General features: G+C 64.5%; 46 protein-coding genes and 1 pseudogene (1 of these 47 cut by a window edge). 22 read left to right on the top strand and 25 right to left on the bottom strand.

All coding sequences use genetic code 11. The annotated features are described in order from the left end of the window. Positions 1-184: 184 nt before the first annotated feature. Both ACVWZT_RS22950 and ACVWZT_RS22945 read left to right on the top strand, forming a co-directional pair. The gene (locus ACVWZT_RS22950; RefSeq protein WP_296232011.1) at positions 185-766 is read left to right on the top strand and encodes a hypothetical protein; all 582 of its coding nucleotides are present in this window, start codon (positions 185-187) and stop codon (positions 764-766) included. A 187-nt stretch (positions 767-953) separates the two neighbouring features. Next, on the top strand, positions 954-1,472 hold the full coding sequence (locus ACVWZT_RS22945) for a DMT family transporter (RefSeq protein ID WP_457471591.1): 519 nt from the start codon (positions 954-956) through the stop codon (positions 1,470-1,472). Here the strand turns inward: ACVWZT_RS22945 and ACVWZT_RS22940 are convergent, their stop codons facing one another. Continuing rightward, positions 1,473-2,381, bottom strand: coding sequence for a LysR family transcriptional regulator (locus tag ACVWZT_RS22940; protein ID WP_457471589.1), 909 nt, complete (start codon positions 2,379-2,381; stop codon positions 1,473-1,475). A gap of 188 nt (positions 2,382-2,569) precedes the next feature. Here ACVWZT_RS22940 and ACVWZT_RS22935 point away from each other — a divergent pair, with 188 nt between their 5' ends. Both ACVWZT_RS22935 and ACVWZT_RS22930 read left to right on the top strand, forming a co-directional pair. After that, positions 2,570-3,544 (top strand): quinone oxidoreductase family protein, encoded by a 975-nt coding sequence (locus tag ACVWZT_RS22935; protein ID WP_457471588.1) that lies wholly within the window; start codon positions 2,570-2,572, stop codon positions 3,542-3,544. Between the two features lie 32 nt (positions 3,545-3,576). Then, positions 3,577-4,497 (top strand): LysR family transcriptional regulator, encoded by a 921-nt coding sequence (locus ACVWZT_RS22930; RefSeq protein WP_457471586.1) that lies wholly within the window; start codon positions 3,577-3,579, stop codon positions 4,495-4,497. Positions 4,498-4,550: 53 nt separating this feature from the next. On the opposite strand, the gene ACVWZT_RS22925 is transcribed toward ACVWZT_RS22930, so the two are convergent. Further along, on the bottom strand, positions 4,551-4,880 hold the full coding sequence (locus ACVWZT_RS22925) for a hypothetical protein (protein ID WP_296232019.1): 330 nt from the start codon (positions 4,878-4,880) through the stop codon (positions 4,551-4,553). Between the two features lie 194 nt (positions 4,881-5,074). On the opposite strand from ACVWZT_RS22925, the gene ACVWZT_RS22920 reads away from it, so the two are divergent. Then, positions 5,075-5,824, top strand: coding sequence for a FadR/GntR family transcriptional regulator (locus ACVWZT_RS22920; RefSeq protein WP_457471585.1), 750 nt, complete (start codon positions 5,075-5,077; stop codon positions 5,822-5,824). 94 nt (positions 5,825-5,918) lie between these two features. Here ACVWZT_RS22920 and ACVWZT_RS22915 read toward each other — a convergent pair whose 3' ends face one another. The 11 genes from ACVWZT_RS22915 to ACVWZT_RS22865 all read right to left on the bottom strand — a co-directional run bounded on the left by ACVWZT_RS22915 (position 5,919) and on the right by ACVWZT_RS22865 (position 18,611). Next, on the bottom strand, positions 5,919-7,499 hold the full coding sequence (locus ACVWZT_RS22915) for an aldehyde dehydrogenase (NADP(+)) (RefSeq protein WP_457471584.1): 1,581 nt from the start codon (positions 7,497-7,499) through the stop codon (positions 5,919-5,921). A 182-nt stretch (positions 7,500-7,681) separates the two neighbouring features. Then, entirely contained in the window at positions 7,682-9,235 is a 1,554-nt protein-coding gene (gene garD / locus ACVWZT_RS22910) for a galactarate dehydratase (protein ID WP_457471583.1), read from the bottom strand. Between the two features lie 78 nt (positions 9,236-9,313). Next, positions 9,314-10,675: an MFS transporter gene (locus ACVWZT_RS22905; protein WP_457471581.1), complete on the bottom strand. Its 1,362-nt coding sequence runs from the start codon at positions 10,673-10,675 to the stop codon at positions 9,314-9,316. Positions 10,676-10,776: 101 nt separating this feature from the next. Then, positions 10,777-11,688, bottom strand: a complete 912-nt coding sequence (gene kdgD, locus ACVWZT_RS22900) for a 5-dehydro-4-deoxyglucarate dehydratase (protein ID WP_296232028.1) — start codon at positions 11,686-11,688, stop codon at positions 10,777-10,779. A 370-nt stretch (positions 11,689-12,058) separates the two neighbouring features. Then, positions 12,059-12,868 carry a gamma-glutamyl-gamma-aminobutyrate hydrolase family protein gene (locus tag ACVWZT_RS22895; protein WP_296232030.1) on the bottom strand — a complete coding sequence of 270 codons (810 nt, stop codon included), beginning with the start codon at positions 12,866-12,868 and terminating at the stop codon, positions 12,059-12,061. Between the two features lie 432 nt (positions 12,869-13,300). After that, positions 13,301-14,083 carry an amino acid ABC transporter ATP-binding protein gene (locus ACVWZT_RS22890; RefSeq protein ID WP_457471579.1) on the bottom strand — a complete coding sequence of 261 codons (783 nt, stop codon included), beginning with the start codon at positions 14,081-14,083 and terminating at the stop codon, positions 13,301-13,303. Positions 14,084-14,106: 23 nt separating this feature from the next. After that, complete coding sequence (locus ACVWZT_RS22885; protein WP_457471577.1) at positions 14,107-15,351, bottom strand: NAD(P)/FAD-dependent oxidoreductase; 1,245 nt, start codon at positions 15,349-15,351, stop codon at positions 14,107-14,109. A gap of 17 nt (positions 15,352-15,368) precedes the next feature. Beyond that, the gene (locus ACVWZT_RS22880) at positions 15,369-16,079 is read right to left on the bottom strand and encodes an ABC transporter permease (RefSeq protein ID WP_296232036.1); all 711 of its coding nucleotides are present in this window, start codon (positions 16,077-16,079) and stop codon (positions 15,369-15,371) included. Next, positions 16,076-16,795: an ABC transporter permease gene (locus ACVWZT_RS22875; protein WP_296232038.1), complete on the bottom strand. Its 720-nt coding sequence runs from the start codon at positions 16,793-16,795 to the stop codon at positions 16,076-16,078. The genes ACVWZT_RS22880 and ACVWZT_RS22875 overlap by 4 nt, the downstream gene beginning before the upstream one ends. Before the next feature lie 169 nt (positions 16,796-16,964). Beyond that, on the bottom strand, positions 16,965-17,717 hold the full coding sequence (locus ACVWZT_RS22870) for a transporter substrate-binding domain-containing protein (protein WP_296232039.1): 753 nt from the start codon (positions 17,715-17,717) through the stop codon (positions 16,965-16,967). Between the two features lie 21 nt (positions 17,718-17,738). Next, positions 17,739-18,611, bottom strand: coding sequence for a MurR/RpiR family transcriptional regulator (locus tag ACVWZT_RS22865; protein ID WP_457471574.1), 873 nt, complete (start codon positions 18,609-18,611; stop codon positions 17,739-17,741). A gap of 143 nt (positions 18,612-18,754) precedes the next feature. On the opposite strand from ACVWZT_RS22865, the gene ACVWZT_RS22860 reads away from it, so the two are divergent. The 9 genes from ACVWZT_RS22860 to ACVWZT_RS22820 all read left to right on the top strand — a co-directional run bounded on the left by ACVWZT_RS22860 (position 18,755) and on the right by ACVWZT_RS22820 (position 35,234). Further along, a complete protein-coding gene (locus ACVWZT_RS22860; protein WP_457471573.1) occupies positions 18,755-19,780 on the top strand; it encodes an Ldh family oxidoreductase in 1,026 nt (341 codons plus the stop codon). Positions 19,781-19,945: 165 nt separating this feature from the next. Beyond that, on the top strand, positions 19,946-21,142 hold the full coding sequence (locus tag ACVWZT_RS22855; RefSeq protein ID WP_457471571.1) for an amino acid aminotransferase: 1,197 nt from the start codon (positions 19,946-19,948) through the stop codon (positions 21,140-21,142). Between the two features lie 515 nt (positions 21,143-21,657). Beyond that, positions 21,658-22,938, top strand: coding sequence for a serine/threonine transporter (locus ACVWZT_RS22850; RefSeq protein ID WP_296232043.1), 1,281 nt, complete (start codon positions 21,658-21,660; stop codon positions 22,936-22,938). A 339-nt stretch (positions 22,939-23,277) separates the two neighbouring features. Continuing rightward, entirely contained in the window at positions 23,278-23,778 is a 501-nt protein-coding gene (gene tpx, locus ACVWZT_RS22845; protein ID WP_296232045.1) for a thiol peroxidase, read from the top strand. Between the two features lie 265 nt (positions 23,779-24,043). After that, on the top strand, positions 24,044-25,357 hold the full coding sequence (locus tag ACVWZT_RS22840) for an MdtA/MuxA family multidrug efflux RND transporter periplasmic adaptor subunit (RefSeq protein ID WP_457471570.1): 1,314 nt from the start codon (positions 24,044-24,046) through the stop codon (positions 25,355-25,357). Beyond that, entirely contained in the window at positions 25,354-28,452 is a 3,099-nt protein-coding gene (locus tag ACVWZT_RS22835; RefSeq protein WP_457471569.1) for an MdtB/MuxB family multidrug efflux RND transporter permease subunit, read from the top strand. The genes ACVWZT_RS22840 and ACVWZT_RS22835 overlap by 4 nt, the downstream gene beginning before the upstream one ends. Beyond that, positions 28,449-31,556, top strand: a complete 3,108-nt coding sequence (locus tag ACVWZT_RS22830) for an efflux RND transporter permease subunit (RefSeq protein ID WP_296232049.1) — start codon at positions 28,449-28,451, stop codon at positions 31,554-31,556. The genes ACVWZT_RS22835 and ACVWZT_RS22830 overlap by 4 nt, the downstream gene beginning before the upstream one ends. After that, positions 31,553-33,040: an efflux transporter outer membrane subunit gene (locus ACVWZT_RS22825; protein ID WP_457471567.1), complete on the top strand. Its 1,488-nt coding sequence runs from the start codon at positions 31,553-31,555 to the stop codon at positions 33,038-33,040. The genes ACVWZT_RS22830 and ACVWZT_RS22825 overlap by 4 nt, the downstream gene beginning before the upstream one ends. Positions 33,041-33,143: 103 nt before the next feature. Next, positions 33,144-35,234 (top strand): putative bifunctional diguanylate cyclase/phosphodiesterase, encoded by a 2,091-nt coding sequence (locus ACVWZT_RS22820; RefSeq protein WP_296232056.1) that lies wholly within the window; start codon positions 33,144-33,146, stop codon positions 35,232-35,234. Here the strand turns inward: ACVWZT_RS22820 and ACVWZT_RS22815 are convergent. Together ACVWZT_RS22815 and ACVWZT_RS22810 are read right to left on the bottom strand one after the other, a co-directional pair. Next, positions 35,231-35,491, bottom strand: coding sequence for a DUF1652 domain-containing protein (locus ACVWZT_RS22815; RefSeq protein WP_170030233.1), 261 nt, complete (start codon positions 35,489-35,491; stop codon positions 35,231-35,233). The two genes, ACVWZT_RS22820 and ACVWZT_RS22815, sit on opposite strands and share 4 nt — an antisense overlap. Positions 35,492-35,765: 274 nt before the next feature. Then, a complete protein-coding gene (locus ACVWZT_RS22810; RefSeq protein ID WP_457471565.1) occupies positions 35,766-36,413 on the bottom strand; it encodes a DUF1345 domain-containing protein in 648 nt (215 codons plus the stop codon). A 229-nt stretch (positions 36,414-36,642) separates the two neighbouring features. On the opposite strand from ACVWZT_RS22810, the gene pgm reads away from it, so the two are divergent. The 4 genes from pgm to ACVWZT_RS22790 all read left to right on the top strand — a co-directional run bounded on the left by pgm (position 36,643) and on the right by ACVWZT_RS22790 (position 42,284). Next, positions 36,643-38,280 (top strand): phosphoglucomutase (alpha-D-glucose-1,6-bisphosphate-dependent), encoded by a 1,638-nt coding sequence (pgm, locus tag ACVWZT_RS22805; RefSeq protein ID WP_457471564.1) that lies wholly within the window; start codon positions 36,643-36,645, stop codon positions 38,278-38,280. Positions 38,281-38,358: 78 nt separating this feature from the next. Further along, the gene (locus tag ACVWZT_RS22800; RefSeq protein WP_457471562.1) at positions 38,359-38,871 is read left to right on the top strand and encodes a sigma-70 family RNA polymerase sigma factor; all 513 of its coding nucleotides are present in this window, start codon (positions 38,359-38,361) and stop codon (positions 38,869-38,871) included. Then, a complete protein-coding gene (locus ACVWZT_RS22795; protein WP_457471560.1) occupies positions 38,868-39,812 on the top strand; it encodes a FecR domain-containing protein in 945 nt (314 codons plus the stop codon). Before ACVWZT_RS22800 ends, ACVWZT_RS22795 begins: the two co-directional genes overlap by 4 nt. Positions 39,813-39,878: 66 nt before the next feature. Then, the gene (locus ACVWZT_RS22790; RefSeq protein WP_457471559.1) at positions 39,879-42,284 is read left to right on the top strand and encodes a TonB-dependent siderophore receptor; all 2,406 of its coding nucleotides are present in this window, start codon (positions 39,879-39,881) and stop codon (positions 42,282-42,284) included. Between the two features lie 106 nt (positions 42,285-42,390). On the opposite strand, the gene ACVWZT_RS22785 is transcribed toward ACVWZT_RS22790, so the two are convergent. Together ACVWZT_RS22785 and ACVWZT_RS22780 are read right to left on the bottom strand one after the other, a co-directional pair. Continuing rightward, on the bottom strand, positions 42,391-42,807 hold the full coding sequence (locus ACVWZT_RS22785) for a RidA family protein (RefSeq protein ID WP_085599032.1): 417 nt from the start codon (positions 42,805-42,807) through the stop codon (positions 42,391-42,393). After that, entirely contained in the window at positions 42,807-44,126 is a 1,320-nt protein-coding gene (locus ACVWZT_RS22780; protein ID WP_457471557.1) for a flavin-containing monooxygenase, read from the bottom strand. Before ACVWZT_RS22780 ends, ACVWZT_RS22785 begins: the two co-directional genes overlap by 1 nt. Before the next feature lie 303 nt (positions 44,127-44,429). Between ACVWZT_RS22780 and ACVWZT_RS22775 the strand changes: the two genes are divergently transcribed. Both ACVWZT_RS22775 and argE read left to right on the top strand, forming a co-directional pair. Continuing rightward, positions 44,430-45,107 carry a DUF1028 domain-containing protein gene (locus ACVWZT_RS22775; protein WP_457471555.1) on the top strand — a complete coding sequence of 226 codons (678 nt, stop codon included), beginning with the start codon at positions 44,430-44,432 and terminating at the stop codon, positions 45,105-45,107. Further along, positions 45,100-46,260, top strand: coding sequence for an acetylornithine deacetylase (gene argE / locus ACVWZT_RS22770; RefSeq protein WP_457471553.1), 1,161 nt, complete (start codon positions 45,100-45,102; stop codon positions 46,258-46,260). Before ACVWZT_RS22775 ends, argE begins: the two co-directional genes overlap by 8 nt. A 120-nt stretch (positions 46,261-46,380) precedes the next feature. On the opposite strand, the gene ACVWZT_RS22765 is transcribed toward argE, so the two are convergent. From ACVWZT_RS22765 to ACVWZT_RS22755, 3 genes and pseudogenes are all read right to left on the bottom strand, one after another. Beyond that, a complete protein-coding gene (locus tag ACVWZT_RS22765) occupies positions 46,381-47,649 on the bottom strand; it encodes a carbohydrate porin (protein ID WP_457471551.1) in 1,269 nt (422 codons plus the stop codon). Positions 47,650-47,761: 112 nt separating this feature from the next. Beyond that, positions 47,762-50,180: pseudogene (locus ACVWZT_RS22760) on the bottom strand (glucose/quinate/shikimate family membrane-bound PQQ-dependent dehydrogenase). Positions 50,181-50,342: 162 nt separating this feature from the next. Next, positions 50,343-50,723 (bottom strand): cupin, encoded by a 381-nt coding sequence (locus tag ACVWZT_RS22755; RefSeq protein ID WP_457471550.1) that lies wholly within the window; start codon positions 50,721-50,723, stop codon positions 50,343-50,345. A gap of 117 nt (positions 50,724-50,840) precedes the next feature. Here ACVWZT_RS22755 and ACVWZT_RS22750 point away from each other — a divergent pair, with 117 nt between their 5' ends. Both ACVWZT_RS22750 and ACVWZT_RS22745 read left to right on the top strand, forming a co-directional pair. Continuing rightward, positions 50,841-51,746, top strand: a complete 906-nt coding sequence (locus tag ACVWZT_RS22750) for a LysR family transcriptional regulator (protein ID WP_457471548.1) — start codon at positions 50,841-50,843, stop codon at positions 51,744-51,746. 104 nt (positions 51,747-51,850) lie between these two features. Next, positions 51,851-53,050 (top strand): MFS transporter, encoded by a 1,200-nt coding sequence (locus ACVWZT_RS22745; RefSeq protein WP_457471546.1) that lies wholly within the window; start codon positions 51,851-51,853, stop codon positions 53,048-53,050. A gap of 33 nt (positions 53,051-53,083) precedes the next feature. On the opposite strand, the gene ACVWZT_RS22740 is transcribed toward ACVWZT_RS22745, so the two are convergent. From ACVWZT_RS22740 to ACVWZT_RS22720, 5 genes are all read right to left on the bottom strand, one after another. Next, positions 53,084-53,695: a LysE family translocator gene (locus tag ACVWZT_RS22740; protein WP_296232084.1), complete on the bottom strand. Its 612-nt coding sequence runs from the start codon at positions 53,693-53,695 to the stop codon at positions 53,084-53,086. A gap of 81 nt (positions 53,696-53,776) precedes the next feature. After that, a complete protein-coding gene (locus tag ACVWZT_RS22735; protein ID WP_457471544.1) occupies positions 53,777-54,628 on the bottom strand; it encodes a CAP domain-containing protein in 852 nt (283 codons plus the stop codon). Between the two features lie 194 nt (positions 54,629-54,822). Further along, positions 54,823-55,434: a cell wall hydrolase gene (locus ACVWZT_RS22730; RefSeq protein WP_457471543.1), complete on the bottom strand. Its 612-nt coding sequence runs from the start codon at positions 55,432-55,434 to the stop codon at positions 54,823-54,825. A gap of 34 nt (positions 55,435-55,468) precedes the next feature. Beyond that, complete coding sequence (locus ACVWZT_RS22725; RefSeq protein ID WP_457471541.1) at positions 55,469-56,386, bottom strand: AEC family transporter; 918 nt, start codon at positions 56,384-56,386, stop codon at positions 55,469-55,471. Between the two features lie 141 nt (positions 56,387-56,527). After that, on the bottom strand, positions 56,528-56,948 hold the end of the coding sequence (locus ACVWZT_RS22720) for a LysR family transcriptional regulator (RefSeq protein WP_457471539.1). It continues 443 nt past the right edge of the window; only the last 421 of its 864 coding nucleotides appear in the window; the start codon falls outside the window, past its right edge; it ends in the stop codon at positions 56,528-56,530.

Genomic DNA, 56,948 nt, shown 5'->3' with positions numbered 1-56,948 from the left:
AGTAATGATTTGTAAACGCAAAGCAAGTGTAAAGAATTCTCATTTACTCTTGCAATAGTGAGCAGGTACACGCGAGGAGTGCTTTGCGAGGGGAGTCAGGCAGGTCGGCAGGCAGGGGCTATGCTTGCCAGCGCGTGAACATTTTGCGCAACCCCTCCGGTCTTGATTACAGGGAAGCAGGCCTATGAATCCGATCCGCTCCATTGCTCGTGCTGTCGCCCTGGCCACGCTGGCCTCCGCTGCCAGTTTCACCGTGCACGCCGCTGGTATCCCTATCGGCAGCGAGGCACTGGAAAGCCACGTCACCACGCAAGTCACGGCCATCGATCTGGCCAATCGCCAAGTCACGGTGAAAGGCCCGGATTCCAGGAAGGATGTGACCTTCCAGTTGACGGAAAAGGCCAAGGCGCTGCCCAACCTCAAGGTGGGCGACCAGGTCGACATCTACGTGACACGCGCGGTGGCCTACGTGTTGAATCCCGAAGTGGGCGGGGCGCCAAAGGCGACTGACGAGTCCGGTAGCATCCGTGCCACGGCGGACAACCCCAACCCAGGTGGCGAGGCATTCCGCCAGGTCAAGGTCACCTCGCAGATCAAGAAGATCGACCTAAAACAGCATGAAGTCAGCTTGCTGCCCCCGGAAGGCAAGCTGCAGGTGGTCAAGGTCGAAGACCCCGACCTGCAGGCACGCATGAAAAACCTCAAGGTCGGGCAGACCGTCGATGCGATCTACACCGAAGTGCTGCGCATCGAAACCTCACGCTGATCTCGACTACGGTGCCGACCTCGGCTGCTGCCGGGGTCAGGCTTCAGGTGGCGCGGCTCTGTATCCGCCGCGACGACCCATTGTCCATGCACACTACGAATAATGCGCGTGCAGCATTTCGATTTCCATCAGTTTGGCCGATTGCACCATCATGGCCACATCCATCCACACGATAAGGAGGACGGTCGTGGTCAGTAAATCGATGATTCTGCTGTCATTACCCGTGGCCATGGCGTTGCTTGCCGGTGCCGTGTTGCCGTTCCAGGCTGCCGGCAACGCCGCAGTCGGGCGTGCACTGGGGCACTGGTTGTGGGCGGCGTTCACCTCGTTGACTGTGAGCTCACTGGTGGTGATTGCTGCGTTGCTGTTGCTGAGGGTGCCGGCGCCCGACGTCGGCAAGGCCCTGCAAGGGCCTTGGTGGCTGTGGATCGGGGGGGTACTGGGAGCCCTGTACGTGGCCGGCGCGGCAGCGCTGACACCCAGGCTGGGCGCCGCGGGATTTCTGGTGTTGGTCGTGGCGGGGCAGATCATCACGGCGGTGGTCGCCGATCACTTCGGGTTGATGGGGCTGGGCGGCAAGCCACTCAGCCTGGCCAGAGTGGCTGGCGTGGTGCTGATCCTGGCGGGCGTGATGCTGGTGCAGGGCAATTGGGCGGCGGGCGCACCGGCCAGCAGCGCTGTGGTCGCGAAACAGCAAGAGGGCTGATCAGGGCCCCGGCTGGCTGCAGGCCCGCACGGTTTCGCGTAGCCAGCGATGCCCCGGGTCGTTGTCCTTGCGAATGTGCCAGGCTTGCTGGTAATCGAAGGGGGCGATGGTCAAGGGTGGTGCGAACTGGCGCAGCGTCGGATGTTGCTGCAGCGAACCTGCTGCCCGCCGGGCTACGGTAAGGATCAGGTCGGTACCGGCCAGCACTTCGACGGCTGCGCTCCAATGGGGCAATGCCAGGGCAATGCGACGGCGCAGCCCCAGCGCGGCCAGGGCACGTTCGATCTCATCGAAAGCATCCGGGCGCATCGCCATCAACACATGCGGTCTGGTCAGCCAGTCCTCCAGGGCCAGGCCACCGCTGGCGGGCAATACCTGGCAATCGGCGACGCTGATGAAATCGTCGGCAAACAACGCCTCGGTGATGATTTCTTCGGGCGGGTCGGGGAACAAGCCCATCGCCAGGTCCAGTTCGCCATCGAGCAATTGCGCCAACATGGCTTCGCGGCTGGCCTGGCTGATGGCCAGGTCCACTCCCGGGGCGACCCGGCGCAGATGCCTCAGCAGGGGCGGCAGGATGATGCGAGACGCGTAGTCCGACAGCGACAGGCGGAAGCGGCGCTGGGCCTTGGCCGGTTCGAACTGCGGGGTGGCCAGCAGGCCGTTGAGGTTGTTCAAGGCGTCTTGCAGAGGCCCGGCCAGCGATTGGGCGCGGCTGGTCAGGACCATGCGGCCATGCTGGCGAACCAGCAAAGGGTCGTCGAAATGCTTGCGCAACTGCGCCAGCGCATGGCTGACCGCAGGTTGGCTCCGGTGCAGGCGCAGGGCAGCACGGGTGACATGCTTTTCGCATAGCAAGGCGTGCAGGGCCAAGAGCAGGTTGAGGTCAATCTTGCGCAGTTCATCCATGGGGCGAATGGCCTGGGTCCTGTGCGACGGAGCCATCAGCTTAACAAATGCCAATGCTGATGCGGGGCTGCAGTAGTGATAACTGTCATTACTGCAAAGGGTGCAGGAATGATCTGCTTCGTGGCGGATTGTTCAATACTGCTTGCCTGATTAGCCTGACCAGAACACCTACCCGACAGGATTCGATCATGCCAACCCGCATCGTTCTCAACAGTACCGGCACTGCCGATGTGCTGCAGCTTGAACACCTGCCAGTACAAGCTCCAGGGCCCGCCCAGGTCTGGCTGGAACAGACAGCCATCGGCGTGAATCCGCTGGACGTGCTGCAACGCAAGGGCGGTTCCCCTCTGGCGTTGCCGTCCGGGCTGGGGCTGGAAGGTGCCGGGCGGGTGGCTGCCATCGGGGAGGGGGTGGACAACGTGCAGGTAGGCGACCGGGTTGCCTATGCGATGGGCCCGGTTGGCGGTTACGCCAGCGCTCGCCTGTATCCGGCCGAACGGTTGGTGAAACTGCCACCGTCTGTTCCAGACCAGGCTGCTGCGGCGCTCATGTTCAAGGGCATCACCGCGCAGTACCTGCTGAAAACCACCTATGCCGTGGGGCCGGGTACGCAACTGCTGCTGTACGGTGCCGCCGGTGCGCTGGGCCAGCTGATGGTGCCCTGGGCGCGTCACCTGGGCGCGACCGTGATTGGCGTGGTGTCACGCCCGCAGAGCGTGGCCCGGGCACAAGCAGCGGGTTGCCACCATGTGTTGGTGTTCGATGCGTCCACCTTGGCCAGCCGGGTGCGAGAACTGACCCACGGGCAAGGGGTGGACGTGGTGTACGACTGCGTTGGCAAGGTATCGCTGGACGCCTCGCTGGACAGTCTGCGGGTGCGTGGCTTGCTGGTGTCGTTTGGCGGCACCTCGGGTACGCCGCCAGCCATCGAGGTTGCCACGCTCAATGCCAAAGGGTCGCTGTACCTGACCCGGCCTTCGCTGGCGGCGCATACGCGTACGGTTGACGAGTACCAGCGGCGGGCCGCCGATGTGCTGGCGGCGCTCGCCCAGGGTATCATCCAGCCTAGGGTCTGGCGTCGCTACCCGCTGGCCGAAGCGGCAAGGGCCCATGAGGACCTTGAGCAAGGCTTGTCGGCAGGCGCGCTAGTGCTTGTTACCTGAAAACCGCTAGCTGTTCCACGCCGAGCCTTGCCATGGATGCCTTCGATAGCCGCCGCGCCGATGAACTCGCCACCTTGCTGGCCCTGCATGAGCAGGGCTCGTTTGCCGCTGCCGGGCGGCAGTTGGCCCGCCACCCCACGGTATTGTCGAAGCGCCTGACTGCACTGGAAACGCGCCTGGGTATCCGCCTGGTGGAACGCAGCACGCGGCAGTTGCGCTTCACCGATGAAGGCGAACGGCTGGTGATCAAAGTGCGGGAGGCCAACCGGATGCTCGCCGAGGCAGAGCAGGAGGCGGCCGAAGGCGCGGTAACGGTCCGTGGGCGCCTGCGCCTGGCATTGCCGGCGGCCATGGGGCGGCGCTGGCTGAGCGGGATGCTGGCTGACTTCGTGCTGGCTTGCCCGCAGGTGAGGGTGGAAGCCGACTATGCAGACCGTTTCGTCGACCTGATTGGTGAGGGTTTCGACGCCGCCATTCGCATTGGCGAGCTGGCTGATAACCGCTTGGTGGCGACGAAGCTATGCGATCACCGGCGCATCCTGTGCGCATCGCCCGAATACTTGGCCCGGCATGGCGTACCTGTACAGCCTGAAGACTTGACCAAGCATAATTGCCTGGGTTTCAACGGGTTGCGTAGCTTTCCTGATTGGCGCCTGATGAATGACGAGCAGCAGATGATTGTCAGGGTTGCAGGTAGCCTGCGCAGTAATGACAACGAAGCCCTGCTGGCAGCGGCGCGGCGCGGTGTTGGCATTCTGGCGGGAGGAGACTGGCTGATGGGGGAGGACCTCGCCAGCGGGCGTCTGGTACGGGTGCTGCCGCAATGGCAACTCGACGTAGCGGCAGGCATCTACCTGGTTCGGCCTACCGCGCGCCTCAACTCTGCCGCCTTGGGGGCTTTCAAAGCCTGGCTGGAAGCCTGCTTCGAGGCTGGCGCCCCTTGGCGCTCCTGACACGCTCATTCAAAACGTCAAGTTTGAGCTGTAACCTACTGATATAAATGGTTTTAACGTCTTGCTATGGCATGCTGCACACACTGCTCGTAGTAAGTCTGCCTGATCGCCGCCGGCTTGAGCCGTGAGCGGCTGTTATAAGTCTGCTCGGTAATCCCGAAGGCGGTCATGCGCATCCACGGTTTGGCGAACTTGCGTACCTGCAGCTTCTTGCGGGTGGCATACAGCGTTACCCCGGAAAGCTTGGCCTGCTGGGCTTCGGCGGCAATCTGCGCGCCCCAGTGGCAGGTGTGGCGATCGTTCTGGCTCAACGCCCGTGCCTGGGCGCCGAAAGCGAGCGTGGCCAGCAGGCAGCCGGCCATCGTGGCTAGAATTACTCGCATGTTACTGTCCTAAATATCTGAAGGAACAGGAAGTTTGCCTACGCTTGCGAAGACTGGGGGCCAGCAATATGCCGTCAGTGCGTGGCCCTGTGCAGCGCCGGGCCGTGAGGCAAGAAATACCGCACCGTATGTATGTGATCGTACAACTGCTTGCGCTATGATGGGCGCTGTCTTCCTAGGTGAAACACAGCGTAATGACAGAGCAGCAGGTACAGGCAAGGACCCGGCGCAAGCCGCGCAGTCTGGCCCAGGAACTGGTCACGGTGCTGACCGAGCGCATTCGCAGCGGCCAGCTCAAGCGCGGCGACAAGCTGCCGACCGAATCGCAGATCATGGCCGAAGAGGGCGTCAGCCGCACGGTAGTGCGGGAGGCGATCTCGCGGTTGCAGGCCGCCGGGCAGGTCGAGACCCGCCATGGGATCGGCACCTTCGTTCTGGACGCGCCGGCCACGGGCGGCTTCCGCATCGACCCGGCGACCGTCGTCACGCTGCGCGAAGTGCTGGCGGTGCTGGAGTTGCGCATTGCCCTGGAGATCGAGTCGGCAGGCCTGGCAGCACAGCGTCGCAGCGATGAACAGCTGGCCGGCATGCGCGCGGCGCTGGATGAAATCAACGAAGGGGCAGCCCACGCCAGCGATGCGGTGTCGGCCGACTTCCAGTTCCACCTGCGCATTGCCCAGGCCAGCGGCAACCACTATTTCGCCGACATCATCAACCACCTGGGCACCAGCATCATCCCGCGTACCCGGCTCAATTCGGCGCGGTTGGCGCATGATGACCAGGCGCATTACATGAGCCGGCTAATGCATGAGCATGAAGCGATCTACGAAGCCATCGCGCGGCGTGACAGCGAAGGGGCCAAGATGGCCATGCGCATGCACCTGAGCAATAGCCGTGAGCGTTTGCGCCAGGCCCATGCCGAGGCCGAGGCGCAGGGGGCCTGAACCCGCTTGGCTGGCAGGCCGGCCTGTTCGCCGGCAAGCAGAAGAAAAGCCCCGCCATGCGCGGGGCTTTGTTGTTTCGGGTTCGGGCAACCGGTCAGATCGCCCCTTCACGCCACTGGCCATTCACCAGCCGACGCAGCCCCAGCGGGTTGTCGTCGCGCAGTGCCGCGGGCAACAGTGCCTGCGGGTAGTTCTGGTAGCACACCGGGCGCAGGAAGCGGTCGATGGCCAGGGTGCCGACCGAAGTGCCGCGCGCATCCGAGGTTGCCGGGTACGGTCCGCCATGTACCATCGCATCACAGACCTCGACACCGGTCGGGTAGCCGTTGACCAGAATCCGCCCGACCTTTTCTTCCAGCAGTGGCACCAGCCAGGCAAAAGCCTCGAAGTCTTCCGGCTCGCCGATCAGCGTCGCGGTCAGTTGGCCCCGCAAGCCAAGCAAGGCGGCGCGCAATTGCGCGTTGTCCTGCACTTCGACGGCCACGGTGGTGGGGCCGAACACTTCTTCCTGCAGCAATGGGTCGGATTCGATCAGCAAGCGGGCATCGGCCTTGAACAGCTGCGCACGGGCCTGGCTGCCCGCCTGAGCCTGGCCAGCCAAGTGCTGGATACCGGCGTGGGCCTGCAAATGCTCCAGGCCACCAACGTAGCTGCGCAAGCCTGCGGCGTTGAGCATGGTCTGGCCGGCTTGTTGAGCCAGGTGATGGCCAAGATCGGCCAGCAACTGGCTGTACTGCGGCGACTGCAGGCCGATGACCAGGCCCGGGTTGGTGCAGAACTGGCCAGCGCCGAGGCAGACCGAACCCGCCAATTCGCGGGCAATCGAATCACCACGCTTGGCCAGGGCGCCCGGCAGGATGATCACCGGGTTGATGCTGGACATCTCGGCAAACACCGGAATTGGCTGCGGGCGTTCGGCGGCCATGCGGCACAGCGCGTCACCGCCTTTCAGCGAACCGGTAAAGCCAACCGCCTGGATTGCCGGGTGCTTGACCAGCCACTCGCCGACGCCGCCACCGAAGACCATGTTGAATACCCCCTTGGGCATCCCGGTGCGCTCGGCGGCGCGCTGGATGGCGCAGGCCACCAGGTCGGCAGTGGCCATGTGGCCGCTGTGGGCCTTGAACACCACCGGGCAACCGGCGGCCAGGGCGGCGGCGGTGTCGCCTCCGGCAGTGGAGAACGCCAGCGGGAAATTGCTGGCGCCGAACACGGCAACCGGGCCGACGCCGATGCGCATCTGGCGCAAATCTACGCGTGGCAACGGCTGGCGATCGGGCAGGGCAAGGTCGATGCGCGCACCGAGGAAATCACCACGGCGCAACACCTGGGCGAACAGGCGCATCTGGCCGCTGGTACGCGCGCGTTCGCCTTGGATACGCGCGGTGGGCAGGGCGGTTTCGCGACAGACGATGGCGATGAAGGCGTCGTCCAGTTCATCCAGTTCGGCGGCAATGGCGTCGAGGAACTCGGCGCGCCGTGCCGGGGCCAGTTGACGGAACTCGGCGAAGGCTGCGGCAGCGGCCCTGGCGGCCTGGTCCACTTCGCCTTCGGTGGCCTGGAAGAAACTGTATGGCAGGGCCTCGCCAGTGCTGGCGTCCAGGCTCTGCAGGCGGTGTTGGCCCGCGGCGCTGCGCTGGCCGGCGATGAAGTTGTGGCCGAGGATTTCAGGCATGGGATGCTCCTGTTGGGCTTGAAGGGGAAAAGTGAATCTCATGCGAAGCACGCAGTCCCTGTAGGCGCGGGCTCACCCGAAAGAGTCCAACGCGGTGTATGGCACCGGCCTTGGCGGTGATCCGGGTGAACCCGCCTCTGCAGGGATCGCGAAATCGCATACGTCCGGGAAACCTTGGGGCATCAGGTAATCGGCGCCGGGTTGAACAGGGTGATGTCGTTATGCAGGCGGTGCTGCTCGGCCCAGGTCCGCTTGCGGCCGCTGGCCACGTCCAGGTAGTAGTGGAACAGCTCCCAGCCCAGCTCTTCGATGGTCGCGCGGCCGCTGGCGATGCGCCCGGCATCGATGTCGATCAGGTCCGGCCAGCGTTGGGCCAGCTCGCTGCGGGTGCAGACCTTGACCACCGGCGCCATGGCCAGGCCATAGGGCGTACCTCGGCCAGTCGTGAACACATGCAGGTTCATCCCGGCGGCCAGCTGCAAGGTGCCGCAGACAAAGTCGCTGGCCGGGGTGGCGCAGAAGATCAGGCCTTTGCGCTTGACCCGCTCGCCCGGGCCAAGCACGCCCTGGATGGCGCCGCTGCCGGACTTGACGATCGACCCCAGGGCCTTCTCGACGATGTTTGACAGGCCGCCTTTCTTGTTGCCCGGTGTGGTGTTGGCGCTGCGGTCGGCGGCGCCCTGTTGCAGGTAACGGTCGTACCAGTCCATCTCGCGGACCAGCGCATCGGCCACCTCCTGGTCTTGCGCGCGCGAAGTGAGCATGTAGATCGCATCGCGCACTTCGGTCACTTCCGAAAACAACACGGTGGCACCGGCACGAACCAGCAGGTCGGCGGCGTAGCCCAGCGCTGGGTTGGCGGTAATCCCGGAGAATGCATCGCTGCCCCCGCACTGCATGCCCAGGATCAGTTCGCTGGCCGGTACGCTTTCGCGGCGGCGCTGGTCGAGTTTCTTCAGGCGGGTTTCGGCCAGTTGCATGATCTGTTCGATCATTTCCGCAAAGCCCAGGCTGGCGTCCTGCAGGCGGTACAGCCATGGGTCGCTGAGGTCCACCGAGGGATCGTCGGCGTGCATCACCTGGTCGGCCTGCAGCTTTTCACAACCCAGGCTGATGACCAGGGCTTCGCCGCCCAGGTTGGGGTTGCGTGCCAGGTTGCGCACCGTGCGGATCGGGATGTAGGCATCGCGTGCGTTGATCGCTACACCGCAGCCATAGCTGTGGGTGATGGCTACCACGTCATCGACGTTTGGGTAGCTGGGCAGCAGCTCGCTGCGAATGCGTTTGACGGCATGCTCCAGCACGCCAGCCACGCACTGTACGGTGGTGGTGATGCCAAGTATGTTGCGGGTGCCGACGCTGCCGTCGGCATTGCGGTAGCCTTCGAAGCTGAAGCCTTCGAGCGGCGCCAGCGGTTGCGGGATGGCATTGCAGCGTGGCAGGTTGTCCAGCGCTGGGGCGGCTGGCATGGCCAGCTGGCTCTCCTGCACCCAGCTGCCCTGGCGCAGGTCTTCCAGTGCGTAGCCGATCACCTGCCCATAGCGGCGCACGGGCTCGCCCTTGGCAATGGCCACGGTGGCCACCTTGTGGCTTTGCGGCACGCCTTCGACCAGGGTCAGGCCATCGGCGAAGCGGGCGCCTTCGCCCAGGCCGCCGGCATTGACCACCACCACGACGTTATCGTCATCGTGCAGGCGGACGTAGCGGGGCGAGTCGGAATGTTCGATCAACTGCATGTTCGGGCCCTACTTGTCAGGTTCTCAGGCTTTTGTACATCCGCCTGCGCCGGAGAGGGGCAACGCAGGCGTGCCCACTCAGTGGTGCGAGCTGGCCAGTTCGCTGCTGGTGGCTGGCCCGGCGTCAGGCTTTGGGGTTTCGCGCAGCTCGATGCGCTTGATCGGGCCGACGATGACCAGGTAGCTGAACACCGCCACCAGAGCATTGGCGCCTACATACACCAGTGCCCACTTGAACGAGCCGGTGGCGCTGATGATGTAGCCGATGACGATCGGGGTGGTGATCGAGGCGATGTTGCCGAAGGTATTGAACAGGCCGCCAGACAGCCCGGCGATCTGCTTGGGTGAAGTGTCGGCGACCACCGCCCAGCCCAGTGCACCGATGCCTTTGCCGAAGAACGCCAGGGTCATGAAGCCGACCACCATCCATTCGGCATCGACGTAGTTGCAGAACACCATGGTGGTCGACAGCAGCAGGCCGCAGACGATCGGCAACTTGCGCGAGAAGGTCAGCGAGTTGCCGCGGCGCAGCAGCCAGTCGGAGATCACCCCGCCCAGCACGCCGCCGATGAAACCGCAGACCGCCGGCAACGAGGCGATGAAGCCGGCCTTGAGGATGGTCATGCCGCGCTCCTGCACCAGGTAGACCGGGAACCAGGTGAGGAAGAAGTAGGTGATGGCGTTGATGCAGTACTGGCCCAGGTACACGCCCAGCAGCATGCGGCTGGTCAGCAGTTGCCTGATATAGCCCCATTTCGGGCCGTCACTAGCGCGCTTCTGGTCCATGTCCACCAGGCCGCCATTGCGCTCGATATGTTCGAGCTCGGCCGGGCTGATGCGCGGGTGTTGGCGTGGGTTGTAGATGGTCTTCAGCCAGACCATGGAGAATACGATGCCCAGTGCGCCCATGACGATGAACACGTGCTCCCAGCCGAAGCTGAACACGATCCAGCCCATCAGCGGCGCGAACAGGGCCGTGGCGAAGTATTGCGCCGAGTTGAAGATGGCCGAGGCGGTGCCGCGTTCCTGGGTTGGGAACCAGGCCGCGACGATGCGGGCATTGCCCGGGAACGACGGGGCTTCGGCAAAACCGACCAGGAAGCGCAGGGTGAACAGCGTCACCACTGCCCATGCCACCGGCAGACCACCGACAAAGCCCTGCAGCAGGGTGAACAACGACCAGGTGAAGATGCTGAAGGCATAGACATTCTTCGAACCGAAGCGATCGAGCAGCCAGCCGCCGGGAATCTGACCCGCCACGTAGGCCCAGCCGAACGCAGAGAAGATATAACCCAGGGTGACGGCATCGATGCCGAGGTCTTTCTGCAGGCTGGAGCCTGCAATGGCGATGGTGGCGCGGTCGGCATAGTTGATCGTGGTCACCAGGAACAGCATGAACAGGATCAGGTAGCGCACATGCGTCTTTTGGCTCGCTTGCATGCTGGCAATACTCCCACTAGTTATTTTTGTGCGGGCTCACGAATGGTAACCGGAATGGCTGGCCACTCCGGGGGCGGCATCTGGCAGGCCGCTGGCTGCCCTTATTGCGGGCCCATCTTGTCCATCAGTGCGGCGAGCTGGTCGTACTCATCGGCAGTAAGGTCGGTCAGCGGGGTACGCACCGGGCCTGCGTCGTAACCGGCAATCCTGGCGCCGGCCTTGACGATACTGACGGCGTAACCGGCCTTGCGGTTGCGGATGTCCAGGTAGGGCAGGAAGAAGTCGTCGATCAGCTTGGCCACGGTGGCGTGGTCGTCACGGGCAATGGCGTTGTAGAAGGCCATGGCGGTCTTCGGCACGAAGTTGAACACGGCGGAGGAATACACCGGCACACCCAGGGCCTTGTAGGCAGCAGCATACACCTCGGCGGTCGGCAGGCCACCCAGGTAGCTGAAGCGCTCGCCCAGGCGACGACGGATCGACACCATCAGCTCGATGTCGCCCAGGCCGTCCTTGTAGCCGATCAGGTTCGGGCAGCGCTCGGCGAGCTTTTCCAGCAGGTCGGCGTTCAGCCGGCAGACGTTACGGTTGTATACCACTACACCAATGTTCACCGATTTGCACACCGCTTCGACGTGCGCTGCAACGCCTTCCTGGCTGGCTTCGGTCAGGTAGTGCGGCAGCAGCAGCAGGCCTTTGGCTCCCAGGCGCTCGGCTTCTTGCGCGTACTCGATGGCCTGGCGGGTGGCGCCACCGACGCCGGCGAGGATCGGTACCGAAGTGGCACAGGTGTCGACTGCGGTCTTGATCACCTGGCTGTACTCGCTGGCGGCCAGGGAGAAGAACTCGCCGGTGCCGCCGGCGGCGAACAGGGCGCTGGCGCCGTAGGGGGCGAGCCATTCCAGGCGCTTGACGTAGCCTGCAGGGTTGAAGTCGCCCTGGGCATTGAAGTCGGTGACAGGGAAGGACAGCAGGCCGTGGGAGAGGATGGATTTCAGTTCTTGTGGCGTCATTGTTGTAGGCATCCTGTGGCACTTGGGTGAAGGGTGTTGCTCTGTGTTGGAGGTAAGTTATCGTACAACTTGTGCGATGACTAGTGCCTATTGGGAATTTTTTTCGGGCATGCCTGGGGATTGGCTGTACTTGTATGTGATTGCGTAAAGCGAGCGCTGTGCGGGCGGCGCTCGATTTCGAAGGCGCAGAAGATCTGATGACAAACACTCAGTAGTCATCGTATCTCTTGAGGGAAGAAAAAAGATCGCGGAGACAGGCACAAGCCCGCCGCCCGCTTCCACGGGAAATGTTCTGGGACCAGCAGAGGGTGACCGGGGAAGCTGAGGCGGCCTTGCGCCGCCCCGCGATCAAAGCGCAGTAAAACGAAGGTCAGGCAGCCTGCTGGCGCTTGATCTGCGCCTTGCGTACCTGGGCCCGGCACGCATCGCCGAAGGCCTGGAAGATCTTGATCGAGTCCGGGTTGCTCGCCGCTTGCCACTCTGGGTGCCATTGCACGGCGAACAGGAACGGCGAGAGGCTCGGGGCGTGAATCGCCTCGACCAGGCCGTCTTCGGCGTGGGCGATGGCCTCGATGCCGGTGCCGAGCTTGCGCAGGCCCTGGCCATGCAGCGAGTTGACGCGAATTTCGTCGGTGCCCAAGGTGTCATGCAGCCAGCTGCCTGGCTCGATCTTCACCCCATGGACCTGGGCGTATTGCACCTCCACCGGGTCTTCCGGGTTTTCCCGGTGGTCATTGAAGCCGGGCTCGGCGTAGACCTTCTGGTAGATGTCGCCACCCAGGGCCACGTTGATTTCCTGCATGCCACGGCAGATGCCGAAGATCGGCAGGCCACGCTTGATCGCCGCCTTGACCAGCGGGATGTCGAACAGGTCGCGGTTCTTGTCCTGGCTTTTGCCGGGAGTCTGGTTTTCCTGGCCGTACAGGGCCGGGTCGATGTTGCTGCCAGCGCCGGTCAGGTACACGCCGTCGGCCATGTCCAGATAGGTTTCGAGGTCATCGATGCCGCAGCAGGTGGGTACCAGCACCGGTACGCAATCGGCGAATTCGACCAGCGGAGTGATGTATTTGTGGGTCATGACCTGGTAGTCATGGCCTTTGCGCTCCTGGCTGCCCATGGTCATCAGGACGACGGGTTTGCGCAGGGAAGGTTGCTTGTTGCCAATGTTGCTGTTGGACATATGTCACCTTGGGACAGGTTCGGCCTGTCGTTGTTGTGCAGGTGCACGGCGCGCGGCCTTGGGTGCAGCCTGAAGCCCCGAGCACTGCCGGCTCGTCAGAGGCGACGATTCCGGTCGGGGCTTGTAGATAGCTTGCCAGAGCCGTTCGATATGTCAAACGAGTGGAAGGGGCTCGAACATGGGGGATGCACCGTTTTTTGGGCGGTGAAACCGATGCAGGCCTGTTGCGGCGTGGGTTTGGTGGGGGGTATGGTCAATAATATTTAACGATGCAGTCGGGTCTTTGCAGCACTGCAATGAAGGTGGCACTGGGTGTGTGCCACCGCCCCATCGTCGGCCAGCCAGTTCCCACAGGTACGCAAGGCCTGAAGGCTGCAACTCCCCAGGGCTGGCTGGGCGGCGGTAGGGTAGCACCGGCATTCCTCGCTGCGCTCAGTGCAGTATCTGCGCCAGGAAGCCTTTGGCCCGGTCGGTACGCGGCTGGTTGAAGAACACCTGCGGCGGGCTGTCCTCGATGATCTGCCCGCCCTCAAGGAACAGCACCCGCTCGGCAACCTGCCGGGCAAAGCCCATTTCATGGGTGACACAGAGCATGGTCATACCGGTGCCGGCCAGTTGCACCAGCACATCCAGCACTTCGGCAACCATTTCCGGGTCCAGCGCCGAGGTGGGCTCGTCGAACAGCATGATGCGTGGCTTCATGCACAGCGCCCGGGCAATCGCCACACGTTGCTGCTGGCCACCGGACAGCTGGCTGGGGTACTTGTGCGCCTGGCTTTCGATACCCACCTTGCTCAGGTACATGCGCGCCCGCTCCTCGGCGTCCTTGCGCGACAACCCGCGCACGCTGGTGGGCGCCAGCAGGCAGTTGTCCAGCACGCTCATGTGCGGGAACAGGTTGAAGTGCTGAAACACCATGCCGATGTCGCTGCGCACACGTGTCGCTTCGCGAGTGGTGGCAGCCAGGTCGATGCCATCGACCTTGATGCTGCCCTGCTGGGCCACTTCCAGGCGGTTGATGCAACGGATCAGGGTCGACTTGCCCGAACCGGACGGCCCGCATAGCACGATGCGTTCGCCTTCGCGCACCTGCAGGTTGATATCGCGCAGTACATGGAACGCGCCGTAGTGCTTGTTGAGGTCCTCGATGCGGATCAGCACCGGGCGCGGGTCGGGTTCGGGGGCAAGGCTGGCAAGGCTCAGTGGTGCGGTCATCTTTGTTGTTCTCCCGCGTGGGTTCAGTCGAAACGGGTCGCGCTATAGGGCGCGGGGTCGGTGAAGGGGTGTTCGCCAGTGACCAGTTCGGCCACCAGGCGACCGCTGACCGGGCCCAGGGTGAGACCGTGGTGGGCATGGCCGAAGTTGAACCAGAGCCCTGGGTGGCGCGGGGCCGGGCCGATCACCGGGCGCATGTCCGGCAGGCATGGGCGGCGGCCCAGCCAGGGGGTGTCGTCCAGGCGCTCGCCGAGCGCCGGAAACAGCTTGCGGGCCAGGGCTTCGCAGCGGCCCAGCTGAATCTGGTTGCCCGGTGCGCTGCTGGCCGCGAACTCGATGCCGGTGGTCAGGCGCACGCCGCGGGCCATGGGCGCAAGCACGTAGCCACCCTGGGTATCGCAGATGGAGTGCTCCAGCTGCGCACCGTCGCGGATGCTGTAGTGCATGTGGTAACCACGCTTGATCGCCAGTGGGATCTCATAGCCCAGGCCGCTGAACAGGTCGGCGGACTGTGGGCCGAGGCAGGCCACCACTTCATCGGCGGTGATCGGGCCGCGGCGGCTGCCGACCTGCCATTGGCCGGCGACCTGGCGCAGGCTGCGTGCATCGCCATGCAGGAACTGCCCGCCGCGTTGCAGGAACAGGTTGGCGTAGCCACGGGTGAGGGCGCCAGGGTTGTTCACGGTCTTGGGGTCGAGCCAGTGGATACCGCCGACCACGGTAGCGTCCAGTTGCTGTTCGCGGGCCTGCAGTTGCCCGCATTCGAGGATTTCGAACTGCAGGCCATAGCGGCTCAGGCCTTTGGCGTCGGCCTTGGCCTGCGCGAACAACGCCGGGTCGCGGAACACTTCGATCCAGCCTTTGGCCTGCACCAGGCCTTCCAGGCCGGCGGCAGCGATCAGTGCATCGTGTTCCTCGACGCAACGCTGCACCAGCGGCAGCATGTCGGCGGCAGCCCCGGCCAGGCGGCCAGGGGCCGACTGACGCCAGTAACGCCACAGCCACGGTGCCGCCTTGGGCAGGTGCAGCAGGCTGTAACGCACATCGGGCTGGCGGTTCAGGCCATAGCGCAGCAGCGCGCCCAACTGCCGGGGGAAGGCGTAGGGGATGACACTGGAGCGCTCGATCAACCCGGCATTGCCGTGGCTGGTGCCGCTGCCCGGTTCGTCGCGGTCGATCAGGATCACCTGGCGCCCGCGGGCCTGCAGGTGCAGTGCGGTGCTGACGCCGACGATGCCGGCGCCGAGGACAAGGGTCTGGCAATGCATTGGAACGTATCCTTCGGTCAATTCAGGTGGCGGCCCAGGCGGGCTTCCAGGTGTTTCAACAGGCGCCGTACCAGTTCGACGATCAGCAGGTAGAGCACCGCGGCCCACAGGTAGATCTGGAAGTCGAAACTGCGCGAGAAGGCCAGCTTGGTCACGCCCATCAGGTCGTAGATGGTCACCAGCGAGGCGATCGCGCTGGCCTTGATCATCAGAATCAGTTCGTTGCCCAGCGGGCCGATGGCCACCAGTAGCGACTGCGGCAGGATCACCTTGAAGAAGGTGGTCGAGCGCTTCAGGTTCAGCGCCCGCGCTGCTTCATGCTGGCCAGGAGCCACGGCCATCAGGCTGCCGCGGAATATCTCGGCCTGGTAGGCGGCGGTGTTCAAGGTGAATGCCAGCAGTGTGCAGAACCACGCCTCGCGGAAGAACCACCACAGGCCGACGTCCTGCCAGAAACCTTTGAACGAGCCCAGGCCGTAGTACAGCAGGAACAGCTGGGCCAGCAGCGGCGAGCCGCGGAAGAAGTACACGTAGCCGGCCGCCATGCGTTGCAGCAACAGGCTGCGCGACATGCGCGCCAGGGCCAGCAGCAGGCCCAGCACCGCACCCAGGCTGAAGGAAATCGCCACCAGCTTGGCTGTCACCAGGAGGCCGTCGAGGAAGCGCGGGCCGTAGCGCTCCAGCAGGTTGGGGTCGATAACCAGCGCCAGCAGTTGTTCGAGGCTCATGCGCGTGCTCCTTGCAGGTGGCGGTTGCTGCGCCGTTCGATGCAGGCGAACACGCGTCCGGAGAGGGCGGCGAACAGCAGGTAGCCCAGGCAGGCGACGCCATAGAAGAACATCGGTTCCTTGGTCACGCTGACCGCCAGGTTGGTCTGGCGCATCAGGTCGACCAGCGAAATGGTGGACACCAGTGAAGTGTCCTTGAGCAGCGACAGCCAGTTGTTGGACAGGCCGGGCAGGGCGATGCGGGTCAGCTGCGGCAGCAGCACCTTGAAGAAGCCGGTGCGTTTGCTCAGGCCTAGCGCCGAACACGCTTCCCACTGGCCCTTGGGCAAGGTCTTGAAGGCTGCCAGCCAGATTTCGCTGGAAAACGCGGCGAATACCAGGCTGAAGGCGATCATCGCGGCGAGGAAGGTGTTGATCAAAAACTCGCCCGGATAGCCCATGGCCGCGAGGATCTTCTGCGCGGCGATCTGGCAGCCGTAATAGATGATCAGCAGCGTCAGCAGTTCGGGCAGGCCACGGAACACGGTGGAAAAGGTGGTGGCCCATAGCCGTGGCAAGCGCTTGCGCGAGCGTGCCGCGAGGGCCACGAGCAGGCCCAGCGGCAGGCCGATGGGCAAGCAGGCCAGGGCCAGGGACAGGGTAACCAGGGCGCCGGCCAGCAGCGCCTGGCCCCAGCCTCCGCTGGCGAAGGACAGCAAGGACAATTGATCGAGCATGACAAACCCCTAGGATGGGCAATGCGGACTCTTTGCAGGAGCGGCCTTGTGTCGCGAAAGGGCTGCGGAGCAGCCCCGGGAGCTATGCCGTGGCAGGGATTGCCGGGGCCGCCTTGCGGCCCTGTCGCGACGCAAGGCCGCTCCTACAGATTGCGCAGTTTCCTGAAGATCAGTTGTAGATGTCGAAAGCAAAGTACTTGCTGGCGATCTTCTGGTAGGTGCCGTTGGCCACGATCTGTTGCAGCGCGGTGTTCAGGCGCTGGCGCAAGGCTTCGTCGTCCTTGCGCACGGCAATCGCGGCGTCAGCCTTGGTGTTGGCCACATCGCCGAGGATCTTGCAGCAGTCGCCGCCGTTCCTGGTCATCCACTCCTGCAGCGGAAACTTGTCGGCAATCACGCCGTCCAGGCGGCCGGCAGCGAGGTCGGCGTTGGCTTCGTCCATGGTCGGGTACAGCTTCACGTCGGCGCCCGCCCTGGCATAGACGTCTTCGGCGTAGATGGCCTGGGTCGACGACGACTGCGCGCCGACGGTATAGCCGTCGAAGTTGGTCTGGGCGTCGCTGATCTTGCTGTCCTTGGCCACGGCGACGGTCAGCGGTGTGCGGTAGTAATGGTCGGTGAAGGCGATCTTCCTGCGCCGCTCCTCAGTGTTGATCATCGAGGCCACCACCGCGTCGTACTTGCGTGCCATCAGGGCGGGGATGATGCCTTCCCAGTCCTGTGCCACCAGGGTGCATTCGACTTTCATCTGCTCGCACAGGGCGTGGGTGATGTCGACATCGAAGCCGTGCAGCTGGTTATCGGCGTCGACATAGTTGAAGGGCGGGTAGGCACCCTCGGTGGCGAAGCGCAGGGTTTCGGCACTGGCGGCACCCGACAGCAGCAGGGCGCACGCACCCACCAAGGCCATGGTCTTGTTCATCTCGCACCTCTTGCACTCTTGCTATTGTTGTTTTCCCGTCGACCACGAGGTGTAGCCGACGAACTCGTTATGTAGAGCGGCAGTTGCTTCCAAGCGTCTTTCAACATCCGGCCCGAGCTTCTTGCAGACCTCGTTGACCATCAGGTGTACCCACGACAGCATGGCCGAGGTGGACTCCCAGAACAGGTTGAACTCGGTGGGGATACGGAACACCTCGTCGGCGTTGGCATCGGCCCAGTCACAGAAGGTGTCGGTGACCAAGGTGACCGCAATGCCAGCCTCGCGCGCCTTCTGGCACAACAGCAGGGCGTGGCGGGAATAACGGCGCGCCTCGAACACCAGCAGGGCGCTGTCTTCGACGCGGCCCAGCAACACGTCGCCAAAGTGCCCGGCGCCGAGATCGACCAGTTGCACGCCATCACGCAGGTACTGCAGCAGATGGCTCATGCACATGGCGATGCCGCGTTCGGTCTGGAAACCGGCGATGAACACCCGCGGCTTGCTTGCCAGGCGTTGCCCAACGGTGTGCCAGGCGCTGCTCTGGCGATACTCGTGCACACGCACCAGGGCGGCGATTTCCAGCTCCAGGCTGCCGACGTTGTCGCTCGCGTCCTGGTTCTGGCGGTAATCTTGCAAGCGGTCACCCACCAACCACGGGCCATCGCCCAGGTCGTTCTGCAGGTCTTGCTTGAGCGCCTTGAGGTGGGCATAACCCAGCGAGCGGCAGAAGCGGCCTACGCTGGATTCGCTGACGCCCAGCTTCGCCGCAATACTGGCCGAGGTCTGAAATGGCAGCTCATGCAGGTTGGCAAGCATGTAGGTGGCGATCTTGCGGCCCGAAGCAGCGGCCCCTTCGAGGCTGTGTTCCAGACGTTGCTTGATCATTTGGCTCATGCTGCGGCTCCATGGGTGAGGCTTGCGAAAGAAAATGAATGTTTTCTGTCATCAAGTCAACAATTGACAGATAGCTGTCACATGCAGGAAAGTTTTTGTCGTTGCAACGCTGTAGCCATTCCAATTCCAACAAGGAGCTTCAGATGTCCGCACCTTCCCCCAGCACCGTCGTGCGTGTGCCTTTCACCGAGCTCCAGTGCCTCTTGCAGGCCATTTTCCAGCGCCACGGCTGCAGCGATGGCGTCGCCAGCGTGCTGGCCCACAATTGCGCCAGCGCCCAGCGCGATGGTGCCCACAGCCATGGTGTGTTCCGCATGCCCGGCTACGTTTCGACCCTGGCCAGCGGCTGGGTCGATGGCCAGGCCACGCCGCAGGTCAGCGATGTCGCGGCTGGCTACGTGCGTGTCGATGCCGCAGGCGGCTTTGCCCAGCCGGCGCTGGCGGCGGCCCGTGACTTGCTGGTGGCCAAGGCGCGCAACGCTGGTATCGCCGTGCTGGCGATTCACAACTCGCACCACTTCGCCGCGCTGTGGCCAGACGTGGAACCCTTCGCTGACGAAGGCCTGGTGGCGTTGAGCGTGGTCAACAGCATGACCTGCGTGGTGCCGCATGGCGCGCGCAAGCCGCTGTTCGGCACCAACCCCATCGCCTTCGCCGCGCCCTGCGCCGAACATGACCCGATCGTCTTCGACATGGCCACCAGCGCCATGGCCCACGGCGACGTACAGATCGCCGCGCGCGCCGGCCAGCAGTTGCCTGAAGGCATGGGCGTGGATGCCAATGGCGAGCCGACCACCGACCCCCAGGCGATCCTGGAGGGCGGCGCCTTGCTGCCGTTTGGCGGGCACAAGGGCTCGGCACTGTCGATGATGGTCGAGTTGCTGGCGGCGGCTCTGACCGGCGGGCATTTCTCCTGGGAGTTCGACTGGTCGGGGCACCCCGGCGCGAAGACGCCATGGACCGGCCAGCTGATCATCGTCATCGACCCGAGCAAGGCCGAGGGCGAGCGCTTTGCCCAGCGCAGCCGCGAACTGGTGGAGCAGATGCAGGCGGCCGGGCTGAGCCGTATGCCAGGTGAACGGCGTTATCGGGAGCGGGAAGTGGCCGAGGAGGAGGGCGTGGCGCTGACCGAGCAGGAGCTGCAGGGCCTCAAGGCGCTGCTTGGCTGAACCGCCATCTTCGCGGGCAGGCCTGCGAAGAATTCAGCCGCCCGATTCGCAGCCATGCATTGTTGCATGGACAACCTTGCACAATAGTTGATGTTCCTGGCCTCGCTCTGCGGGTATGCTCAGGGCTGACTTTCCGTACTGTCCTGATCCAAGGAGCTGCACGCTGTGTTCAAACATGTCGATGCCTATGCCGGCGACCCGATCCTCTCGCTGATGGAAACCTTCAAGGCCGACCCGCGCGCCGACAAGGTCAACCTGAGTATCGGCCTGTACTACGATGAGGCCGGCGTGGTGCCGCAACTGGCGGCTGTGGATGCGGTGGAAAAACGCATCGCCGGCCAGGACCACGAAGCTTCGCTGTACCTGCCGATGGAAGGCCTGGCCAGCTATCGCCAGGCAATCCAGGCGCTGCTGTTCGGGGCCGATCACCCGGCCGTGACCTCTGGCCGGGTGGCCACCGTGCAGACCGTGGGCGGTTCCGGCGCGCTGAAAGTCGGTGCCGACTTCCTCAAGCGTTACTTCCCGCAATCGGAGGTCTGGGTCAGCAATCCGACCTGGGACAACCACCGCGCCATCTTCGAAGGCGCCGGTTTCAAGGTGCACACCTACCCGTACTTCGACCAGGCCACCCGTGGCGTGGACTTCGATGGCATGCTGACGACCTTGCAGGCGTTGCCGGCCAACAGCGTGGTGCTGCTGCACCCGTGCTGTCACAACCCGACTGGTGCCGACCTGAACCAGAACCAGTGGCAGCAAGTGGTCGAAGTGGTCAAGGCGCGCCAGCTGATACCGTTCCTCGACATCGCCTACCAGGGCTTCGCCGAAGGCCTGGTAGAAGACGCCTACGCCATCCGTGAAATGGCCCGCGCCGGCGTGCCGTGCCTGGTCAGCAACTCGTTCTCGAAAATTTTCTCGCTGTATGGCGAGCGCGTCGGTGGCCTGTCGGTGGTCTGCGACGACGAGGCCACCGCCCAGAGCGTGCTGGGCCAGCTCAAGGCCACTGTGCGCCGCAACTACTCCAGCCCGCCCAACTTCGGTGCCCAGCTGGTCGCGGGTGTGCTCGGCGATGCCGGCCTGAATGCCCAGTGGGCGGCCGAAGTCGAAGTGATGCGCAAGCGGATCCTCGACATGCGCCAGGCGCTGGTCGATGCCCTGGCCGTGCTGTTGCCAGGCCAGGACTTCCAGTTCTTCCTGCGTCAGCGCGGCATGTTCAGCTACACCGGCTTCAGCGTCGAGCAGGTACGCCGCCTGCGCGACGAGTTCGGCGTGTACCTGATCGACAGCGGCCGGGTGTGCATGTCCGGCCTGCGCCCGGCGAACCTGCAACGGGTTGCCGAAGCGTTCGCTGCGGTGCAGAAGTAAGACCGGCAGGGGCCTGAGCGGCCCCTCCTGTGGGAGCTGGCCTTTGTGTGAGCAACTGTCTTGCTCAAATGTCCAAAGCTGGCGTTATTCCTGTGGGAGCGGGCTTGCCCAGCGAACACGGGCGAAGCCTGTGCCATCCACCGCGTCGCCTGCTTCGCGGGTAAACCCGCTCCCACATTGATCACGCGGAACTCTGCATCTGCGTTGGATCCTCGCGTCTTGGCAGGTCATCCCGCCACGTGTGCCCGTTCTGAGCACTATTTGATGGCGAAGCTGGGGCGCTGCGCACACCTTTCGCGACGCACGGCCGCTCCCACAGGACGCTCCTTCAGCTTTGCTTCAGCCTGCAGGCACAACCCGCTTGTAAAGACAAGTGCAACCGTCCCTCGGATAGGGCTTCGCAAGTGCACCCTTTCCGTGCACAATCGCGCCCCTCTTTTCCGGTTGAGTTGGGCGGAACGTCTATTTCGCCATTCTCAGCCTGTTGCAGTCTTGCGAGTGGAGCTTCACCCGGAATGAATGAGCAGGCCCCAAGCGTTGAACAACGCTTTGCAGAATCGACCCCCGCCACCCTTGGCAGCTGGTCGCGTCACGACACCACCTGGATGCTGGGCCTGTTCGGCACAGCCATCGGCGCCGGAACCCTGTTCCTGCCGATCAACGCGGGCCTTGGCGGTTTCTGGCCGCTGCTGATCCTGGCCGCGCTGGCTTTCCCGATGACCTACTTTGCCCACCGTGGGCTGACCCGCTTCGTTCTCTCGGGGCGCGATGACGGCGACATCACCGAGGTGGTGAAGGAGCACTTCGGTGCATCCGCCGGCGCCGCGATCACCGTGCTGTACTTCTTCGCGATATTCCCGATCCTGCTGATCTACAGCGTGGCGTTGACCAACACCGTGGCCAGCTTTCTCGAGCACCAGCTGCACATCGAGCCGCCACCGCGGGCCATCCTGTCGTTCGTGCTGATCCTCGGCCTGCTGGCAATCGTGCGCTGCGGCGAGCAGGCCACCGTCAAGGTCATGAGCCTGCTGGTCTACCCGTTCATCGTTGCCCTGGCGCTGCTGGGCCTGTATCTGGTCCCGCACTGGACCGGCGGCATCCTCGACAGCGCCCACCAGGTGCCACAGGCGTCGGCGTTCCTGCATACCCTGTGGCTGGCGATTCCGGTGATGGTGTTCTCCTTCAACCACTCGCCGATCATTTCGGCCTTTGCCGTCGACCAGAAACGCCGCTACGGCGCGCACGCCGATGAACGCAGCGGCCAGATCCTGCGTCGTGCCCACCTGCTGATGGTGCTGATGGTGCTGTTCTTCGTGTTCAGCTGCGTGCTCACCCTGAGCAGCGCCCAGCTGGCCGAAGCCAAGGCCCAGAACCTGTCGATCCTGTCGTACCTGGCCAACCACTTCAGCAACCCGACCATTGCCTTTGCCGCGCCGCTGATCGCCTTCGTGGCCATCGCCAAGTCGTTCCTCGGCCATTACATCGGCGCCAGCGAAGGCCTCAAGGGCATTATCGCCAAGACCGGCGCGCGCCCGGGTGCCAAGGCCCTGGACCGCATGGTTGCCGCGCTGATGCTGGTGGTGTGCTGGATCGTTGCCACCCTCAACCCGAGCATCCTCGGCATGATCGAGTCGCTGGGCGGGCCTATCCTCGCAGTGCTGCTGTTCCTGATGCCGATGTACGCCATTCGCCGCGTACCGTCGATGCGCAAATACAGCGGCGCGGCGTCCAATGTGTTCGTCGTGGTGGTCGGCCTGGTTGCGCTGAGCTCGGTGGTGTACAGCCTGATGAGCTGATGCACTTCTTGCGATAAAGCATGCCCGGGGTGTTTGTCGCTCCCCGGGCATTTTTTTGCAGCCTGATCCAGATTTCAGCAATGTATTGCTTGTGGTTCCTGAAGTTCCAGCAGACAAGGGCGACTTGTTACTTCGGTACTTGTCAGGGATAGCTCAACTTGTAACAGGCTCGTATTCGCAGCCCGGAATGGGGCTTGGCTGCTGACTCGACGCCGGGCATCTGTATGTTGTCCACATAAAAACCTGGCAATAGAACAATTTCACTTGCCCCATAGGCACCTGATCGCCTTCATGCTTAACTCAGTGTCCTTTTCCAAACCCCCGCATAAGGAATTCGTCATGGCTCAAGTGACTCTCAAAGGCAACCCGGTCCAGGTCAACGGCAAGCTGCCGCAGCCAGGCGCGCAGGCTCCGGCTTTCACCCTGGTCGGTGAAGGCCTGGCCGACAAGTCACTGCAGGACTACGCCGGCAAGCGCAAGGTGCTGAACATTTTCCCAAGCGTCGATACCCCGACCTGCGCCACCTCCGTGCGCAAGTTCAACGCCCAGGCCAACAATCTGGGCAACACCGTGGTGCTGTGCATCTCCGCCGACCTGCCGTTCGCCCAGGCACGCTTCTGCGGTGCCGAAGGCCTGGACAACGTGAAGAACCTGTCGACCCTGCGTGGCCGCGAGTTCCTCGACAACTACGGCGTCGCCATCGCCGACGGCCCGCTGGCCGGTCTGGCTGCGCGCGCGGTGGTGGTGCTGGACGAAAACGACAAGGTGCTGCACAGCGAGCTGGTTGGCGAAATCGCCGACGAGCCGAACTACGATGCGGCGCTGGCTGCACTGAAGTAAGGGTTGTGTCAGGGCGGTGCGGGCATTTATAGCCTGTACTGGCCCTTTCGCGGGCGTGGGCTACGGAATCCTCGGGCCCGCACCGCTCCAGGCAACACCCTGTAAATGGCCCGGAACGCGTTCCGGGCCGTTTTCATTTAAAGTTCAGGGTCTTGGCAACGTCAGGCAAAGGTAAACCTCTGGTAAAGGCCCTTTGCTAAAGCGATGTCAGTGCTTATCGTTTCATCCTCCCAGGTCGTCATTCCGGACAAGGTTCGTTCAACCCATGCAAGTGCCCAATTTCCGTTCCCCCCGTCGCTGGCTCGTCGGCCTGCTGATCCTCCTGCTGGTGGCTGCACTGGCCTGGTGGCTGTGGCCTGCCCCGACGCCGGCACACAAGGAAGCCGGTGGCGGGCGCGGCGGCAAGGGCGCGGGCATGGGCATGATGGGCGGCCGCCCGGGCTTCGGCGGCTCCAGCGACCCGGTACCGGTGCGTGTCGAGCCAGTGCGGGTGGGCGACTTTCCGCTGTACTACAAGGCCCTGGGCACGGTCACCGCGACCAACACCGTGAACGTGCGCAGCCGCGTGGCCGGCGAGCTGGTGAAGATCCACTTCAAGGAAGGCCAGCAGGTCAAGGCCGGCGACCTGCTCGCCGAGATCGACCCGCGCCCCTATCGCATCGCCCTGCAACAGGCCGAAGGCACCCTGGCGCAGAACCAGGCTCAGCTGAAGAACGCCCAGGTCGACCTGGCCCGTTACAAGGGCCTGTACGCCGAAGACAGCATCGCCAAGCAAACCCTCGACACCGCCGAGGCGCAGGTCGCGCAATTCCAGGGGTTGGTCAAGACCAACCAGGCGCAGGTCAACGACGCCCGGCTGAACCTCGAATTCACCCAGATCCGTGCGCCGATCAACGGCCGTGTGGGTTTGCGCCAGCTCGACCTGGGCAACCTGGTCGCGGCCAACGACACCACCGCACTGGTAGTGATCACCCAGACCGAACCGATCAGCGTTGCCTTCACCCTGCCGGAAACCGAGCTGAACACTGTGCTGGAGCGCTATCGTAGTGGTGCCAGCCTGCCGGTCGAAGCCTGGGACCGCAGCGACAGCAAGCTGCAGGCCAGCGGCGTGCTGGGCAGCATCGACAACCAGATCGACACCACCACCGGTACCCTCAAGTTCAAGGGCCGCTTCGAGAACAAGGACCTCGCCCTGTTCCCCAACCAGTTCGTCAACGTGCGCCTGCTGGCCGACACCCTCAGGCAGGTGACCATGGCCCCGACAGCGGCGATCCAGTTCGGCAATGATGGCACCTTCGCCTACGTGGTCAACGAGCAGAACACGGTGAACGTGCGCAAGCTCAAGGTGGGCGCCAGCGACGGCGAGCGCAGCGTCATCCTCGACGGCCTCAAGGCCGGCGAGCGCCTGGTACTGGAAGGTACCGACCGCCTGCGCGAAGGCAGCAAGGTGGAAGTGGTCGACGACAGCTCGCAAGTGCCGACCACACCCGGCCAGCACCTGCAGGGGCAAGAGGCCAAGGGCTCGGCTCACGCCGGTGAAACACAGCCCGGTAAAACAGCAGGCAAGGCGGGCGCATGAACCTCTCGCGCCTGTTCATCCTGCGGCCGGTCGCCACCACGCTGAGCATGCTGGCCATCGTCCTGGCCGGCCTGATCGCCTACAAGCTGCTGCCGGTTTCCGCCTTGCCGCAGGTCGATTACCCGACCATCCGGGTCATGACCCTGTATCCCGGCGCCAGCCCGCAGGTCATGACCAGTGCCGTTACCGCACCACTGGAGCGCCAGTTCGGGCAGATGCCGGGCCTGGAACAGATGGCTTCGACCAGCTCCGGCGGCGCCTCGGTGCTGACCCTGCGCTTCAACCTCGACATGAACATGGACGTTGCCGAGCAGCAGGTGCAGGCCGCGATCAATGCCGCCAGCAACCTGCTGCCCAGCGACCTGCCGGCGCCGCCGGTGTACAACAAGGTCAACCCGGCCGACACCCCGGTACTGACCTTGGCCATATCCAGCAAGACCATGCCGCTGCCCAAACTCAACGACCTGGTCGACACCCGTGTGGCGCAGAAGCTCGCGCAAATCAGTGGCGTGGGCATGGTCAGCATCGCCGGTGGCCAACGCCAGGCAGTGCGGATCAAGGTCAACGTCGATGCGCTGGCCGCCAACGGCCTGAACCTGGAGGACGTGCGCACCCTGATCGGCGCCTCCAACGTCAACCAGCCCAAGGGCAACTTCGACGGGCCGACCCGCGTCTCGATGCTCGACGCCAACGACCAGCTGCGCTCTCCCGAGGAATACGCCAACCTGATCCTGGCCTACAACAACGGGGCACCGCTGCGCCTGAAGGACGTCGCCGAAATCGTCGACGGCGCGGAAAACGAGCGCCTGGCCGCCTGGGCCAACGACAACCACGCGGTGCTGCTGAATATCCAGCGCCAACCGGGCGCCAACGTCATCGAGGTGGTTGACCGCATCAAGAACCTGTTGCCGTCGATCACCGACAACCTGCCGGCCGGCCTCGATGTCTCGGTGCTGACCGACCGCACGCAGACCATCCGTGCCGCGGTCAAGGACGTGCAGCACGAACTGCTGATCGCCATCGCCCTGGTGGTGATGGTCACCTTCGTCTTCCTGCGCCGCTTCAGTGCCACCATCATTCCGTCGATTGCCGTACCGTTGTCGCTGATCGGCACCTTCGGCGTCATGTACCTGGCCGGTTTCTCGGTCAACAACCTGACGCTGATGGCCCTGACCATAGCCACCGGCTTCGTGGTCGACGACGCCATCGTCATGCTGGAGAACATCTCCCGGCACATCGAGGAGGGCGAGACGCCCCTGCAGGCGGCGCTCAAGGGCGCGCGCCAGATCGGCTTCACCCTGGTTTCGCTGACTTTCTCGCTGATTGCGGTACTGATCCCACTGTTGTTCATGGCTGATGTGGTTGGCCGCCTGTTCCGTGAGTTCGCCATCACCCTGGCAGTGGCCATCCTGATTTCCCTGGTGGTGTCGCTGACCCTCACTCCGATGATGTGCGCGCGCTTGCTCAAGCGTGAGCCCGAGCCTGAAGCGCAGGGCCGTTTCTACCGCGCCAGTGGCGCCTGGATCGACTGGCTGATCAGGCATTACGGCAATGCCCTGCAGTGGGTCCTCAAGCACCAGCCGCTGACCCTGCTGGTCGCCGTGGCCAGCCTGGCGCTGACCGTGTTCCTGTACATGGTGGTGCCCAAAGGGTTCTTCCCGGTGCAGGATACCGGGGTGATCCAGGGCATTTCCGAAGCGCCGCAGGCCACCTCGTTCGCCGCCATGAGCGAGCGCCAGCAAGCCTTGAGCAAGGTGATCCTGCAGGACCCGGCAGTGCAGAGCCTGTCGTCCTACATAGGTGTCGATGGCGACAACGCCACGCTCAACAGCGGCCGCCTGCTGATCAACCTCAAGCCGCATGGCGAGCGTGATGTCAGCGCCAGCGAGGTGATCAGCCGCCTGCAGCCGCAACTCGACCGCCTGGTGGGCATCCGCCTGTTCATGCAGCCGGTGCAGGACCTGAGCATCGAAGATCGGGTCAGCCGCACCCAGTACCAGTTCAGCCTGTCCTCGCCGGATGCCGACCTGCTGGCGCAGTGGAGCGGCAAACTGGTGCAGGCGCTGCAGCAACGCCCGGAGCTGGCCGACGTGGCCAGCGACCTGCAGGACAAGGGCCTGCAGGTGTACCTGGTGATTGACCGCGATATGGCCAGCCGACTGGGCATCAGCGTGTCGCAGATCACCAACGCCCTGTATGACGCGTTCGGCCAGCGGCAGATCTCCACCATCTACACCCAGGCCAGCCAGTACCGCGTGGTGCTGCAGTCGAAAGACGCGGCGGTCATCGGCCCGCAGGCGCTGGAGTCGGTCCATGTCAAGGCCAGCGATGGCGGCCAGGTGCGGCTGTCGGCCCTGGCGCGCATCGAGCAGCGCCAGGCGCAGTTGGCGATTTCCCACATTGGCCAGTTCCCGGCGGTGACCCTGTCGTTCAACCTGGCCCACGGCGCGTCGCTGGGCGAGGCGGTGCAGGTGATCGAGCAGGTGCAACAGGACATCGGCATGCCGCTGGGCGTACAAACCCGCTTCCAGGGCGCCGCCGAGGCTTTCCAGGCGTCGCTGTCGAGCACCCTGCTGCTGATTCTGGCGGCGGTGGTGACCATGTACATCGTGCTCGGCGTGCTGTACGAAAGCTACATCCACCCGGTGACCATCCTGTCCACCCTGCCTTCGGCAGCGGTTGGGGCCTTGCTGGCCTTGCTCATCAGCGGCAATGACCTGGGCATGATCGCCATCATCGGCATCATTCTGCTGATCGGCATCGTCAAGAAGAACGCGATCATGATGATCGACTTTGCCCTCGAGGCCGAGCGCCACCAGGGCATGAGCCCGCGCGATGCCATCTACCAGGCGGCACTGTTGCGCTTCCGGCCGATCCTGATGACCACCCTGGCCGCGCTGTTCGGCGCCGTGCCACTGATGCTCGCTACCGGCTCCGGCGCCGAGCTGCGCCAGCCGCTGGGCCTGGTGATGGTCGGCGGGTTGCTGGTCAGCCAGGTGCTGACGCTGTTCACCACGCCGGTGATCTACCTGTATTTCGACCGCCTGGCCCGGCGCTGGCGCCCGGCCACTGACGCCAGGCAGGCCGAGGCATGAACCTGTCCGGCCCGTTCATCCGTCGCCCGGTGGCGACCATGCTGCTGAGCCTGGCGATCATGCTGCTGGGTGGGGTCAGCTTCGGCCTGCTGCCGGTGGCACCGCTGCCGCAGATGGACTTCCCGGTGATCGTGGTGACGGCCAACCTGCCCGGCGCCAGCCCCGAGGTCATGGCCTCGACCGTGGCCACGCCGCTGGAACGCAAGCTGGGCAGCATCGCTGGCGTGACCACCTTGACCAGCAGCTCCAACCAGGGCTCCACCCGGGTGATCATCGGTTTCGAGATCGGCCGGGACATCGACGGGGCGGCGCGCGAGGTGCAGGCCGCGATCAACGCTACCCGCAACCTGTTGCCCAGCGGTATGCGCAGCATGCCCACCTACAAGAAGGTCAACCCCTCGCAGGCGCCGATCATGGTGCTGTCGCTGACCTCCGAGGTACTGCAGAAAGGCCAGCTGTATGACCTGGCCGACACCATCCTGGCACAAAGCCTGGCCCAGGTGCCGGGGGTAGGGGAGGTGCAGATCGGCGGCAGCTCGTTGCCGGCTGTGCGTATCGCCGTCGAGCCGCAATTGCTCAACCAGTACGGCCTGTCGCTGGACGAGGTGCGCACGGCGGTGGCCAACGCCAACCAACGCCGGCCCATGGGCTTTGTCGAGGATGCCGGGCGTAACTGGCAGGTGCGGGCCAACGACCAGCTGGAAAGCGCCACTGACTACGAGCCGGTGGTGATCCGCCAGCAAAACGGTACCATCCTGCGCCTGTCCGACGTGGCGACCATTACCGATGGTGTCGAGAACCGCTACAACAGCGGTTTCTTCAATGACCAGAGTGCCGTCCTGCTGGTGGTCAACCGCCAGAGCGGCGCCAACATCATCGAGACAGTGGAACAGATCAAGGCGCAACTGCCGGCCTTGCAGTCGTTGTTACCGGCCAGCGTGCAACTGGACGTGGCCATGGACCGCTCGCCGGTGATCAAGGCCACCCTGAAGGAGGCCGAGCATACCCTGCTGATCGCGGTGGTGCTGGTGATCCTGGTGGTCTACCTGTTCCTGGGCAGCCTGCGCGCCTCGCTGATCCCCAGCCTGGCAGTGCCGGTGTCGCTGGTGGGCACCTTCGCGGTCATGTACCTGTGTGGCTTCTCGCTCAACAACCTGTCGCTGATGGCGCTGATCCTGGCCACCGGTCTGGTGGTGGACGATGCCATCGTGGTGCTGGAAAACATTTCCCGGCATATCGAGGATGGCCAGCCGCCGTTGAAGGCGGCCTATCTCGGTGCCAGGGAGGTGGGCTTCACCTTGCTGTCGATGAACGTGTCCCTGGTGGCGGTGTTCGTGTCCATCCTGTTCATGGGCGGCATCGTGCGCAACCTGTTCCAGGAGTTCTCGGTCACCCTGGCGGCGGCGATCATCGTGTCGCTGGTGGTTTCGCTGACCCTCACGCCGATGCTGTGTGCCCGCTGGCTGAAACCGCACCGGGCCGAGCAGACCCGCCTGCAGCGCTGGAGCGACAAGCTGCACCGGAACATGGTCGATGCCTATGATCGCAGTCTGGGCTGGGCCTTGCGGCACAAGCGCCTGACCCTGGTCAGCCTGCTGGCGACCATCGCCATCAACATCGCCCTGTACGTGGTGGTCCCCAAGACACTGATGCCGCAGCAGGACACTGGCCAGCTGATGGGCTTCATCCGTGGCGATGACGGTTTGTCGTTCAGCGTGATGCAACCGAAGATGGAAATCTACCGCCGTGCCCTGCTGGCCGACCCAGCGGTGCAGAGCGTTGCCGGCTTCATCGGCGGCAACAGCGGCACCAACAACGCCTTCGTGCTGGTGCGCCTGAAGCCGATTCACGAGCGCAAGCTCGATGCGCAGAAGGTGATCGAACGTCTGCGCAAAGAGATGCCCAAGGTGCCAGGCGGGCGCCTGTTCCTGATGGCCGACCAGGATCTGCAACTGGGCGGCGGTGGCCGTGACCAGACCTCGTCGCAGTACCTGTACACCCTGCAGAGTGGCGACCTGGCGGCGTTGCGCGAGTGGTTCCCGAAAGTGGTCGCAGCACTGCGTGCGCTGCCGCAGCTGACGGCCATTGATGCCCGCGACGGGGCCGGGACCCAGCAGGTGACCCTGGTGGTCGACCGTGACCAGGCCAAGCGCCTGGGGATCGACATGGACATGGTCACCACGGTGCTGAACAACGCCTACAGCCAACGGCAGATCTCCACCATCTACGACAGCCTCAACCAGTACCAGGTGGTACTGGAGATCAACCCGAAATACGCCTGGGACCCGAGTACGCTGGAGCAGGTGCAGGTAATCACCGCCGATGGTGCCCGCGTTCCGTTGTCGACCATCGCCCATTACGAGAACAGCCTGGCCAACGACCGGGTCAGCCACGAAGGGCAATTCGCCGCCGAGAGCATCGCCTTCGACATCGCCGAAGGCTACAGCCCCGACCAGGCCATGGCGGCGCTGGAGCGCGCGGTGGCCAAGCTGGGCCTGCCGGAGGAAGTGATTGCCAGGCTCGGTGGTAGTGCCGACGCCTTTGCCAAGACCCAGCAAGGCCAGCCGCTGATGATCCTTGGCGCGCTGGTGCTGGTGTACCTGGTATTGGGCATCCTCTATGAGAGCTATATCCACCCGTTGACCATTCTGTCGACGTTACCCTCGGCCGGCGTTGGCGCCTTGCTGGCGTTATACCTCACTGGAGGCGAGTTCAGCCTGATCTCGTTGCTCGGGTTGTTTCTGCTGATCGGCGTGGTGAAGAAAAACGCCATCCTGATGATCGACCTGGCCTTGCAACTGGAGCGTCATCAGGGCCTGTCACCGGAGGAGTCGATCCGCCGTGCCTGCCTGCTGCGCCTGCGACCGATCCTGATGACCACCCTGGCGGCCATTCTCGGCGCCTTGCCGCTGCTGCTGAGCCGCGCCGAAGGTGCGGAAATGCGCCAGCCGCTGGGCCTGACCATCATCGGAGGGCTGGTGTTCAGCCAGGTCCTCACCCTTTACACGACGCCGGTGGTGTACCTGTACCTGGACCGCCTGAGGCACCGTTTCAACCGTTGGCGCGGCGTGCGCACCGACGCCGCCCTGGATACCCCGCTATGAATTTTGCCCAGACCCCGCTTCACCGAACCCTGCAGGTGCTGGCCCGTGCGCGTGGCTCACGCCTGCTCGGTGCCGGGTTGTGCTTAGCCTTGCTCAGTGCCTGTACCCTGAGCCCGGACTATCATCGCCCTGAGACGAGTGCCACGGCGCAATTCAAACACGCCGCAGGCTGGACCCAGGCCACGCCGTCCGATGCCATCGCCCGCGGGGCCTGGTGGGAAATCTACGGCGATGCCGGGCTCAATGCGCTGGTCGAGGAACTGAACCGCAGCAACCAGACCGTGGCACAATCCGAAGCCCAGTATCGTCAGGCCCAGGCGCTGGTGCGCAGCAGCCGCGCGGCCCTGTTCCCCAGCCTCGACCTGAGTGTCGGCAAGAACCGCTCGGCCCAGGGCACCGGCAGCTCCAGTTCCAGCCTGTCCAACAACAGCAGCGGTATTCGCAACACCTACAATGCCCAGCTCGGCGTCAGCTGGGAAATCGACCTGTGGGGCAAGCTGCGCGAAACCCTCGATGCCAACCAGGCCAGTGCCGAAGCGAGCTTGGCCGACCTGGCCGCGATCCGCCTCAGCCAGCAGTCGGAACTGGTGCAGAACTACCTGCAATTGCGGGTGATCGACGAGCAGAAGCGCCTGCTGGAAGCCACCGTGGCGGCCTATGAGCGTTCGCTGCGGATGACCCAGAACCAGTACCGCGCGGGCGTTGCCGGCCCGGATGCGGTGGCCCAGGCGCGTACCCAGCTGAAAACCACTCAGGCCGACCTGATCGACCTGGCCTGGCAGCGTGCGCAATTCGAGAACGCCATTGCCGTGTTGCTGGGCAAGGCGCCGGCCGAGTTTGCCCTGGCCGACAGCAAGAGCATACCGGCGCTGCCGCAGATACCGGTGTCCCTGCCTTCGCAGTTGCTCGAGCGGCGCCCGGACATTGCCGCCGCCGAACGCAATGTGATGGCTGCCAACGCCAACATCGGCGTGGCACGTGCGGCGTATTTCCCGGACCTCAGCCTGAGCATGAGCGGCGGCTATTCCAGCAGCAGTTTCAACAACTGGATCGAGCTGCCCAACCGCTACTGGTCGGTGGGCCCGCAGCTGGCGCTGACCCTGTTCGACGCCGGCAAGCGCAGCGCCGAAGTGGACCGTACCGTGGCGGTGTATGACCAGACTGTGGCGCAGTACCGCCAGACCGTGCTCGACGGCTTCAAGGAAGTGGAGAACCTGCTGGTGCAGTTGAAGGTGTATGGCGATGAGGCAGTGGTGCGCCAGGAAGCGCTGGATGCTGCGCGCGAGTCGCTGCGCCTGACCGAGAACCAGTATCGCGCGGGGCTGATCGGCTACCTCGATGTGGTCAATGTGCAGACCACCGCGCTGAGCAACGAGCGCAGTGTGTTGAACCTGCTGCAAGGGCGCCTGGTGGCCAGCGTGCAGTTGGTTGCCGCGCTGGGCGGTGGCTGGGATGCCGAGCAGGAATTCGCCGGGCGAGACTGACCTGCCTGGCGCTTGCAAGGCACAAAAAACCCCGTGCGTTTCACCTAAGCTTGAGTACAATCGTCAGCTTTTTCCGGGCCTGGGCCCGCCCCTGGAACTTCCAATGCTGACCGGTAGCTACTCCTCTTCGCTGGTGTTGATTTCGCTGTGCGTGGCGATCCTGGCGTCCTATACCGCGCTTGACCTGACCGGCCGCATCGCCACGGCAAAGGGGCGCGCTGCGTTGTTGTGGATGGGCGGTGGTGCACTGGCCATGGGGATCGGTGTGTGGTCGATGCACTTCATCGGCATGCTCGCCTTCAGCCTGCCCATCGACCTGGGCTATGACCTGGCCCTCACCGCTTTTTCGCTGTTGATCGCGGTACTTTCTTCAGGGTTTGCCTTGTGGCTGGTCAGCCAGCCGAGCCTGCCGTGGCTGCAGTTGGTCTTTGGCGCGTTGATCATGGGCGCCGGCATCGCCTGCATGCACTACACCGGCATGGCGGCGCTGCGCATGCTGCCAGGCATCGACTACGAGCCGACACTGTTCGGCGTCTCGTTGCTGATTGCCGTGGGCGCCTCGGCGGCGGCCCTGTGGATTGCCTTCCGCCTGCGCACGCACACCCCCTACGTCCGGCAGATTCGCGGACTGGCGGCGGTGGTGATGGGGTTTGCCATCGTCGGCATGCACTACACCGGCATGGCTGCGGCGAATTTTCCCGAGGGCAGCTTCTGCGGCGCGTTGGCGGCCGGGGGCTTGCAGGGCGATGGTCTGGTCTACCTGGTGCTGATCACAACCCTGGCCGTGCTGGCCGTCGCTTTGCTGACGTCGGTGCTGGATGCCCGCCTGGAGGCGCGTACTGCCGAACTGGCCCGGTCGCTGACCCTGGCCAACCAGGAACTCACCCAGCTGGCGCTGCACGACACCCTCACCGACCTGCCCAACCGCACCCTGCTGGCCGACCGTATCGAGCAGGCCATCGCCAAGGTGGCGGAGCAGGGCGGCTGCTTTGCTTTGATGTTCATCGACCTGGATGGCTTCAAACCGGTCAATGATGCCTTCGGCCACCACATCGGCGACCTGCTGCTCAAGGCCGTGGCGGCCCGCCTGCGGGGTCACCTGCACAGCCAGGACACCCTGGCGCGCATCGGCGGCGACGAATTCGTGCTGCTGGTGGAATTGCAGGAGCCGAACGATGCCGTGGACGTGGCGGTGAAGCAGGTCAACCTGGTATCACGGCCGTTCCGCGTGGCCGAGCATGACCTGCAGCTGTCGGCAAGCCTGGGTATCGTCCTGTACCCGGGCAATGGCCAGGACCAGCACGAGCTGCTGCGTAATGCCGACGCCGCCATGTACCATGTCAAAAGCGCCGGCAAGAATGGCTATAGCTTCTTCGACGTGTCGATGAACAGCAATGCCCGCCAGCAACTGCAACTGTTGCAGGACCTGCGCCAGGCCCTGGAGCAGCGCCAGTTCCGCCTGCACTATCAACCCAAGTTCGACGCCCGGGCGTGCCGGCCGATCGGTGCCGAGGCCTTGCTGCGCTGGGAACATCCGCAGCAGGGCCTGCTGCTGCCTGATCGCTTCATTGGCCTGGCGGAAAAGACCGGCCTGATCATCCCCATCGGTGAGTGGGTGTTGATCGAGGCCTGCCGACAGATGCGCCAATGGCTGGAGCAGGGGTACCAGGACTGGCGGATGGCCGTGAACCTGTCGGCCATTCAGTTCTGCCATGCCGGGCTGGTCGAAAGCGTGGCCCGGGCGTTGCAGCAGAGCGGCCTGCCAGCCAACTGCCTGACCCTGGAAATCACCGAAACCACCGCCATGCACGACGCCGATGCCAGCCTGACAGTGCTGCAACGCCTGTCCGACATGGGGGTGGATCTGTCCATCGACGATTTTGGTACCGGCTATTCCAGCCTGATGTATCTCAAGCGCCTGCCGGCCAACGAGCTGAAGATCGACCGCGGTTTCGTGCGCGACCTGGAGCAGGATAGCGATGATGCGGCCATCGTCTCGGCGATCGTGGCACTGGGCCGGGCGCTGGGCCTGCGTATCGTTGCCGAAGGGGTAGAAACCGACAAGCAGCAGGCTTTCCTGACCCGCCTGGGTTGTGATTCGCTGCAGGGCTACCTGCTGGGCCAGCCAGTGACGGCTGAACAGTTCATGGGCAAGTTGCAGGCCATGCGTCAGGACAGTGCGGCAGTGGGTTAGACCGCATCGCGCAGGGGGATGGCAGGGATGAAGGCATCCATTTCCGCTTCGACGGCTTCGATAATGCGCTCCACATCCGCAGCAGCCATGATCGCCGCGCAGGGGATGCCGGCAATGGCCAGCAGGGTTTCGCCAGTGGCGCGGTCGAACAGCCGCGCGACCATGCTGCGTGGCGCATCCATGCTGGCTTCGAAGCCCAGCGGGTGGAAATGCCAGCGCATCACCTGGCAGGCGTTGGGGAACGTCATCTTGTTCATGCCAGCCTCCTTGTCCTTGCCAGGACGTGGTGAGCGGGTGGCCATCAGGCTGCGGCCGCCGGGAAGATAACCATAGCACCTGTCACGGGCGATTCTCGCTGGCAAATGCGACAAAAGTACTAATGCATGAAGGCGGTCACATCTTTGGCTGTGCCTTTGGCCTGCGCGTGCCGCTCAGGCAAGCGTCTTCCCCGCAGGATAGCGGCAGTCAGCCTGGCGTCGCCGGGTGTCGCCTCGCTGTCAGGTGACGGTTTTTTTCGGACGAACGGTGCGGTTAACCCAGCAACCCTGCCGCGATGTTGATGGTGAAACCGAGTATCGCGGTATTGAATACGAACCCCACCAGTGAATGCGCCAGCACCACCTTGCGCAGGCCGCGCCCGGCGACGCCGATATCCGAGGTTTGCACCGCCATGCTGATGGTGAACGAGATGTAGTGAAAATCCCAGTAATCCGGGTGGCGTTCGCCGTCGGCGAAACGCAACCCTGGTTCATGGTTTGGCGCTGTGTAGAACAGCCGGGCGTAATGCAGGCTGAAAATGCAGCCGATCAGCAGCCAGGAACCGGCCACGGTCAGGCCCGTGTAGAGGTAGTGCAGGGCCAACGCTGTGCCTTGCAGGCCGCGGCTGGAGACCAGCTGCAAGGTGACGGCGGCGAGGCTGGCAATTGCGGCGATGCACACGGTTAGCAGGACCAGGCTGGCGTTTTCGTCTTCGACGCGGGCGACCTTGTGCACGTTCTCCGGGGTAGCGTTCCAGGTCAGGTAGAACACCAGCAGCAGGTACAGCCAGACACCCAGGTTCCACCCGGCGAGGATGTGCTGAACGGTGTCGTCTGCAGGGATCAGCCACGCGCCGAGCAGGCCGACCAAGGTAGCGACAGTCAGGCGCGGATGGGTGTGGGTCAGGCGGTGGAAAGCCATGTGGCCTCTCTGGCTAAGGGTGTGGCTACTACTCTAGACGGTCATGACAGAGACCAGCGGCACGCCCGGGTCCATCGTGGGCGTGCCCGACACAGCATCGCGGTGATTGGCACGGGCTGCGTGGCCTGATGTTTCTTTGATTTCGCCCATCGCACGGCATTGCAACTCTCAGTACACTGGACGCTCCAATCCCAACATCTCCAACATCCGTTGAACTCGAGGTTTTTGCATGACGCTCAGTCCTTTGGCAGGCAAGCCGGCTCCGACCAGCGTGCTGGTCGATATTCCACGACTGCTCACCGCCTACTACACCGGCCGCCCCGATGCGTCCGTGGCGGCCCAGCGGGTGGCCTTCGGCACCTCGGGGCACCGGGGCACTTCACTTGAGTTGAGTTTCAACGAATACCACGTCCTGGCCATCACCCAGGCCATCTGCCTGTATCGCGAAGAGCAGGGTATCGACGGTCCGCTGTTCATCGGCGCCGACACCCACGCCCTGTCCGCACCGGCCACCGCCAGCGCCCTGGAAGTGCTGGCGGCCAACGGCGTGCAGGTGATGCTGTCCAAGGACGATGAATACACGCCTACCCCGGCCGTGTCCCACGCCATCCTTTGCCATAACCGTGGCCGTGTGCAGGGCCTGGCCGACGGCATCGTCATCACGCCGTCGCACAACCCGCCACAGAGCGGTGGGTTCAAGTACAACCCCCCCAATGGCGGCCCGGCCGACAGCGACGTTACCAAGTGGATCGAGGCCAAGGCCAACGAACTGCTGGCGGCGAACCTGGCGGGGGTCAAGCGCATGGCGCATGCCCAGGCGCTGCAGGCGGCCACCACCCAGCGTCACGACTATGTCAGCAGTTACGTGGCCGACCTGGAAAACGTCATCGACTTCGACGTCATCCGTGGCGCCGGGCTGCGCCTGGGCGTCGACCCGCTGGGCGGGGCCGGGGTACGTTACTGGTCGGCGATTGCCGAGCGCTACCAGCTGGACCTGGAAGTGGTGAACAGCGAGGTCGACCCGACATTCCGCTTCATGACCGTCGACTGGGATGGCCAGATCCGCATGGACCCGTCCTCACCGTACGCCATGCAAGGCCTGATCGGCCTGCGCGAGCGCTTTGACGTGGCGTTCGCCTGCGACCCCGACCATGACCGCCATGGCATCGTCACCCCGGATGGTCTGCTGCAGCCGAACAACTATCTGGCCGTGGCCATCGACTACCTGTACCGCAACCGCCCGCAATGGCGCAGTGATGCGGCAGTCGGCAAGACGGTGGTGTCCAGCGGCCTGATCGACCGTGTTACCCAGCGCCTGGGCCGCGAGTTGTACGAAGTGCCGGTGGGCTTCAAGTTCTTCGCCCAGGGGCTGTTCGACGGTTCGCTCGGCTTTGGTGGCGAGGAGAGTGCAGGGGCTTCGTTCCTGCGCCGCGATGGCTCGGTCTGGGCCACTGACAAGGACGGCCTGATCCCGGCCTTGCTGGCTGCCGAGATGACTGCCCGCACCGGGCGCAACCCCAGCCAGGCCTACGCTGACCTCACCGCGGCGCTGGGCAAACCATTCGCCACGCGGGTTGAAGCCAAGGCCGATGCCCGGCAGAAGGCGCTGCTGAGCAAGCTGGCGCCGGAGCAGGTGAAGTCGACCGAACTGGCCGGTGAGCCGATCGTGCAGATCCTCAGCCACGCGCCAGGCAATGGCCAGGCGATCGGCGGGCTGAAGGTGATGACCGCCAATGGCTGGTTCGCCGCGCGGCCGTCGGGCACCGAGGACATCTACAAGATCTACGCCGAAAGCTTCATCGACGAGGCACACCTGCAGCGCCTGGTGCAGGAAGCGCAGGTGCTGGTGGATGCGGCAATTGCCTGACAGGTAACAAACTGCTTGGTTCTGCGGCATTGTGTAAATTAGAATTAATCTTATTTACGCCACCGCAGGGCCTACCCCATGATCGACGCCGCGCCGCCACCGGAGCATAGCCTGCCAGCCCTGTACCGGGCCCATCGCGGCTGGCTGGAAACCTGGTTGCGGCTGCGCTTGGGCAATGCCTGGGATGCCGCCGACCTTAGTCAGGATACCTTTCTGCGTATCCTCGCCAGCGCGCAGCCGCTGGCAGACATTCGCGAACCGCGCGCTTACCTGCTGACCGTCGGCAAGCGCCTGCTAAGCAACTTCCACCAACGGCGCCGCCTGGAACAAGCCTACCTCGATGCACTGGCGCAGTTGCCCGAGCAGCATGTGCCCTCGCCAGAGCAGCGCTGGCTGCTGCTGGAAACCCTGCAAGCGCTCGACGAGTTGCTCGACGGCCTCAAGGCGCCGGTACGCAAGGCCTTTCTCTGGAGCCAACTGGAGGGCCTGGGCTATGCCGAGATCGGCCAGCGCCTGGGCGTTTGCGAGCGCTCGGTCAAACGCTACATGGCGCAGGCCTACGAGCATTGCCTGCTGGCAGAACTGCAGTGACCAGCCATTCTCCCGAAACCCGCGAGGCACTGCGGGCAGCCGCGCGCTGGCTGGCACTGGTGGATTCTGGCGGTGCCAGCGAGAGCGACCTGCGCCGTCTGGAACAATGGCGTACCAGCAACACCTTGCACGAACACGCCTGGCAAAAGGCAATGCTGTTGCGCCAGCGCTTTTCCGCGCTACCCGGCGCAGTGGCCATGGCCACCCTGGACCGCCCGGATGCTGGTCGCCGGGCGTTGCTCAAGCAGGCCCTGGGCGTGGCGGCATTGTTGCCGATGGCCTGGCTGGCAAGCCGCGAACTGCCGCTGGAAGCCTGGACCGCCGACATGCACACCGCGGTCGGAGAGCGTCGGCGGGTGCTGCTGAGCGATGGCACACTCTTGCAGTTGAACACCGACAGTGCGGCGGATATCGACGTGCGTGGCCGTCGCCTGACTTTACTGCGTGGCGAAGTGGCAGTCAGGTTGCCCGGCACCCCGGGCCTGACGTTGCAGGTGCCCTATGGCCAGGTCGTACTGGATGCCGGTGAGGTGTGCCTGCGCCTTGTCGATCAGGCTTGCCGGGTAACGCTGCTCAAGGGCACGGCCAACCTGCTGCCGCAGCAAGGCCCGGCACTGCTGCTGCAGGCTGGGCAGCAGGCCAGCCTGCATGCGACTGGAGTTGGCCCAGTCACCGGCCTGGACGCTTGGCTGCTGGGCTGGCGCGAAGGTGTGCTGCGCCTGGAAGATCGCCCCTTGGGCGAACTGCTGCACGAGTTGCGCAGGTACCGCCCCGGCGTGCTGCGTTGGGCGCCTGAACTGGAGGCCCTGCGGGTGACCGGTACGTTCCGCCTCGACGACACCGACCGGGTGCTGGCCTTGCTCGCCGGCAGCCTGCCGTTGCAGGTGCACACGCGCACGCGTTACTGGGTGAGCCTGACCGCGCGAGAAAATCGCGCATGAGGTTGTCCCCTTTTTTCTGCTCGCCGGTCATTACCGGTAGGAGCAAATAAAGGGGAGCCTTGTTCAATGCCTGTTGTCATGTCCTGCCGCCTGCGTCCACTGACGCGTGCGGCACATCCGCTGTTCGCCGTGAGCCTGTTGTTGTGTGCACCGGCCTGGGCCGATGAACCCACCCGGCGCAGCTATCAGGTGCCGGCCGCAAGCCTGGGTGCGGCACTTACCCGGTTTGCCGACCAGGCCGGGGTCAGCCTGTCGCTGGACCCGACGCTGGTCAACGGCCGGCAGAGCAGTGGCCTGTCCGGCAGCTACAGTGTCAACGAAGGCTTCACCCAGCTGCTGCGCGGCAGCGGCCTGCAGTTGCTGCCGGTGGGCGAGGGCGCTTTCACCTTGGTGCCGGCCCCCCAGGCGGGTGGTGCCCTGGAAATCGCCCCGACCAGCATCGTCGGCGGCATGGCCGCAGGCAACGAAACGCAACCTTATGCCGGTGGCCAGGTGGCCCGTCAGGGTTCACAGGGCCTGCTTGGCACGCGCGACTTCATGGAAACCCCGTTCAGCATCAGCAGCTACACCAGCGAACTGGTGAAGAACCAGCAGGCGCGGACGTTGGGCGAGCTGATCGCCAGCGACCCATCGGTGCGCGCCACCAACCCGGCGGGTGGGCGCTTCGAGCAGTTCACCATTCGCGGCTTCAGCCTGTTCAACAGTGATGTGGCCTACAACGGACTGTACGGTATCCTGCCGACCTACTCCATCGACATGGAAATGGCCGACCGGGTAGACGTGCTGAAAGGCCCCAGCCAGCTGATCAATGGCATTTCGCCGCGAGGCAGTGTCGGCGGCGGCATCAATGTGCAACCCAAGCGGGCCGGTGACCAGCCGCTCACCGAGTTTACCGGCAGCTATGCGTCGGCAGGCCAGGCAGGCGGTGCGGTGGACGTTGGCCGGCGCTTTGGCCAAGGCCAGCAGTTCGGCGTGCGCTTCAATGGCGTGCAACAGGCGGGCGACACCGAATGGGACCACCAGCGTGTCGAGCGCGAAATGGCGGTGTTGGGCCTGGACTTTCGTGGCGAGCGCCTGCGGCTTTCGGCAGACCTGGGCCATACCGAGCGCGACACCGATGCACCGCAGGAGCGGGTGCTGATCGGCGCCAATGCCAAGGTGCCGGATGCCAACGACGTGCGCCACAACTATGCCCAGGCCTGGAGCAAGGCGCGCACCAACGACACCTTCGGCGCGCTGCATGCCGAGTACGATATCAGCGAGTCGCTGCTGGCCTATGGCGCGGTCGGTGCACGCAAGAGCAACCATGACTTCCTGCGCCACAACGTGTCCATCAGCAACGATGCCGGCGACTTCACCGTGCAGCCGCGCGACTTTACCCGGGATGAAACCGTGCGAACCGCCATGGCCGGTGTGCGCAACTGGTTCCATACCGGGCCGGTCAGCCATGAGCTGAACCTGGCCGCCACCTACTTCTACATGGACTTCACCAACGGCGGCGCCCGCTATGCCTCGGCGCCCAGCAACCTCTATCACCCGGTAGCCACGCCGACCCCGGCCACGCCAACCCGCATCGACCCCGAGGTGTACACGGAAAACCGCTTTTCCGGCGTGGCCCTGGCCGACACCCTCGGCTTCTTCGACGACAGCCTGCTGCTGACCCTGGGCGCGCGCTGGCAACGGGTGCAGGTGGAAGACTGGAGCGACGGTATCAAGGGCGATACCGCCTACGATGAAGAGAAGGTGTCGCCCTCAGGCGGTGTGCTGCTCAAGGTTACCGACCAGCTGTCGTTGTATGCCAACTACATGGAGGGCCTGAGCCAGGGCAAGATTGCGCCATCGACATCGATCAACGAAGACCAGATCTTCCCGCCGTTCACCAGCCGCCAGGTCGAGGTGGGGGCAAAGTACGACCTGGGTCAGGTTGCCTTCACTGCCAGTGCCTTCCGCATCCGCCAGCCCGCCTATGAAACCAACCCCAGGTCGCGGGTGTTCGGCCCCAATGGCAAGCGCGACAACCGCGGTATCGAACTGAGCGTGTTCGGCGAGCCCATGCAAGGCGTGCGAGTGCTGGGCGGGGTGATGTACATCGACAGCGAGCTGACTGGCACCATCGGTGGCGTCTACGATGGCAACCGGGCGCCGGCCACGCCCGAGTACAACGTCAACTTCGGCGCCGAATGGGACGTGCCTGGGGTGAACGGCCTGACCCTCACGGCGCGAGGCATCCACTCGAGTTCGCAGTACCTGGACCAGAACAACAGCAAGCAGATCGACGGTTGGGAGCGTTATGACCTGGGCGCGCGTTATGCCTTCAAGGTGGATGCCACACAGCTGACCTTGCGTGCCAGTGTCGAGAACGTGCTGGACGACCGCTACTGGAGTTCGGCCGGGGCCTCGGATGACAGCGAGCCGGGGTTGACGCTTTCTACGCCGCGTACCTACTTGCTGTCAGCGACTGTAGGTTTCTAGCAGGTCAGTGGTTGCGGCCTGTCTGCCATGATGCCTGATGCCTGTCAGATCAAGCAGCTGCAAGAGCACTGACAGGTATCAGGGCAAGCCCGCTACGCTTATCCCGCTAGGCCTGGTCGGGCACCACGGCGATCACGTCGATTTCCATCAGCCACTCGGCCTGGGCCAACCCGGCCACCACCAGGCCGGTGGAAATCGGGAACACCCCCTTCAACCATTTACCCACTTCCTTGTACACCGGCTCGCGGAAGCGCGGGTCGGTGATGTAGGTGGTGGTCTTGACGATGTGCGACAGGTCCGAGCCGGCCTCTTCGAGCAGTTGCTTGACGTTTTTCATCGCCTGCTCGGCCTGCGCCCGCGGATCGCCCAGGCCCACCAGGTTGCCTTCGAAGTCGGTGCCGACCTGGCCGCGCACATAGATGGTATTACCGGCACGTACTGCCTGGCACAAGTCGTTGTCCAGGGTCTGGTTGGGGTAGGTGGCCTTGGTGTTGAACATGCGGATGCGAGTATGGGTAGGCATCAGTGGGCTCCGAGGGTGCTGACGTTGCTGATCCGGGTTGGTTGCTGCGCATCCGCGGCGCGTTGCTGGCGGTCGCGGTAGGCGCTGTAGGTGCGTTGCGTGGCGATGTGGCCGGCGACGTGCTTGGCGTCGTGCCACACGCCCCAGATGAACGATGAGCCACGCCGCGACAGCCACGGCAGGCCAAGGAAGTAGATGCCCGGCTCGCGGGCCACGCCGCGCTGGTGCTGGGGCTTGCCATTGGTGTCGAAGGTGTCGACCTGCAGCCAGCTGAAATCCACGCTGTAACCGGTGGCCCAGATGATGCTGGTGACACCGGCCTCGGCCAGGTCCAGTTGCAGCAGTGGGTTGCGCATGCATTCCGGGTCGGCCAGGCGTTCACGGGCTTCGGGCTCTTCCGGCAGGTCAAGGCCGTTGCGCTGGATGTAGGCATCGGCGGCGTCCAGCAGGGCCAGGTAGTTTTCGTCGCCACGGTTGATGTTCTCGACCAGGTTGTCCTGGAAGCGTGCCACTCCGTTTTCGAACGACTGGGTCAGGCCGACCAGGGTCATGCCTTGGTGGGCGAGGGCGCGGAAGTCCACGGTGTGGCCACCACGGGCACCGCTGACGGCAATGGTCACGTGCTCGCGGCCGGGCTTGGCGACTTCCGCATCCCACTCACCCAGCACCCCCAGCCACCAGCAGAAGTCACGGTTGCGGTAGGCGCGTGGCGGGCGGTCGTGGGCACCGACCGACAGGTAGACCTGGCGCCCGGCGCGCATCAATTCCTCGGCGATCTGTACACCCGAGGAGCCGGCGCCCACGACCAGCACAGCCCCTGCAGGCAGTTGTTCGGGGTTGTAATAGGCCGCCGAGTGGATCTGGTGCAGGTTGCTGTCTTGCGGCGCAATGGCCGGAATCACCGGTTTCTGGAACGGGCCGGTGGCAGCGACGACACGGTTGGCGCGGATAATGCCTTCATTGGTTTCGATGGTGAAGCCGGGGCGCTCGCTGTTGCGCACGACCTTCTTCACTTCGATACCGGTGCGTACTGGCAGGTTGTACTTGCGTACGTATTGCTCGAAGTACTCGGCTACCTGGTCTTTACCGGCAAAGGCATCGGCGTCGAGGTCGAATTCCAGCCCCGGGAAGCGGTCGTGCCAGGCCGGGCCATTGGCCACCAGCGAGTCCCAGCGGCCGCTGCGCCAGGCCTCGGCGATACGCTTGCGCTCCAGCACCAGGTGTGGCACGCCAAGCTTGCTCAGGTGTTCGCTCATGGCCACGCCGGCCTGGCCGGCGCCGACCACGAGGGTGTCGATTTCGAGATTGTTCAGTGTCATGTCCGAGCCCTTGTTCAGGCGGTTTTTGTCAGGTCGGTTTGGAGGACCGCCGTTACCTGGGGCCAGACTAGGGATGCCGTGGAAACGGCGAAAATAGTATTTAGCTTGGGCTTGCCGATAAATCGGCGAAGGCCCCGGTTCCTGTGGCTTGCAGGGCCGAGTGCAGCAGCATTTGCGCGGATTCGGCGGGGCTTGGCCCAGCCTTAGTTTTTTCCTCTGCAAGGCCTCGGAAAAAGGTGGTTTCGCCTCCCGGAAGGTCCACCCAGAATGCCCTGTATCGCACAGCACAACAGGAACCATGACATGACTTTTTCCATCATCGGCCGCTGTCAGGAAACCGGGCAGCTAGGTATCGCCATCAGCTCGTCGAGCATCGCGGTGGGCGCCCGCTGCCCGTGGGTGCGGGCCGGCGTCGGCGCGGTGGCCACCCAGAACATCACCTTGCCGGCGCTCGGGCCGCAGATTCTCGATGTCCTGGAACAGGGCCAGTTGCCACCCGCCGCAGCGCTGGACAGGGTGCTGAGCGCCAATGGCTGGAGCGAATACCGCCAGGTGACGGTGATCGACAGCCATGGCCAGGTTGCGCTGTTCACCGGCAAGGAAGCCCTGGGCACGCACCATGCCGTGGCCGGTGGGCAATGCGCGGCAGCCGGCAACCTGCTGGCTTCGCCCCAGGTGATCGAGGCGATGGTGCAGGCTTTCGAACAGGCTGCAGGGCACCTGGCCGATCGCCTGCTGGCGGCCATGCAGGCGGCGATGGCCGCTGGTGGCGAGGCCGGGCCGGTGCATTCGGCGGCATTGAAAATTGCCGGCGAATTGACCTGGCCGCTGGTGGACCTGCGGGTGGACTGGGCCGATGCCGACCCGATCGGCGTGCTCGAGGGCCTGTGGCAGGCGTACCGGCCGCAGATGCAGGACTACGTGACCCGTGCGCTCAACCCCACTGCGGCGCCAAGCTACGGGGTACCAGGCGATGAATGAAGATGCCAGCCGCGAGCTGCTGGCCCGGTTGATCGGTTTTGCCACGGTCAGCCGCGACTCCAACCTGGCGCTGATCGGTTTCATCCGCGATTACCTGGCCGGGCTGGGCGTGGAAAGCGAACTGTTTCATAACCCGGAGGGCACCAAGGCCAACCTGTTCGCCACCATCGGGCCCAGCGACGTTGGCGGCATAGTGCTGTCCGGGCATACCGATGTGGTGCCGGTGGACGGCCAGGCCTGGAGCGTCGAACCGTTTGCCCTGAGCGAGCGTGACGGCCGCTTGTATGGCCGCGGCACCGCCGACATGAAGGGCTTCATCGCCTCGGTCCTGGCGGCTGTGCCTGCGTTGGTTGCGCAGCCGTTGCGTCTGCCGGTGCACCTGGCGTTTTCCTATGACGAGGAAGTCGGCTGCCTGGGCGTACGCTCGATGCTGGCTGCCCTTGAGCAGCGTCCGCACAAGCCCCGCTTGTGCCTGATTGGCGAACCCACCGAGCTCAAGCCGGTACTTGGGCACAAGGGCAAGCTGGCGATGCGCTGCCAGGTGCAGGGTGCGGCTTGTCACTCGGCCTATGCGCCGTACGGGGTGAATGCCATCGAATTTGCGGCGAAGCTGATCGGCAAGCTCGGTGATATCGGTGAGGCCCTGGCCCTGCCGGAACATCATGACACGCGCTTCGATCCACCGTTCTCTACGGTGCAGACCGGTGTGATCAAGGGGGGCAGGGCGCTGAACATCGTGCCGGCAGAGTGCGAGTTCGATTTCGAAGTACGCGCATTGCCAGGCTTTGCAGCGCAGGCAGTGGCCGACCAATTGCAGACCTATGCCGAGACCGAGCTGCTACCGCGCATGCGCAAGGTCGACGCGGCCAGCGCCATACGCCTGCAACCGTTGAGTGCCTATCCCGGGCTGGCGACACCGGCAGACGGTGAGGCGGCGCAGTTGGTGGCGTTGCTCAGCGGCTCGGAGGCATTCGGTACGGTGGCGTTTGGCACCGAAGGCGGGTTGTTCGACCAGGCGGGCATCCCGACCGTGGTGTGCGGGCCCGGGAGCATGGAGCAGGGGCATAAGCCGGACGAGTTTGTCAGTGTCGAACAGTTGCGGGGCTGTGATGCCATGTTGCTGAGGCTGGTGGATTACCTCAGGCAGGATTGATTGCGCTGCGGCCCATTCGCGGGTAAACCCGCTCCCACAGGATCTCGTCAGTCTCAAGGCCTGTGCAGTACCTGTGGGAGCGGGTTCACCCGCGAATGGGCCGCAGCGCGGCCCCGGTATTCAGAAGGTTGCCTTGACCTGCAGGCCAAGCACCAGCGCGTTGTCGATGGCTTTCCCGGAGAATGCCCCTGGCTCGATGATGTACTGCATGTCCGGGCGCAGGTTCAGCCACGGCGTGGCCTGGTAGCCATAGCTCAGCTCGATCAGCTGCTCGGCGCTGTCGATATCGGGGAACGGCTGGCCAGCGTTGTATGCGGCATCCTCCAGTACGTCGCGGCTACGCGGGTTGGGCACGGCGCGGCCATAGCCCAGCGCCACGGTATCCTTCGGGCGCCCCTCGAACGGCTGGTACAGCACCACGCCGGCACCATACCAGCGGGTGAACGGCGAGGCGGCCTTGCTCGATGCCGAGTACTGGCCGAAGGCATGCAGGCTGCGGCCCGGCGAGCGTTGGTCATTCCACAGCGCCTGGTCGACCAGCAGGTAGTGGCCGCCGCGGCCTGACACGTGTTCATCGCTGCCGATGCGCTTCACATCGGAGCTGTCGTAGTAGTAGCCCAGCTTGTACTCGCCAGGCAGCTCGTGCTGCAGCCTGTACACCAGCTCGACCGGTACCACGGTGCCGGTGGTGTGCTTGGGCCCCAGGTGCCAGGCCCGGCTGGCGTTGCCGTTGCTCTCGGGGTCGACATTGAACGCTGCCACGCGCAGTTGCCAGGCTGGCGACAAGTCGTATTTCACCCGCACGCCCAAGTGCGCATTGGGGTAGTTGGTCCAGCCACTGCCGCCGGACATGTTCAGCGGGTGGCCGCAGAAACCGGCATTCATGAAGTTGCACAGGATGCCGCTGTCCAGGCCACCCAGGTCATTGCCCATGGCCATGTAGCCGAGCTTGACGTTCAGCGCCGGGGTCAACAGGGTGCGCTCGTAACTCAGTTCGGTGAGCCGGGTGTAGAGGCCACCGTAGTTTTCCTGGATCGGCAGGCGGTTGCCTACCAGGTCTTCCGAGGCGCTGTTGCCGCGGCGATCGTTGACGGTCAGCTGGACTTTTCCGCCATTGTCCAGGCCATACAGCTTCGACAGGTCGAACTGCACGCCCAGTTTCAGGTTTTGCGAATAGCGTGCCGAGCGGTGCAGGCCGCCATGGGCGTTGTAGGCGGTTTCGCCACTGTAGTCGCCTGTGAACTTGACGCCATCTGCTTCCAGTTGATGGCGCAGGCCGCCCCAGTCGCCGCTAAGCGTGCTGCGGGTAGTCAGGTCGGCGTCGGCCAGGGCGGTGGTGCTGGCCAGGGCCAGCACCAGGCTGGGGGTGATGCGGGTTACGCAGGGCATTACTGAATCTCGGTGTGTGTTCCAGGGGTATTTGCAAGCCAGCCCGCTTCCCACGAAGGCCGCTGGTGGCCCTGTGGGAGCGGGCGTGCCCCGCGAAGCAGGCGACGCGGTCTTAAGGCAGCGCGTAAGCCATCACGTAGTCGCCACGGTCAGTCGACTGGCGCGCGCCGCCAGCAGTGACCACCACGTATTGCTTGCCGGTTTTCGGCGAGACATAGGTCATCGGGCCACCCTGGCTGCCCACGGGCAGGCGGGCTTTCCAGATCTCGTTGCCGTTGCTGCTGTCATAGGCACGCAGGTAGAAATCCTGGGTACCGGCGATGAACACCAGGCCACCTTGGGTTGACAGAGTGCCGCCGAGGGTCGGCAGGCCGATCTTGATCGGCAGGTGCATGCGGATGCCGAGCGGGCCGGTGTCCTCGACGGTACCGACCGGCACCTGCCAGGCCACCTGGCGGGTCTTCATGTCGATGGCGGTCAGGGTGCCGAATGGTGGCGCCTGGCACGGAATACCGGCTACCGACAGGAAGCGGTTCTTGTTCACCGCATACGGCGTGCCCTTGAGCGGTACGGCGCCCATGCCGGTGTTCAGGGCCTCGCCGCCGGAGGCCGCGCTGCCCTTGTTCTGCGACGGAATCATCTGGATCCACAGGCCCAGGCGCATGTCATTGACGAAGATGAAACCATGCACCGGGTCGGTGGAAATGCTGCCCCAGTTCATGCCGCCCAACGATCCCGGGAAGCTCAGCGACAGGTCGGTGCCTGGTGCGGTGTACAGGCCGTCATAACGCATCTTCTTGAAGTCGATACGGCACAGCAGCTGGTCATACGGGGTGGCGCCCCACATGTCCGATTCGGTCAGGGTCTGTGCGCCGATCTGTGGCATGCCCACCGACTTCGGCTGGGTCGGGGAATAGGGTTCGTTGGGAATGTTGCCGGGCTTGACCGGCACTTCGTCGACCTGGGTCAGCGGCTTGCCGGTGGCGCGGTCGAGCACGTAGATCTGCCCCGCCTTGGTGCCGATCACCACCGCCGGTACCGACTGGCCGTCGTCCTTGGTGAAGTCGATCAGGCTCGGTTGCATCGGCAGGTCGAAGTCCCACAGGTCGTTGTGCACGGTCTGGAATACCCATTTCTGGTTGCCAGTGGTGGCGTCCAGGGCCAGCACCGAAGCGCCGTAGGTGTGGTCCAGCCGGGTGCGTTCGACACCGTAGATATCGGTGGACGACGAGCCCATCGGCAGGGAATACGGTGTTCATCGCCGGGTCGTAGGACATCGGTGCCCAGCTGTTCGGGGTGCTGCGCACGTAGGTCTTGTCGCCCTGTGGCGCCTGCCGGTCTTGCGGGTTGCCCGGGTCGAAGGCCCAGCGCATTTCACCGCTGAACACGTCGAAACCACGGATCACGCCGCCAGGCATGTCGGTCTGCACGTTATCGGCGACACGCCCGCCGACCACCACCGTGGTGCCGGCCATCAGCGGTGCAGAGGACAGCTGGTAGTAGGAGTCCGGTACGTTGCCCAGGCCGGCCATCAGGTTGACCTGGCCGTTGTTGCCGAAGCCCCGGCAGAACTCGCCAGTGTCGGCGTCTACGGCAATCAGGCGGCCATCGATGGTGTTGGTCAGCAGGCGACGCTGGCAGTTGGCACCGGCCGGCACGCTACCGAGGGTGACCGGCGTGCTGTTGGGCTGGGTTGGCTGGGCGATTGGCGCGCCGGCGTCGAAATAGGCCATGCCACGGCAGCGCTGCCAGACCTTGGACTGGGCGTTGATCTGGTTCTTCCACAGCTCCTTGCCGGAGTCGGCGTCAAGCGCGATGAGATTGTTGTGTGGGGTGCAGATGAACACCTTGTTGCCAACCTGCAGTGGGGTCAGCTGGTCCTCGGCACCGTTGCCGTCGCTGATGGCCACGTCACCGGTGTGGTAGGTCCAGGCCACCTGCAGCTTGCTGACGTTGTCGCGATTGATCTGGTCCAGCGCGGCGAAGCGGCTGCCGCCTTCGGTGTTGCCGTAGTGAGCCCAGTCCTTCTGCTGCTTGCCTGCTTCGACCGGGGTGATGCCCGGGCCTTTGCCGGCAGGGGCGACAGTGGGGTGGGCAACGAACATGTTGCCGACGGCGATGACCAGCGCCACGGCCATGGCTGCGGCCACGCCATAGGCACCACGGCCGCTGCTGGCGCCGCTGGCACGCGCCAGCAGCGGATAGGCCAGTGCCACCACCATGCCGATGGCGCCGAACATGAACAGGCGCGAGAACAGTGGCCAGAACACCAGGCCCGCGTCGACCAGTGCCCAGATCGCGGTACCCACCAGGAACGCCGCGTACAGCCAGGCGCCAGCCGGCTTGCGACATGCGATGAGAGCGCCGGCGATGGCCATGGCCAGGCCGCCGATCAGGAAGTACCAGGAACCGCCCAGGCCGGCCAGCTTGACGCCGCCCGCCGCCAGGAGGAGGCCAAGCAGGGCGATGATCACGCCCAGGCCGACCAGGATGATGTGTGTGGCGCCGGAAGCGCGCGGTATTGCTTTCATGCCAGGGATCTCAGCAGGTGGAATGCGCGCAGTTTAAACGCTTAGCTTGCTAATTAACAAGTTGGTACATAATTTACCGGGACTGATTGTCGCAGGCTCTAACTGGGCTGAGTGCCGCTAAAAGTATGGATCAGGCGATGAAAATGACGAGAAAGAAACCGTTCATGCGGGCCAGGCCGGGAGGTCCTCCGGTTGCGCCGGCCACGGAGTGCCATTGCTGTAGAAAACCACAAGCCAGATCGTCGCTGTGCCGGGGGCAGTCCATTCCACGCGATGGCGGTAATGCGGCGGGATGTCCAGGAAATCGCCCGCTGCCAGCAGGCGGGTGTACTGTTCATGTTCGAAGCGCAGGCCCGCGGCACCGCTGAGCAGGACCACCCATTCGCCTTCGGCCTGGTCGTACCAGAACCCGGGCGGGCTGGCCTGGCCAGTGGAGACGATACGTTCCACGCGTACGCCCGGGCGGCTGAGCAGTTCATCGACACGTTCAGCGCTGGTGGCGGCGCAAGGGGGCAGGTCGGTCAAGAGGTTGTGCAAAGTCATGGAGTGCCTCGCTCGAAGGGGACTGCTTCCACTATGGACGCGATTTCCAGGCGCCGCGCTTCTTGACCCGCCCGGTCGTTTGTAAGAACTTTCCGAGATTTGGAAGACGGGCAGCAAATGGACAAACTCCTGGCGATGAAAATGTTCGTGGCCACCGTCGATGCCCAGGGCTTTTCGGCTGCCGCGCGCAGGCTTGGGCTGGCGACCTCGTCGGTGACGCGCCTGGTCGATGCCCTGGAAACCGCGTTGGGCGCCACCTTGCTCAACCGCTCGACGCGCCAGGTCAGCCTGACCGAGGCCGGCGCGCGCTATTACGAGCGCGCCCGGGGCATTTTTGAAGCGCTGGACGAGGCCGATGCCAGCGTCGCCGACCGCGGCGAGGAGCCTGTTGGCGTGCTGCGCCTGTGCTTGCCGGTAGAATTCGGCAGGCGGGTCATCGCCCCGCACCTCGGGGCGTTCCTGGCGCAGCACCCGGCACTGGAACTGGACATCGACCTCAGCGACCGCCTGGATGACTTGCTCGATGGCCGCTACGACCTGTCGATCCGCCTGGGTGACCCTTCACCCAATGATGAGCTGGTGTGTCGCCAATTGGGTCGCTTCGAGCGGTGGCTGGTGGCCAGCCCGGCTTACCTGGCCGGGCGTGAGGCACTGGAGCATCCACGGCAGTTGCTCGAGCACGCCTGCCTGCGCTTTCGCTACGGGCAGAAAGGCCGCCCCTGGCGTCTGGCCCGGGCGCAGGAGAGCCTGGAACTGGATGTGAGCGGGCCGTTGCGCAGTGCCAATGCCGACCTGTTGCGCGAAACCGCGTTGGCCGGCAGCGGCATTGCGCTGCTGGCCGATTGGCTGGTGCACGAGGATGTCGCCGCGGGGCGCCTGCAGCGGGTGTTTGCGGACTGGCAAGCCAGCCCCGGGGCGGCCAACAGCAGTATCAACGCCCTGTACCTGCCCAACCACCGTGGCTCCAGGCGGGTGAATGCGTTCATGCACTTTTGCGAAGGCTTGCTGACACCGCGTGGCTAGCGTTGCGCAGCCCGCAAAAGCGCGTTGCGCCAGCGCCGGATTCCCGGCGTCAGCGTCGCTGGTTAAGGTGACAGCATATTCCATCCGTTGCCGAGGAACCTCGCATGAATCCCTCCCTTGCCGCCGCGCAGCCGGCAGTCACCGGCCTGAGCCGGACCCTGGTCGCACTGCTGGCGTTCTGCTGCGGCGCGATTGTCGCCAACATCTACTATGCCCAGCCCATCGTCGGGCTGATCGCCCCGGACCTTGGGCTGTCCACCGAACATGCCAGCCTGATCGTCTCGCTCACCCAGCTAGGCTACGCCTTGGGCCTGTTGTTGCTGGTGCCGCTGGCCGACCTGCTGGAAAACCGCCGGCTGATGGTGGCCACGGCGGTGCTCGCCGGGGTCAGCCTGCTGCTGGCGGGTACCAGCCGCAGTGGCCAGGGCCAGCTGTTCCTCGGCTATGCGCTGCTGATCGGTTTCAGTTCGGTAGCGGTGCAGATGCTCATCCCGCTGGCGGCGCACCTGGCGCCGGAGCAGCAGCGTGGACGCGTGGTCGGCAACATCATGGGCGGCCTGCTGCTGGGCATCCTGCTGGCGCGCCCGCTGTCGAGCGTGGTGGCCGACCACTTTGGCTGGCGCGCGGTGTTCATCGGTGCCGCCGGGGTCATGCTGGCGATCATCCTGTTGCTGGCGCTGACCTTGCCGCAGCGTCGCCCCGAGCACAAGGCCAGCTATGCCGGCTTGATGCTGTCGCTGCTGACACTGCTGCGCCGCTACCCCTTGCTGCGCCAGCGCTCGCTGTACCAGGCGTTGATGTTCGCGGCGTTCAGCCTGTACTGGACCGCGGTGCCGATGGCCCTGGCCGGTGAGCATGGCTTGTCACAGAGCCAGATCGCCGTATTCGCCCTGGTGGGCGCGGTGGGTGCCGTTGCCGCCCCGCTGGCCGGTCGCCTCGCCGATGCCGGGCATGCCCGTGCTGGCTCGCTGCTGGCGCTGCTGCTGGCCCCGGCGGCCCTGCTGCTGGGGCTGACAGCGCCGGGCTACAGCGTGATTGGTCTGGGCGTGACCGGGGTGCTGCTGGATTTCGCCGTGCAGATGAACATGGTGATCGGCCAGCGCGAGGTGTACGCGCTGGACCCGGCCAGCCGCGGGCGGCTCAACGCGGTGTACATGACCAGCATCTTCCTCGGCGGGGCGCTGGGCTCGGCGGTCGCCAGCGCAGTGTTCAGCCAGTTCGGCTGGCAGGGCGTGGCGTGGGTGGGGGCAGGGTTGCCGGGTGTAGCCTTGGTCATCTTCCTGGCCAAGGCCCGCCGCAACTGAAGGACGACGCGCCTGCTGCGCAAGCTGCCTGGCTCATCGCCCAAGCGGCAGCGCCACGCCGATCAGGGCGAACAGGCTGCCACAGCAGCGATTGAAGCCTTTGCCGCCCTTGGCCAGCCAGGGGCGGATGCGAAACGCCAGGCGGGCCAACAGGTATTCGACCAGGCACTCGACACTGGCAAAGGTCGCGGCCATGACCACGAACTGCGACAACAGCCCACGCTGCGGATCGATGAATTGCGGCAGGAACGCACCATAGAACAACAGCACCTTGGGGTTGGCCATGGCCGACAACAGGCCCTGGCGGAACAGGCTGGCATTGCCCATCCGGGCGCTTTGCCCGGTCAACTCAAGGTGCAGGCCCGGGCTGCGCCACAGCTGGATTCCCAGCCAGACCAGGTAGGCTCCCCCCACCCACTTGAGCACGTTCAGTACCGAGGCCGAGGCCTGCAGCAATGCGCTGAGGCCGAACATGGCCAGGGCGATCAGGGCGCTGAAGCCGAACACCCCGCCGATGATGGTGAACAACGTCCGCCGTGCGCCGTACATGGCGCCGTGGCTCAGGGCCAGCAGGCTGTTGGGGCCTGGTGTGAGCGACAGGCCGATGCTGGCCAGCAGGTAGATCAGCCAGGTGTCCAGTGCCATGGCGGGGTATGCCTCGTTGAGGGCGACGTAAGTGAGCAACTGTACAGCATCGACGGTAGCCGCATCACCTGTGAACCTGGTTCATTGCGGGGCACCGAACACCCCCGTCCAGTAGATGCCCGCATCGCTTTTAGGATCCACCGCATAGGCAGCCCCCAGTTCACGGAACTCCGGATTCATCAGCGTGGCGCAATGCCCCGGGCTGTCCAGCCAGCCATCGACTACCTTGTGCGCGGTATCACGCCCTGCGGCGATGTTCTCGCCAATCTGCCGGTACAGGTAGCCGGCCAGTTCGGCCCGGTCACCGGGGGTACGGCCATCCTTGTCGATGTGGTCGAAGAAGTTCTGGTTGGCCATGGCCCGGGTGTGGTTGGCGGCGACGCCGGCCAATACCCCGCTCCAGCTCAGCGCGGGGGCGGCGGCAAACGGCTGGCCACCGCACTGGCGCGGCACCTTGCGCGCGGCATTGATTTCCTGAAGCACTTTCTGTCCTTCGGCCTGCCAGTCGCCCAGGCGGCCACTGAGCAGCGGCCTGGCCAGCACGATGCGCCACTCGCGGCCTTCCTGGCTGACGCCGATATCGACGAACTGCGGGTCAAGCACCACCTGGCAGAAACTTTCTTCGATGGCATGCATCGCGGCGCGCGCATCACGCGGCCCGGACAGGCTGATGGCTTGCACGTTGACCATGGGGTAGGCGGCGCGAGTCATGGCCTGCTGCAGGTCGCGGGTACCTTCTGGCGACAACGCCAGGCGGGTATCGCTGTTGAGCGGCGGCAGCTCCAGCGACGCTTCGCCACCACAAGGCTGGGCCTTGCTGCGGTAGGTATTGATCGAATCGATCAGTTGCGCCTCTTCGCCGGTGGCAGCCAGTGCACTGGTCGAGACGACCAGGGCCAGCGACAAGGCGGCAACGGATGACAGGACGCGCATGTGGATCTCCCTATGACTGGCAGCGTCGTGGTTTGCGCTGCTCATCCTACACAAGCCCGGGGCTTTTGGCCCGGGATCGTGCAAAGCAATGAAAACGCCGGCACTCGTTGCTGGCGGCAAAAGAGGGAGTAGACCTGCCAGCGCCGAAAAAGTGCGATCAGGCGCCTCATTGCCGTGACTGACCTGGGCGAGGTTCAGCGGGCCAGCGCCTGGTTTGGCTTATAGAAGAGAAAATGCCGTGTCTTGGCCGTCCTGCGATAGACCTTGGCCCAGTCCGGGTGCACGTTGCGATCATGAAAATACAGCGCGCCACCGGTGGTGTCTTTCAGTTGCTGGTTGAGCGCCTTGCGTGCGATCTCCTTGGCGATGCCGTAGCGCTGCGGCTCCTCCACCTGGTCGGGTCGCCCGTCGCACCACCAGGAGAACTGGCAGGCCTTGCTTTCGACACCCTGCTTGACCACGCCGCAGATGGTGTCCGGGAAGCCCTCGCGGCCCAGGCGATTGAGCACCACACTGGCCACGGCGGCCATGTCTTCGGCGTCGGCACCCTTGGCTTCCCAGTAGACGGTGCGGGCCAGGCAGGTGAGGCTGTCATCCAGCGGCGCCTGGCCGGCCGGGTCCACGGCCTGCGCCTCACCTGGGGTGAGGATTTCGGCCTTCCTGGGAGGTGGGGCGTCGTCCACCACTTTTTCTTCGAGTACTTCGGCCTTGTCCTCGGCGACGGCGGCCTTGGCCGCATCGGCCGCCTGCAAGGGGCCCGCGAGAAACGCCGAGGCCAGGCCGATCATTATCCAAGCAAGGCGCATGGGCACGCTCCCGATCTGTGGGCTGGTTCACAGTCTAGTCAAGCGTAAGCATGAGTACCAAGGGCAAGGTCGCGGCGGCGGCCACGGTCTGCAAGGCGATGATGGCCGCCATCAGCGGTGCGTTACCGCCCATCTGTCGGGCCATTACATAGGACGAGGAAGCCGTGGGCAGCGCCTGGAACAGCACCGCCACCGTCGCCGCCTGGCCACCCAGGCCGAGCAGCCGGCACAAGCCCCAGGTGGTCAGTGGCATGACCAAGAACTTGAACGCCGCTGCGGCCATCAGCGGGCGTACCTGCCGGCCAAGGCTGGCGCCGCCCAGGGCGGCCCCGACGCACAGCAGGCCCAGCGGCAGGGCGGCCTGGCCCAGGGCCTTTATCGTAGGTTCGAGACTGGCCGGCAGGCCCAGCCCGCTGGCACGTAGCAGCAAGCCGCCAGCGCAACCGATGATCAAGGGGTTGGCGAAGATCGCCCGTAGCACCGTGGCAGGTGAGCTATGGCGGGCACTGAAACGGGCGAACACCAGCACGCAAAGCAGGTTGACCAAGGGTACGATGGCGGCGTTGGCTACTGCAGCCAGGGCGATGCCGGCGCTGCCGTAGATGCCGGCTGCCAGGGTGGCCCCGATGTAGTTGTTGAAGCGGATGCCGCCCTGGAACACCGAGGTGAAATCGGCACCATCGTGGTTCATTGCGCCCTGGTACAGCACCAGCAGAAGCGCCCCGGCCAGGGTCGAGAGCATCAGCACGGCGACCATGCCCAGCACCGGCACGCCGTCGAGGTTGGCGCTGGCCAGGCCGTGCAGAAACAACGATGGCAACAGCACGTAGTAACTCAGGCGTTCGGCGCCAGGCCAGAAGCTTTCGGCGAGGAAGCCGCGCAAGCGCAGGAAGGAGCCCAGGGCAATCAGCAGGATGATCGGTAGCAGGGTGGTCAGCAGCAAGTGGAGCATGGTCAGTGTTCCATGGACGGGTACCAGGCACAGACTACGGGTCGCGACCGATCTGTAAAAACGTTGTTTTCTTCATTGACCGTTGAGAAAAACTGCATGTTGGCCGGCAAGCAGGCTTACGCAGCAGCAGCGGCCGCGATCTCAAGCTTCAAGCGCGGTCTTCAGCACTGCACTCAGATGGCGCCGCTGGCTTTTCTCATGCTCCAGCAACACCACCCGCCGTATCAGTTGCGGTTCGCCAAACGGCAAGCAAGTGGCCGGTGGCAACCGGGCAAGGTCCTCGTCAGCCATGGGAATGATGGCTACGCCCAGGCCCATGACGGCCATGCGTGCCAAGGCTTCCTGGCTGTCAAGCTCCATCTGTTCGCTCACTTGCAGATGCTGGCGGCGCAGTTCCTGTTCGATCTGTCGCCCGGCCCAGGCCCGCTTGTCGAAACGCAGGAACGGCTGGCTGGCCAGCAACTGCGCCACGCTGCGCCCGGCCAGCTCGGGGCTGGCGATGGCCCAGAAGCGGTCTTCGAACAGCGCTGTGAATTCCAGGCTCTGCGGGTAGGGACTGACC

The organism is Pseudomonas sp. TE21394 (genome assembly GCF_054057835.1).
The sequence above is the reverse complement of the archived record's forward strand: the minus strand, read 5'-3'. Positions and strand labels throughout refer to the sequence as shown.

Excerpts from the sequence above, each read along its gene's own strand:
- ACVWZT_RS22800 (WP_457471562.1), top strand. The coding sequence starts at position 38,359 with ATGATCGACGCCGCGCCGCCACCGGAGCATAGCCTGCCAGCCCTGTAC.
- ACVWZT_RS22830 (WP_296232049.1), top strand. The coding sequence starts at position 28,449 with ATGAACCTGTCCGGCCCGTTCATCCGTCGCCCGGTGGCGACCATGCTG.
- ACVWZT_RS22875 (WP_296232038.1), bottom strand. The coding sequence starts at position 16,795 with ATGCTCGATCAATTGTCCTTGCTGTCCTTCGCCAGCGGAGGCTGGGGC.
- ACVWZT_RS22865 (WP_457471574.1), bottom strand. The coding sequence starts at position 18,611 with ATGAGCCAAATGATCAAGCAACGTCTGGAACACAGCCTCGAAGGGGCC.
- ACVWZT_RS22785 (WP_085599032.1), bottom strand. The coding sequence starts at position 42,807 with ATGCCTACCCATACTCGCATCCGCATGTTCAACACCAAGGCCACCTAC.
- ACVWZT_RS22750 (WP_457471548.1), top strand. The coding sequence starts at position 50,841 with ATGGACAAACTCCTGGCGATGAAAATGTTCGTGGCCACCGTCGATGCC.
- ACVWZT_RS22860 (WP_457471573.1), top strand. The coding sequence starts at position 18,755 with ATGTCCGCACCTTCCCCCAGCACCGTCGTGCGTGTGCCTTTCACCGAG.
- ACVWZT_RS22940 (WP_457471589.1), bottom strand. The coding sequence starts at position 2,381 with ATGGATGAACTGCGCAAGATTGACCTCAACCTGCTCTTGGCCCTGCAC.
- ACVWZT_RS22880 (WP_296232036.1), bottom strand. The coding sequence starts at position 16,079 with ATGAGCCTCGAACAACTGCTGGCGCTGGTTATCGACCCCAACCTGCTG.
- ACVWZT_RS22925 (WP_296232019.1), bottom strand. The coding sequence starts at position 4,880 with ATGCGAGTAATTCTAGCCACGATGGCCGGCTGCCTGCTGGCCACGCTC.
- ACVWZT_RS22730 (WP_457471543.1), bottom strand. The coding sequence starts at position 55,434 with ATGCGCCTTGCTTGGATAATGATCGGCCTGGCCTCGGCGTTTCTCGCG.
- ACVWZT_RS22905 (WP_457471581.1), bottom strand. The coding sequence starts at position 10,675 with ATGCAAGCGAGCCAAAAGACGCATGTGCGCTACCTGATCCTGTTCATG.
- argE (WP_457471553.1), top strand. The coding sequence starts at position 45,100 with ATGAATGAAGATGCCAGCCGCGAGCTGCTGGCCCGGTTGATCGGTTTT.
- ACVWZT_RS22890 (WP_457471579.1), bottom strand. The coding sequence starts at position 14,083 with ATGACCGCACCACTGAGCCTTGCCAGCCTTGCCCCCGAACCCGACCCG.
- ACVWZT_RS22850 (WP_296232043.1), top strand. The coding sequence starts at position 21,658 with ATGAATGAGCAGGCCCCAAGCGTTGAACAACGCTTTGCAGAATCGACC.
- ACVWZT_RS22930 (WP_457471586.1), top strand. The coding sequence starts at position 3,577 with ATGGATGCCTTCGATAGCCGCCGCGCCGATGAACTCGCCACCTTGCTG.
- ACVWZT_RS22870 (WP_296232039.1), bottom strand. The coding sequence starts at position 17,717 with ATGAACAAGACCATGGCCTTGGTGGGTGCGTGCGCCCTGCTGCTGTCG.
- ACVWZT_RS22935 (WP_457471588.1), top strand. The coding sequence starts at position 2,570 with ATGCCAACCCGCATCGTTCTCAACAGTACCGGCACTGCCGATGTGCTG.
- kdgD (WP_296232028.1), bottom strand. The coding sequence starts at position 11,688 with ATGACGCCACAAGAACTGAAATCCATCCTCTCCCACGGCCTGCTGTCC.
- ACVWZT_RS22840 (WP_457471570.1), top strand. The coding sequence starts at position 24,044 with ATGCAAGTGCCCAATTTCCGTTCCCCCCGTCGCTGGCTCGTCGGCCTG.
- tpx (WP_296232045.1), top strand. The coding sequence starts at position 23,278 with ATGGCTCAAGTGACTCTCAAAGGCAACCCGGTCCAGGTCAACGGCAAG.
- ACVWZT_RS22915 (WP_457471584.1), bottom strand. The coding sequence starts at position 7,499 with ATGCCTGAAATCCTCGGCCACAACTTCATCGCCGGCCAGCGCAGCGCC.
- ACVWZT_RS22725 (WP_457471541.1), bottom strand. The coding sequence starts at position 56,386 with ATGCTCCACTTGCTGCTGACCACCCTGCTACCGATCATCCTGCTGATT.
- ACVWZT_RS22820 (WP_296232056.1), top strand. The coding sequence starts at position 33,144 with ATGCTGACCGGTAGCTACTCCTCTTCGCTGGTGTTGATTTCGCTGTGC.
- pgm (WP_457471564.1), top strand. The coding sequence starts at position 36,643 with ATGACGCTCAGTCCTTTGGCAGGCAAGCCGGCTCCGACCAGCGTGCTG.
- ACVWZT_RS22780 (WP_457471557.1), bottom strand. The coding sequence starts at position 44,126 with ATGACACTGAACAATCTCGAAATCGACACCCTCGTGGTCGGCGCCGGC.
- ACVWZT_RS22775 (WP_457471555.1), top strand. The coding sequence starts at position 44,430 with ATGACTTTTTCCATCATCGGCCGCTGTCAGGAAACCGGGCAGCTAGGT.
- ACVWZT_RS22825 (WP_457471567.1), top strand. The coding sequence starts at position 31,553 with ATGAATTTTGCCCAGACCCCGCTTCACCGAACCCTGCAGGTGCTGGCC.
- ACVWZT_RS22735 (WP_457471544.1), bottom strand. The coding sequence starts at position 54,628 with ATGCGCGTCCTGTCATCCGTTGCCGCCTTGTCGCTGGCCCTGGTCGTC.
- ACVWZT_RS22810 (WP_457471565.1), bottom strand. The coding sequence starts at position 36,413 with ATGGCTTTCCACCGCCTGACCCACACCCATCCGCGCCTGACTGTCGCT.
- ACVWZT_RS22755 (WP_457471550.1), bottom strand. The coding sequence starts at position 50,723 with ATGACTTTGCACAACCTCTTGACCGACCTGCCCCCTTGCGCCGCCACC.
- ACVWZT_RS22815 (WP_170030233.1), bottom strand. The coding sequence starts at position 35,491 with ATGAACAAGATGACGTTCCCCAACGCCTGCCAGGTGATGCGCTGGCAT.
- garD (WP_457471583.1), bottom strand. The coding sequence starts at position 9,235 with ATGCAGTTGATCGAACATTCCGACTCGCCCCGCTACGTCCGCCTGCAC.
- ACVWZT_RS22745 (WP_457471546.1), top strand. The coding sequence starts at position 51,851 with ATGAATCCCTCCCTTGCCGCCGCGCAGCCGGCAGTCACCGGCCTGAGC.
- ACVWZT_RS22835 (WP_457471569.1), top strand. The coding sequence starts at position 25,354 with ATGAACCTCTCGCGCCTGTTCATCCTGCGGCCGGTCGCCACCACGCTG.
- ACVWZT_RS22920 (WP_457471585.1), top strand. The coding sequence starts at position 5,075 with ATGACAGAGCAGCAGGTACAGGCAAGGACCCGGCGCAAGCCGCGCAGT.
- ACVWZT_RS22765 (WP_457471551.1), bottom strand. The coding sequence starts at position 47,649 with ATGCCCTGCGTAACCCGCATCACCCCCAGCCTGGTGCTGGCCCTGGCC.
- ACVWZT_RS22885 (WP_457471577.1), bottom strand. The coding sequence starts at position 15,351 with ATGCATTGCCAGACCCTTGTCCTCGGCGCCGGCATCGTCGGCGTCAGC.
- ACVWZT_RS22895 (WP_296232030.1), bottom strand. The coding sequence starts at position 12,868 with ATGTCCAACAGCAACATTGGCAACAAGCAACCTTCCCTGCGCAAACCC.
- ACVWZT_RS22790 (WP_457471559.1), top strand. The coding sequence starts at position 39,879 with ATGCCTGTTGTCATGTCCTGCCGCCTGCGTCCACTGACGCGTGCGGCA.
- ACVWZT_RS22950 (WP_296232011.1), top strand. The coding sequence starts at position 185 with ATGAATCCGATCCGCTCCATTGCTCGTGCTGTCGCCCTGGCCACGCTG.
- ACVWZT_RS22740 (WP_296232084.1), bottom strand. The coding sequence starts at position 53,695 with ATGGCACTGGACACCTGGCTGATCTACCTGCTGGCCAGCATCGGCCTG.